Source organism: Paraburkholderia sp. DHOC27, assembly GCF_003429005.1.
GTDB lineage: Bacteria > Pseudomonadota > Gammaproteobacteria > Burkholderiales > Burkholderiaceae > Paraburkholderia.
Genome location: NZ_QVQV01000002.1, coordinates 771,042 through 828,712 on the forward strand (window position 1 = coordinate 771,042; position 57,671 = coordinate 828,712).

The 57,671-nt window shown below is 62.3% G+C and carries 48 protein-coding genes and 1 tRNA gene (2 of these 49 cut by a window edge); 21 read left to right on the top strand and 28 right to left on the bottom strand.

The annotated features are described in order from the left end of the window. The 6 genes from D0B32_RS11605 to D0B32_RS11630 form a co-directional block, all read right to left on the bottom strand. On the bottom strand, positions 1-1,542 hold the 5' portion of the coding sequence (locus D0B32_RS11605; RefSeq protein ID WP_259294963.1) for an extracellular solute-binding protein. It extends 282 nt beyond the left edge of the window; 1,542 of the gene's 1,824 nt are visible here — the first part of the coding sequence; its start codon is at positions 1,540-1,542; the stop codon falls past the left edge of the window. A 482-nt stretch (positions 1,543-2,024) separates the two neighbouring features. Further along, on the bottom strand, positions 2,025-4,730 hold the full coding sequence (locus D0B32_RS11610; RefSeq protein ID WP_117334069.1) for a TonB-dependent receptor: 2,706 nt from the start codon (positions 4,728-4,730) through the stop codon (positions 2,025-2,027). 404 nt (positions 4,731-5,134) lie between these two features. Continuing rightward, positions 5,135-5,710 carry a helix-turn-helix domain-containing protein gene (locus tag D0B32_RS11615; RefSeq protein ID WP_117334070.1) on the bottom strand — a complete coding sequence of 192 codons (576 nt, stop codon included), beginning with the start codon at positions 5,708-5,710 and terminating at the stop codon, positions 5,135-5,137. Positions 5,711-6,256: 546 nt separating this feature from the next. Beyond that, positions 6,257-12,160 carry an excinuclease ABC subunit UvrA gene (gene uvrA / locus D0B32_RS11620; RefSeq protein WP_181969786.1) on the bottom strand — a complete coding sequence of 1,968 codons (5,904 nt, stop codon included), beginning with the start codon at positions 12,158-12,160 and terminating at the stop codon, positions 6,257-6,259. A 326-nt stretch (positions 12,161-12,486) separates the two neighbouring features. Next, positions 12,487-12,876, bottom strand: coding sequence for a single-stranded DNA-binding protein (locus tag D0B32_RS11625; protein WP_117334071.1), 390 nt, complete (start codon positions 12,874-12,876; stop codon positions 12,487-12,489). 92 nt (positions 12,877-12,968) lie between these two features. Next, positions 12,969-13,760 (bottom strand): SDR family NAD(P)-dependent oxidoreductase, encoded by a 792-nt coding sequence (locus D0B32_RS11630; RefSeq protein ID WP_117334072.1) that lies wholly within the window; start codon positions 13,758-13,760, stop codon positions 12,969-12,971. A 166-nt stretch (positions 13,761-13,926) separates the two neighbouring features. On the opposite strand from D0B32_RS11630, the gene D0B32_RS11635 reads away from it, so the two are divergent. Then, on the top strand, positions 13,927-14,898 hold the full coding sequence (locus tag D0B32_RS11635; RefSeq protein WP_117334073.1) for a LysR family transcriptional regulator: 972 nt from the start codon (positions 13,927-13,929) through the stop codon (positions 14,896-14,898). Between the two features lie 43 nt (positions 14,899-14,941). On the opposite strand, the gene D0B32_RS11640 is transcribed toward D0B32_RS11635, so the two are convergent. Then, positions 14,942-15,844 carry a LysR family transcriptional regulator gene (locus D0B32_RS11640; protein WP_117334074.1) on the bottom strand — a complete coding sequence of 301 codons (903 nt, stop codon included), beginning with the start codon at positions 15,842-15,844 and terminating at the stop codon, positions 14,942-14,944. 160 nt (positions 15,845-16,004) lie between these two features. On the opposite strand from D0B32_RS11640, the gene D0B32_RS11645 reads away from it, so the two are divergent. The 3 genes from D0B32_RS11645 (at position 16,005) to D0B32_RS11655 (ending at position 19,470) form a co-directional block, all read left to right on the top strand. After that, a complete protein-coding gene (locus D0B32_RS11645; protein WP_117334075.1) occupies positions 16,005-16,748 on the top strand; it encodes an SDR family oxidoreductase in 744 nt (247 codons plus the stop codon). A 147-nt stretch (positions 16,749-16,895) separates the two neighbouring features. Continuing rightward, entirely contained in the window at positions 16,896-17,702 is an 807-nt protein-coding gene (locus D0B32_RS11650) for a hypothetical protein (RefSeq protein ID WP_117334076.1), read from the top strand. Positions 17,703-17,889: 187 nt separating this feature from the next. Then, positions 17,890-19,470 carry an amidase gene (locus D0B32_RS11655; protein WP_117334195.1) on the top strand — a complete coding sequence of 527 codons (1,581 nt, stop codon included), beginning with the start codon at positions 17,890-17,892 and terminating at the stop codon, positions 19,468-19,470. Positions 19,471-19,535: 65 nt separating this feature from the next. Here the strand turns inward: D0B32_RS11655 and cls are convergent, their stop codons facing one another. After that, positions 19,536-20,798: a cardiolipin synthase gene (gene cls / locus D0B32_RS11660; RefSeq protein ID WP_117334077.1), complete on the bottom strand. Its 1,263-nt coding sequence runs from the start codon at positions 20,796-20,798 to the stop codon at positions 19,536-19,538. Between the two features lie 237 nt (positions 20,799-21,035). Between cls and D0B32_RS11665 the strand changes: the two genes are divergently transcribed. The 3 genes from D0B32_RS11665 (at position 21,036) to pstS (ending at position 25,439) form a co-directional block, all read left to right on the top strand. Beyond that, positions 21,036-22,433, top strand: a complete 1,398-nt coding sequence (locus D0B32_RS11665) for an MFS transporter (protein ID WP_117334196.1) — start codon at positions 21,036-21,038, stop codon at positions 22,431-22,433. A gap of 336 nt (positions 22,434-22,769) precedes the next feature. Beyond that, complete coding sequence (locus tag D0B32_RS11670) at positions 22,770-24,260, top strand: MFS transporter (RefSeq protein WP_220444930.1); 1,491 nt, start codon at positions 22,770-22,772, stop codon at positions 24,258-24,260. Between the two features lie 153 nt (positions 24,261-24,413). Next, the gene (gene pstS / locus D0B32_RS11675) at positions 24,414-25,439 is read left to right on the top strand and encodes a phosphate ABC transporter substrate-binding protein PstS (RefSeq protein WP_220444931.1); all 1,026 of its coding nucleotides are present in this window, start codon (positions 24,414-24,416) and stop codon (positions 25,437-25,439) included. A gap of 110 nt (positions 25,440-25,549) precedes the next feature. Here the strand turns inward: pstS and D0B32_RS11680 are convergent, their stop codons facing one another. From D0B32_RS11680 to D0B32_RS11725, 10 genes are all read right to left on the bottom strand, one after another. After that, positions 25,550-26,206 carry a hypothetical protein gene (locus D0B32_RS11680; protein ID WP_117334079.1) on the bottom strand — a complete coding sequence of 219 codons (657 nt, stop codon included), beginning with the start codon at positions 26,204-26,206 and terminating at the stop codon, positions 25,550-25,552. Positions 26,207-26,481: 275 nt separating this feature from the next. Beyond that, complete coding sequence (locus D0B32_RS11685) at positions 26,482-27,108, bottom strand: DAK2 domain-containing protein (protein WP_117334080.1); 627 nt, start codon at positions 27,106-27,108, stop codon at positions 26,482-26,484. Positions 27,109-27,121: 13 nt separating this feature from the next. Next, positions 27,122-28,132 carry a dihydroxyacetone kinase subunit DhaK gene (locus D0B32_RS11690; protein WP_117334081.1) on the bottom strand — a complete coding sequence of 337 codons (1,011 nt, stop codon included), beginning with the start codon at positions 28,130-28,132 and terminating at the stop codon, positions 27,122-27,124. Positions 28,133-28,235: 103 nt separating this feature from the next. Next, positions 28,236-29,237, bottom strand: a complete 1,002-nt coding sequence (locus tag D0B32_RS11695; RefSeq protein WP_117334082.1) for an ABC transporter permease — start codon at positions 29,235-29,237, stop codon at positions 28,236-28,238. Beyond that, on the bottom strand, positions 29,234-30,808 hold the full coding sequence (locus D0B32_RS11700; protein ID WP_117334083.1) for a sugar ABC transporter ATP-binding protein: 1,575 nt from the start codon (positions 30,806-30,808) through the stop codon (positions 29,234-29,236). The genes D0B32_RS11695 and D0B32_RS11700 overlap by 4 nt, the downstream gene beginning before the upstream one ends. A 72-nt stretch (positions 30,809-30,880) precedes the next feature. Beyond that, positions 30,881-31,990: a sugar ABC transporter substrate-binding protein gene (locus D0B32_RS11705; RefSeq protein ID WP_117334084.1), complete on the bottom strand. Its 1,110-nt coding sequence runs from the start codon at positions 31,988-31,990 to the stop codon at positions 30,881-30,883. A 137-nt stretch (positions 31,991-32,127) separates the two neighbouring features. Beyond that, positions 32,128-32,826: a class II aldolase/adducin family protein gene (locus D0B32_RS11710; protein WP_259294964.1), complete on the bottom strand. Its 699-nt coding sequence runs from the start codon at positions 32,824-32,826 to the stop codon at positions 32,128-32,130. Continuing rightward, on the bottom strand, positions 32,823-33,899 hold the full coding sequence (gene mtnA, locus D0B32_RS11715; protein WP_117334199.1) for an S-methyl-5-thioribose-1-phosphate isomerase: 1,077 nt from the start codon (positions 33,897-33,899) through the stop codon (positions 32,823-32,825). Before mtnA ends, D0B32_RS11710 begins: the two co-directional genes overlap by 4 nt. A gap of 52 nt (positions 33,900-33,951) precedes the next feature. Next, complete coding sequence (mtnK, locus tag D0B32_RS11720) at positions 33,952-35,247, bottom strand: S-methyl-5-thioribose kinase (RefSeq protein ID WP_117334085.1); 1,296 nt, start codon at positions 35,245-35,247, stop codon at positions 33,952-33,954. A 38-nt stretch (positions 35,248-35,285) separates the two neighbouring features. Further along, a complete protein-coding gene (locus D0B32_RS11725) occupies positions 35,286-35,981 on the bottom strand; it encodes a GntR family transcriptional regulator (RefSeq protein ID WP_259294965.1) in 696 nt (231 codons plus the stop codon). 376 nt (positions 35,982-36,357) lie between these two features. On the opposite strand from D0B32_RS11725, the gene D0B32_RS11730 reads away from it, so the two are divergent. After that, positions 36,358-37,179, top strand: a complete 822-nt coding sequence (locus tag D0B32_RS11730; protein ID WP_404935549.1) for an aldo/keto reductase — start codon at positions 36,358-36,360, stop codon at positions 37,177-37,179. 41 nt (positions 37,180-37,220) lie between these two features. On the opposite strand, the gene D0B32_RS11735 is transcribed toward D0B32_RS11730, so the two are convergent. The 3 genes from D0B32_RS11735 to D0B32_RS11745 form a co-directional block, all read right to left on the bottom strand. After that, positions 37,221-37,769: a YbaK/EbsC family protein gene (locus D0B32_RS11735; RefSeq protein WP_117334087.1), complete on the bottom strand. Its 549-nt coding sequence runs from the start codon at positions 37,767-37,769 to the stop codon at positions 37,221-37,223. 155 nt (positions 37,770-37,924) lie between these two features. Beyond that, complete coding sequence (locus D0B32_RS11740; RefSeq protein WP_117334201.1) at positions 37,925-38,224, bottom strand: DUF4148 domain-containing protein; 300 nt, start codon at positions 38,222-38,224, stop codon at positions 37,925-37,927. 257 nt (positions 38,225-38,481) lie between these two features. After that, positions 38,482-39,159 (bottom strand): dihydrofolate reductase family protein, encoded by a 678-nt coding sequence (locus D0B32_RS11745; RefSeq protein ID WP_117334088.1) that lies wholly within the window; start codon positions 39,157-39,159, stop codon positions 38,482-38,484. Positions 39,160-39,312: 153 nt separating this feature from the next. Between D0B32_RS11745 and D0B32_RS11750 the strand changes: the two genes are divergently transcribed. Continuing rightward, positions 39,313-39,621, top strand: coding sequence for a hypothetical protein (locus tag D0B32_RS11750; RefSeq protein WP_117334089.1), 309 nt, complete (start codon positions 39,313-39,315; stop codon positions 39,619-39,621). A 106-nt stretch (positions 39,622-39,727) separates the two neighbouring features. Here the strand turns inward: D0B32_RS11750 and D0B32_RS11755 are convergent. From D0B32_RS11755 to acs, 4 genes are all read right to left on the bottom strand, one after another. Next, positions 39,728-39,818, bottom strand: a tRNA-Ser gene (locus D0B32_RS11755). 81 nt (positions 39,819-39,899) lie between these two features. After that, on the bottom strand, positions 39,900-41,918 hold the full coding sequence (locus tag D0B32_RS11760; RefSeq protein WP_117334090.1) for a sodium:solute symporter family protein: 2,019 nt from the start codon (positions 41,916-41,918) through the stop codon (positions 39,900-39,902). 4 nt (positions 41,919-41,922) lie between these two features. Continuing rightward, the gene (locus D0B32_RS11765) at positions 41,923-42,282 is read right to left on the bottom strand and encodes a DUF4212 domain-containing protein (protein ID WP_117334091.1); all 360 of its coding nucleotides are present in this window, start codon (positions 42,280-42,282) and stop codon (positions 41,923-41,925) included. Between the two features lie 184 nt (positions 42,283-42,466). Next, on the bottom strand, positions 42,467-44,449 hold the full coding sequence (gene acs / locus D0B32_RS11770) for an acetate--CoA ligase (protein ID WP_117334092.1): 1,983 nt from the start codon (positions 44,447-44,449) through the stop codon (positions 42,467-42,469). A gap of 512 nt (positions 44,450-44,961) precedes the next feature. On the opposite strand from acs, the gene D0B32_RS11775 reads away from it, so the two are divergent. From D0B32_RS11775 to D0B32_RS11810, 8 genes are all read left to right on the top strand, one after another. Next, positions 44,962-45,582: a TIGR00645 family protein gene (locus D0B32_RS11775; protein ID WP_404935543.1), complete on the top strand. Its 621-nt coding sequence runs from the start codon at positions 44,962-44,964 to the stop codon at positions 45,580-45,582. A 55-nt stretch (positions 45,583-45,637) separates the two neighbouring features. Further along, positions 45,638-47,161 carry a fumarate hydratase gene (locus tag D0B32_RS11780; protein WP_117334094.1) on the top strand — a complete coding sequence of 508 codons (1,524 nt, stop codon included), beginning with the start codon at positions 45,638-45,640 and terminating at the stop codon, positions 47,159-47,161. A 102-nt stretch (positions 47,162-47,263) separates the two neighbouring features. After that, entirely contained in the window at positions 47,264-47,743 is a 480-nt protein-coding gene (gene bfr / locus D0B32_RS11785; RefSeq protein WP_117334095.1) for a bacterioferritin, read from the top strand. Between the two features lie 151 nt (positions 47,744-47,894). Next, complete coding sequence (gene murI, locus D0B32_RS11790) at positions 47,895-48,752, top strand: glutamate racemase (protein WP_117334096.1); 858 nt, start codon at positions 47,895-47,897, stop codon at positions 48,750-48,752. A 274-nt stretch (positions 48,753-49,026) separates the two neighbouring features. Then, complete coding sequence (locus D0B32_RS11795; RefSeq protein WP_117334097.1) at positions 49,027-49,263, top strand: bacterioferritin-associated ferredoxin; 237 nt, start codon at positions 49,027-49,029, stop codon at positions 49,261-49,263. Positions 49,264-49,508: 245 nt separating this feature from the next. Beyond that, a complete protein-coding gene (locus D0B32_RS11800) occupies positions 49,509-50,261 on the top strand; it encodes an energy transducer TonB (RefSeq protein WP_117334098.1) in 753 nt (250 codons plus the stop codon). 89 nt (positions 50,262-50,350) lie between these two features. After that, on the top strand, positions 50,351-51,082 hold the full coding sequence (locus tag D0B32_RS11805; protein WP_117334099.1) for a MotA/TolQ/ExbB proton channel family protein: 732 nt from the start codon (positions 50,351-50,353) through the stop codon (positions 51,080-51,082). A gap of 15 nt (positions 51,083-51,097) precedes the next feature. Then, positions 51,098-51,517 carry a biopolymer transporter ExbD gene (locus D0B32_RS11810; protein WP_117334100.1) on the top strand — a complete coding sequence of 140 codons (420 nt, stop codon included), beginning with the start codon at positions 51,098-51,100 and terminating at the stop codon, positions 51,515-51,517. A 448-nt stretch (positions 51,518-51,965) separates the two neighbouring features. Here the strand turns inward: D0B32_RS11810 and D0B32_RS11820 are convergent, their stop codons facing one another. After that, the gene (locus D0B32_RS11820; protein ID WP_117334102.1) at positions 51,966-52,958 is read right to left on the bottom strand and encodes a LysR family transcriptional regulator; all 993 of its coding nucleotides are present in this window, start codon (positions 52,956-52,958) and stop codon (positions 51,966-51,968) included. Positions 52,959-53,081: 123 nt separating this feature from the next. On the opposite strand from D0B32_RS11820, the gene D0B32_RS11825 reads away from it, so the two are divergent. From D0B32_RS11825 to hemP, 4 genes are all read left to right on the top strand, one after another. Continuing rightward, positions 53,082-53,954: a pirin family protein gene (locus tag D0B32_RS11825; RefSeq protein ID WP_117334103.1), complete on the top strand. Its 873-nt coding sequence runs from the start codon at positions 53,082-53,084 to the stop codon at positions 53,952-53,954. A gap of 164 nt (positions 53,955-54,118) precedes the next feature. After that, positions 54,119-54,517 carry an OsmC family protein gene (locus tag D0B32_RS11830; protein ID WP_117334104.1) on the top strand — a complete coding sequence of 133 codons (399 nt, stop codon included), beginning with the start codon at positions 54,119-54,121 and terminating at the stop codon, positions 54,515-54,517. Positions 54,518-54,615: 98 nt separating this feature from the next. After that, a complete protein-coding gene (locus D0B32_RS11835; RefSeq protein WP_117334105.1) occupies positions 54,616-55,098 on the top strand; it encodes an SRPBCC family protein in 483 nt (160 codons plus the stop codon). Between the two features lie 220 nt (positions 55,099-55,318). Next, positions 55,319-55,576, top strand: coding sequence for a hemin uptake protein HemP (gene hemP, locus D0B32_RS11840; protein WP_117334106.1), 258 nt, complete (start codon positions 55,319-55,321; stop codon positions 55,574-55,576). Between the two features lie 283 nt (positions 55,577-55,859). Here hemP and D0B32_RS11845 read toward each other — a convergent pair whose 3' ends face one another. Continuing rightward, complete coding sequence (locus tag D0B32_RS11845) at positions 55,860-56,267, bottom strand: heme-binding protein (protein WP_117334107.1); 408 nt, start codon at positions 56,265-56,267, stop codon at positions 55,860-55,862. A gap of 40 nt (positions 56,268-56,307) precedes the next feature. After that, positions 56,308-57,671, bottom strand: partial view of a 4Fe-4S binding protein gene (locus tag D0B32_RS11850; RefSeq protein ID WP_117334108.1) — the 3' portion only. 49 nt of this gene lie beyond the right edge of the window; only the last 1,364 of its 1,413 coding nucleotides appear in the window; its start codon lies off the right edge, out of view; the stop codon is at positions 56,308-56,310.

Here is a 57,671-nt window from a genome sequence, read left to right on the forward strand (position 1 = left end):
CTTCGACTGCACGCCCGGATAGTTCTCCGAACCCACTTCCGTCGCGGCCTTGCTGCCGAAGCGCCGCTCCAGTTCCGCGCCCGGAATGGTCACCGGGTTGTAGATGTAGGTGGTCATGTCGTACTCGAAGTTATCGAGCCGCTTCTGGTACAACGCGCTGTCGATTTCACGCATGTGCGCCTGGATGCCCAGCATGCCGAGCGCCTGCATGTACGGCAGAATCAGACGGTCCATGCCCGGCTCGTCGTCGATGATCTCGATGTTCATCGGGTTGCCGTTGTCGTCGCGCAGTGCACCGTCCTTGTAGTGCCAGCCGGCTTGCGCCAGCAGGTCACGCGCTTCGCGCAGGTTGCCGCGCAGCGAGTTCGGTGCCACCGTGGTGGGCTGAACCAGCATGGGGCCGAAGGTTTCCGGCGGGATGCTGGCGCGCAACGGATTCAGCAGCGCCAGTTCCTTGTCGCTCGGCATGCCCTTGGCGGCAAACGGACTCGCATCGAAATAGCTTTGCTCGCGACGATACTGGCCGTAGAACATCATCCGGTTCATCCAGTCGTAATCGAACGCGAGGCTCAGTGCGTGACGCACGCGCACGTCCTTGAACATCGGCTTGCGCAGATTGATCAGGAAGCCTTGCATCTGCGCCGGACCGTCCGCGAATTCGCCCTGCTTCAGCAGCCCATTCTTGAAGTTCTTGCCGATGTACTTGCGCGCCCACTGGGTAGCCGAGTATTCGACGCGCACGTCGGCGTCGCCCGCCTTGAACGCTTCCAGCATGGTGTACTGGTCGAGGTAAAGCTTGAAGCGGATCCGGTCGAAGCGGAACATGCCGCGCCGCGACGGCAGGTTCGCTGCCCAGTAGTTCGGATTACGAACGTATTCGATATCCTTGTCGTTCTTGCGCTGCGCGATCAGATACGCCCCGCTCGAAATGGGCGGCACGTTGGAGATCTGGTCGAAGCTCGGGCGCTTGCCGTCGGCCGTCATGCCCCACTTCGGCGAGAACACGGGGATGTCGCCCGCAATCAGCGGCGCGTCGCGTTCCGCACGGGTGAAATCGAAGCGCACAGTCGCCTTGTCGATCACCGTCGCACTCTTGATGATGGCGAACTGCGAGTTGAAGAGCGGCGAAGCCTGCTGGCTCTTCAGCGTGTCCAGCGAATACTTGACGTCGTCTGCCGTGATCGGATCGCCATTGGAGAAGCGCGCCGCCGGATTGATGTGGAACGTCGCGGAGCTCAGGTCCGGCGCCACTTCGACATCATCGGCAATCAAGGCGTATTCGGAGGCCAGTTCGTCCCAGCTACGCTGCATCAGCGTGTCGAACATCAGATTCTGGATGTCCGGCGCGGGCGCGCCACGCACCAGAAACGGATTCAGCGAATCGTAGCTCTGGAGCTGGTTGTAGTTCTGGAAGTTGAGCGTGCCGGTGTTCGGCGCGTCGGGATCCGCATAATCGAAATGCGTGAAACTGGCGGGGTATTTGGGCTGATCGTACTGGGCGATCGCGGGGCTTGCCTGAACCGGCGTGACCGCCAGGCTCATGACACCCAGCAGTGCGGCAGCCAGCGCCGGGGCGGCGCGTGTGGCGGCCTGCCGTGTTGCCGTTGCGCATGAAATCGCTCCAGGTGCGCCCGGCAACCGAAACTTCAAAATTCTCATCATCAGTATGCGTAGATCGCGCTCCGGCTTGTGGCCCGCACGCGGTTCGTCGGATCGACCTGGACGATGCGAAGGGCCATCGCCCGAGTCACTTAAGGCGTCGCATGGCGCCTTGAAAACGGGTTGGTATGCGATCCGACCCTGAACACAAGGTCGTCCCGCCTATGACTGTATCTGTTTCTTCTCGCGCTGACCGGGTCCGGTTTCAAGCATGACGGCCGCGGCGACGTACGGAGAAGCCCACAGTGTGTCGCCAGTTACTGCGTTTGCTACCTGCTGATACTCGGTGCTACTTACGAAAAAAAGTCGCTCCGGCGGGCACAAAGAATGCCGGAGCGACCAGTCGTCAACAAGCTTCCTGCTTTTTAGAACTTATAGGTTGCGCCGATTTGCGCGAACACGCCGAGGTAGTTGTACACCGAAGTGTCGTAACCACTCTGATCCAGCGGGCCGTTCGCGAAGATCGGGTCATACGGAGGGGTGCGGTTGAAAATGTTGTCCACGCCGCCGTAAATCGTCCAGTGCTTGAAGCCCGAGTACGACACCATCAGGTTGAACTGGCTATACGAGCCCACCTTGTTCGGTGCCGGGGTCGGGAACAGGTTCTGTGCGTACGGACCCGTGAATTCCCACGTCAACTGCGCATCCCACTTGTGGTAGTTCCAGTCCACCGACGTGTTGCCCTTCCAGCGCGGGAAGCTGCCGCCGAACGGTTGCGTGAGCGTGTAGTTATTGCCCGCGCCGTTGATCGGTGCGCTGCCCGGCGAGCCGAGCTTGAAGCTGTTCACATACGCCCAGTCAGCCGCGAGGGTGAACGTGCCCACTGCCGTCGGCAACGCTTGACGCAGCGTGCCTTCGAAGCCGTTCGTGTCGAGGTAGCCCAGGTTCTGGTACGGAATCACCGCATAGATCAGGTTGCCGTTGGCATCCGTCACCTGTTGCGACGGCGCACCCTGGCCGATCACGTTGTCGACGCGAATCTTGTACCAGTCGAAGCCCACGTCAGTCGTGCGCGTCGGCGACAGTTCGAAGCCGATGTTCAGGTTCTTCGTACGCTCAGGCGCCAGATTCGGGTTGCCTTCGGTGATCGACGTGTAGTTCTGGCCGGTCGCCTGGTCCACCTGAATACCGATGGTACGCGACGCGCTGTCTTCCACGAAGGTCGGAGCACGGAAGCCACGGCTGTACGACGTGTACATCGTCAACGCCGACACCGGCTGATAACGCAACGCGAAGCGCGGCGAGAACGCACCGCCCACATCGCTGTAGTGGTCGTAACGGCCCGACTGGCTGAACGTCAGGTTCTTGATGATTGGAATGTCGATCTGGTAGTACACGGCCGCCACGTTGCGCTGGCCATTCACCGTCTCGAGATTCGGGCTGATCACCGTACCTTCAGCGTACTCGTAACCCGGGTTGATGAATTCGCTCTGGTGCGTGAACTGCGCACCGAAGCCCAGACCAACGTCACCCGCCGGCAGCGTGAACAGGGTCGGCGTCGAAATCGTCGCGTCGACGGTATCGAGCTTCGAGATACCCATGTTGTTCGCGTTCTGGTACAGGCCCGCGAGACCGTTCGGCGTAGCAGCAGGATTGCCAAAGTCGAACACACCGTTCTGGTAGATGTTCGTCAGCGCAGCAGCGTTCAACTGACCGCTGTACGTGTTCGACACCGTGCTCTGCGAATGGCTGATCGAGGTCGCCCAATCCCAGTCGCCGCCCACCGGCAGACCAACCGTACCCTTGATACCGGTTGCTGCGCGGTAGTAGTTGGCGTCCGTCGTTTCCGCAACAGCGTGCGGGAACGCGTACGTCAGCGGCGTATCGACGCCAAACGGGTTGTACGGGTTGCTGGCCGGAACCGTGAAGTTGAACGGCGAGACCAGTTTCGTTGCCGGGTTGTAGACGAGCGCTGCGCCTTGCGGATTGCCGATGATCGGCACGCCGTCGTTCTGCACGCTGCGGTTGTTACTTTCCAGAAGATCCGCCCACGCCGTGGTCGTGTCGTTGATCTTGAAGTCGCCGTGAACCTTGACGTTGTAACGCTCCATCATCGGGGCGATGGACGTGTCGTTCGCGGTGTTGTAGCTGCAAACCGTACCCGGTGCGCCGGTCGTTGCCGGGATCGAGTTGTTGGTTGCCGTGCGGGTCGCACCGCCGCCTGCGCAACCGCCCGTCGAGAGCGCGCTGCCATCAGGCATGTTCCAGTACGACGGCGCGAGCAGCGAGAAGCCACCCGGCTTGCCGGTGAAGTCCTGCTGGGCGGTCGAATCGCGGTCAGCCAGCGTCGAACCGTTGTCCTTATAGGCGCTCGCCGCGATGGTGATGTTGTAGCGATCCGAATTCAGATCGCCGAAGCCACCGAGCACGCCGAACTTGTAGGTGCCGTTGCCTGCACCGTCGCTCACCGAGCTGCCGACGCTACCGTCGAGTTGCAGACCCTGGAAGTCGTGCTTTGTGATCACGTTGACCACGCCAGCGACAGCGTCCGAGCCGTATTGCGAAACAGCGCCGGTCTTGACGATTTCGATGCGGTCGATGTCGTTCAGCGGCAGCGTGTTCAAGTCGAAGAACGAGTCGACGCTGTTCGAATAGAACGCGAACGGCGCAACACGTTGGCCGTCGAGCAGCACCAGCGTGTACTTTTCGCTCAGACCGCGCAGTGCGATACCGGCAGCGCCAGCAGCGAAGTTTGACGTCTGGCCTTCGCTCCAGCTATTGGCCGAGTTTGCCGAAGTCTGACGCAGGAAGTCGGCGACGGTGGTCGAACCGCTGTCCTGAATGTCCTTCTGCGAAACCGTTTGAACCTGATTGAAACCAACCTTGTCCGCCTGACGGATCAGCGAGCCGGTCACCTGGAACGTCTTCAGTTGCTTGACGTTCTTGTTGGCGCCTGTCGCCGCAGCGCCCGAAGCAGCGTCCGGTGCAGCCGCAGCCGCGGTGCCCGTTGCAGCCGCAGCCGGAGTTGCCGGTTGGCTTTGCGCGAAAGCCGGAACGGCGATCGCAGTGGTCAGTGCTAGTTCGGCCCAGATGATTCGTCTGATGGCCAACGCTAATGCCCGTTGTTTCATTTTTCCCCTTCTCACTCGTCAGTAAGGCCACACTTGTTGCGCGAAGAGAGGCCTTTTGAACCTCCCTACTCGATTTGCAGCGACGATTCGCCGCGATCCGCCAAAGTTGCCCCGCGCTTACAACCCAACAAACCGCACACCATCGTCTAAATTCATGCAGCCATATAGACGGGGCACTCCAACTTATTTAATTTCGCACTACTAAAACATTACAGATACACACTAAAAGCTTTCACCAACATTTCAAATCGTTGAGTGAATCACGCGGCTTTTGGCTGACCGACTCACTACCCGACGAGCCCCGTATCGTTAATTACGGGTTAACCTGTAGTACTGCTTAGCGATGTTTTTACTGCTTGATTGATCTTTTCGGATGCTTCGATGTCCAACACCAGAATGCTTCCCTAGAACAATCTTGGTGTTCCCACCCAGACCAGCACCGTTTCTTCACCTGCCGTATTCGTCCATGCATGCGGTACCGTTGACTCGTAATGCGCGGTGTCACCGGCTTGCAACACGAACGTCGTACCTTCGAGGGTGAGGGAGATTTCCCCGCTCATCACATACAAAAATTCTTCACCTGCGTGCGTTGTTACTTCCGAAGGCTGCTGGCCCGCTGGCATCTTCACCAGGATCGCCTCCAGCTTCCGGTCAGCCGACAGATTGGTCAGCCTGCCAAACAGATTCGCCGAATCGGCAAACCCAAAAAACTTCAACTCATCGCCGCGACACACCGACTTCGCTTCGGTAGGCGTTTCAACGAAGTACTGCACCGTGACGCCCAGTGCCTGAGCGATCCCTACTAGCGATGTAATCGACGGCGTTGCCTGCCCTCTTTCCACCTGCGAGAGAAACGGTTTCGAAATGCCCGCTGCTGTCGCCGTGTCATTCAACGTGCGTTTTAGCCGTTGCCGCAATGCGCGAATCTTGCTGCCTATTGCGAGTGCGGCTGATGCCTTCTTATCAAGTGGCGGAACCATAGCAAGACAGAATCCAGTAGTCAAAATTTGTTTGATCTAAGCAAATTTAGTTTCGTTGAAAGCGCGACACCCCGCGCAAAAAATCGGTTGAGAAAATGGGTTGGCGTTCACCCGTGGTGAAAACCGGAAGAGAGCCGGTTACCTGGGCGACGTGCAAGTCATCCAGCGTCACTGGAAGGTTGAATGCACAACTAAAGTGCGAAAGCATTCCCTTCCGGTCTGGATTCGTTGATTTGAGTAATTTCGTGGTGCACGAAAGCACCGGAAGAATTCCGCCGCTCTCGCGCAAAGCGTTTTAAGGCGCCTGATGGGAAAGGACGATATCAAGACAAAATCGTCCGTCAAACTTTTTTTGATGGGAACAGACTGTGTTTAGAGCAATCCCTCCAATTAGAGGTTGAACTCTACCGGCCGCATTCGATAAAAACGGGGATTTGAGGACTGGCCGAATAGCCAACCGCAAGCAGGGAAAACACCGTGTCGCGTCTGCGCGACACGGTGGTCATTCAGTGGCGTCAGAGCATCGGCTGAAGGTCAGCTTGCCCATCAACCATGTGTGCCTTCACTGGCTGAAAGCGCCACGACCGGCAGATTGGCAGCACGCTCGAGGACGGGACGCAACGCGGCGCCGGTGTGACTTGCGCGCACCTTCACGAGCCCTTCCGGATCCGTGGCCGCCACGATGGAACCACCGCCCACGCCCCCTTCCGGACCCAGGTCGATGATCCAGTCGGCTTCCGCGATCACATCCAGATCGTGCTCGATCACGATCACGCTGTGGCCGCCGTCCGCCAGCCGGTGCAGCACGCGGATCAGACGCGCCACGTCGGCCATGTGCAGCCCGACCGTGGGTTCGTCCAGCACGTAGAGTGTGTGCGGCGGCTTCTGCCCGCGCCGCGTGATGTCGTCACGCACCTTGCTCAACTCCGTGACGAGTTTGATCCGCTGCGCTTCGCCGCCGGAAAGCGTGGGCGACGGCTGACCCAAGGTTAGATAGCCGAGCCCCACGTCCTTCATCAATTGCAGCGGATGAGCGATGTTCGTGATCGGCGCGAAGAACTCGACCGCTTCGTCGATCTCCATCGTCAGCACGTCGCCGATATTCTTGCCGCGCCAGGTAACCGCCAGTGTCTCGGGATTGAAGCGCTGTCCGTGACAGACATCGCACGGCACCTTTACGTCGGGCAGGAAACTCATACCGATGGTCCGCACGCCCTGCCCTTCGCAGGCCGGGCAACGCCCTTCGCCGGTGTTGAACGAGAAGCGCGACGCCGTATAGCCACGCGCGCGCGCTTCCAGCGTACCGGCGAACAGTTTGCGGATCGCATCCCACACGCCTATATAAGTAGCCGGGCAGGAACGCGGCGTCTTGCCGATCGGCGTCTGATCCACTTCCAGCACGCGGTCGATGCTTTCCCAGCCGGTAATCGCATCGCAGCCCTGCCACGCATGCGTGACGTTGAGCTGCGCACGTGGCGCACTGCGTGCCAGCACGCTGGAGCGGCGGTTGGTGGCAGGCGCATCCTGCTCCGCCGCCTTGCGGGCGCGCCGCGTGGCTGGCGACGACAACACCGAGCGCCCCACGGCATCAAGCAGATTGGCCATTAGCACGTCGCGCGCGAGGGTCGACTTGCCGGAACCGCTGACACCCGTCACAGCTACCAGCCGCGATAGTGGCAGCGAGACCGTTACGTCACGCAGATTGTGCAGCTTGCCGCCGTGCACGGTCAGCCATTGCTCTGGCACGGCCGCGGCGGTTTTGGTTTTCTGTTTGACCGTGCGGCGCGCCTGCAACGGATGGACGATCGGGTTGGCAAGGAACTGGCCGGTCAGCGAATCGGGCTGCGCCGAGAGGTCGGCCACACTGCCCTGCGCGACCAGCGTGCCGCCGCGCTTACCCGCACCCGGACCAATGTCGATGATGTGATCCGCGCGCCGGATCGTGTCCTCGTCATGTTCGACCACCACCAGCGTGTTGCCCTTTTCGCCGAGCTTGCGCAGCGCGTTGAGCAGGATCTGGTTGTCGCGCGGGTGCAAGCCGATGGTCGGCTCGTCGAGCACGTAACAGACGCCCTGCAGATTGCTGCCGAGTTGCGCCGCCAGCCGGATACGCTGCGCCTCGCCACCCGAGAGGCTCGGCGCCGCGCGATCGAGGCTCAGATAGCCGAGCCCCACTTCCTCCAGGAACTGCAGGCGGCTGCCGATTTCGCTGACCACGTCCCGCGCAATCTCCGCGTCGCGCCCGCTCATCTGCAAGCCGTCGATCCAGCGACGCGTGTCGCTCACGGTCCACTGCGCCACATCGACGATGGGCTGCGCGTCGAACGTCACCGCGCGCGCGGTCGGGTTGAGCCGCGTGCCATGACAATCCGGACACGGCTCGTCCACCACGCCTTCCGGTTCCTGCTCATCAGAAGGCAGGCTCTGCTCGCGGCCGCGGCCGTCTTCGGCGACGATGGTGTCGTCGTAAGCAGCACGCTGTTCACGCGTGAGCGCGAGGCCCGTGCCGACGCAGGTCGTACACCAGCCATGCTTGCTGTTGTAGGAGAACATGCGCGGGTCGAGTTCGGGATAGCTCGTCCCGCACACGGGACACGCGCGCTTGGTGGATAGCACCTTGACCGAGCCGAACTTCGCCGTGGCGCGGCCGGATTTCAGGGCGTCCTGCAAGCCGTCGAGCGGCGCGAGCAGATGCATCACGCCCTTGCCCACGTCGAGCGTTTCGTCGAGCAGCCGACGCAATTCCGCCTCACGATCCGCCGAGACGACGATATCCGCCACCGGCAGTTCGATCGTATGTTCGCGGAAACGATCGAGCTTGGGCCACGGGTCCACGGGGACAAATTCACCGTCCACCCGCAGATGCGTATTGCCACGTGCCTTGGCCCATTTGGCCAGATCGGTATAAACGCCCTTGCGGTTCACCACCAGCGGCGCCAGCAGACCGACGTGCTCACCCTTGTGATCGCGCAGCAACTGCGCGGCAATGGACTCGACGCTCTGCGACGTGACCGGCGTGCCGTCGTGAATGCAGTGCTGCAGGCCGAGCTTCACGTACAGCAGACGCAGGAAGTGCCAGACCTCGGAGGTGGTGGCCACGGTACTCTTGCGGCCACCGCGCGAGAGCCGCTGCTCGATCGCCACGGTAGGCGGAATGCCGTACACCGCGTCGACCTCGGGCCGCCCGGCCGGCTGCACGATGGAACGCGCGTAGGCGTTCAACGATTCGAGATAACGCCGCTGCCCTTCGTGGAACAGGATGTCGAACGCGAGCGTGGATTTGCCCGAGCCCGATACGCCCGTGATCACGTTGAATTTGCCATGCGGAATATCGACGTCGAGCGACTTCAGATTGTGCTCGCGCGCATTGACGATGCGCACCACGTCTTCGCCTTCCACCGCGCGGCGGGCACGCGCTGCCGTCAGCGACTTTTGCAGCGGCATGCCTTGCGAGGCCCCATCGCTCAACGCGCCGTCGTATTGCAGCAGGGCCTGGCCGGTATGCGATTCGGCGCATGCCTTGACGTCGTCCGGCGTACCCGCGCACAGCACCCGGCCGCCACCGTCGCCGCCTTCCGGACCGAGATCGATCAGCCAGTCCGCCGCACGGATGACGTCGAGGTTGTGCTCGATCACGATCAGCGAGTGGCCGCCCGCCAGCAGTTTGCCGAACGCCTGCATCAGCTTGGCGATGTCGTCGAAATGCAGACCGGTGGTCGGTTCGTCGAACATGAACAGCCGTGCCGCAGGCGCCTGCTTAGCGCTGCGTGCGGTTTTCGCCTGCGCGGCTTCCGCGAGGAAGCCCGCCAGTTTGAGCCGCTGCGCCTCGCCGCCCGAGAGCGTCGGCACCGGCTGGCCGAGCTTCACGTATTCGAGCCCCACGTCCACGATCGGCTTGAGCACGCGCAGCACTTCTGCATCTGCGGCGAAATAGGCAATCGCCTCGCTGACGGTCAGTTCGAGCACGTCGGCAATGCTCAGCGCGCGCGCCGGATCGCCCCGCTCGATTTTCACTTCCAGCAGTTCAGCCCGGTAACGGCGACCGTCGCAATCGGGACAGCGCAGATAGACGTCGCTCAGGAACTGCATTTCGATGTGTTCGAAACCCGAGCCGCCACAGGTCGGGCAACGGCCTTCGCCCGAGTTGAAGCTGAACATGCCCGGCCCGTAGCCACGCTGCTGCGCGAGCGGTACCTTGGCGAACAGTTTGCGGATCTCGTCGAACGCGCCCACGTAGCTGGCCGGGTTCGAGCGCGCGGTCTTGCCGATGGGCGACTGATCGACGAACACGACTTCGTCGATCTGCCCGGCACCCGTCAAACTCCGGTAGGCGCCGGGCGATTCCGTTGCGACGCCGAGCTGACGCGCCAGCGCCGGATAGAGCACGTCCTGGATCAGCGTGGACTTGCCGGAGCCGGATACCCCTGTCACGCACACCAGCCGTTGCAGCGGAATTTCCACGGTGACGTCGCGCAGATTGTGCTCGCTCGCGCCTTCCAGCACGATGCGCGGCGTGTCTTGTGTGACCGGCCGCGTGGACCAGTGCGAGACATCTGCCACGTGACGATGGCCGCCGAGGTATTCGCCAGTCAGCGTGCCCGATGAGCGAATCTCGTCAGGCACGCCGTCGAAGATGATCGTGCCGCCGCGTTCGCCAGGACCGGGGCCCATGTCGATCAGACGGTCTGCCGCCAGCATCACCGACGGGTCATGCTCGACCACCACCAGCGTGTTGCCCGCATCGCGCAGCCGATGCATGGCTTCGACGATGCGATTCAGGTCGCGCGGATGCAGGCCGATGCTCGGCTCGTCCAGCACGAACAGCGTCTTGGTCAGCGACGTGCCCAATGCCGTGGTGAGGTTGATCCGCTGCACCTCGCCACCCGACAGCGTGCGGCTTTGCCGGTCCAGCGTCAGATAACCCAGCCCGACATCGCACAGATACTTCAGACGCGTGCGCACTTCAGCGAGCAGCAGCTTCAGCGCGTCGTCGAGCAAGGCGCTCGGCAGCGACAGTTCGTCGAAGAAGCGACGGATGCGCTCGATGGGCAACAACATCAGATCGTGCACCGTCAAACCGGGCAGCCCTTCGAGCTGCGCGCGCTGCCAGTCGACGCCATGCGGCAGGAAACGCTTCGCCGGGTCGAGCACGGCGTCCGCATTCTCTTTGGTGCCGAGGCGCCACAACAGCGATTCGGTTTTCAGGCGCGCGCCGCCGCAGGTCTCGCACGGCGTATAGCTGCGGTACTTGGACAGCAGCACGCGGATATGCATCTTGTACGCTTTCGATTCGAGGTACTCGAAGAAGCGCCGCACGCCGTACCAATGGCTTTGCCACTTGCCGTTCCAGTCCGGCGAACCGTTGATGACCCAGTCGCGCTGCGCCTGGGTCAGTTCCGACCATGCCGTGTCACGCGGAATGCCGGCTTTCGCCGCGTAGCGCATCAGGTCGTCCTGGCACTCTTTCCACGCCGGTGTTTGCATGGGCTTGATGGCGCCGCCGCGCAGCGTTTTGCGCGCGTCCGGAATCACCAGCCCCAGATCCACGCCGATCACGCGACCAAAGCCGCGACAGGTTTCGCACGCGCCATACGCCGAGTTGAACGAGAACAGCGCGGGCTGCGGATCGGCGTAGCGCAGATCGCTATCCGGGTTGTGCAGCCCGGTGGAGAAGCGCCAGATCTGCGGCTCGGCGGATTCTTCCGCCGCCTGCGGCAGCACATACACGTTGACGCGTCCGCCGCCGCGCTTGAGCGACGCCTCGATGGCTTCGACGGCGCGCGCCTTGTCGACCGCGCTCAAACGGAACCGGTCGGCCACGACGTCCAGCAGCTTGCGCGGCCCCGTGGGCGACTGCACGTCGCGCTGGGCCTGCACGCGCGTATAGCCACTCGCCGACAACCATTGCTCGACTTCCTCGGGCGTCGCCGATTCGGGCAATTCCACCGGAAAGGTCACCACGAGACGCGGGTCTTCCGCTGCCGTGCGCGCCTGCAGATCCGCGTAGATCGTCTCCGGCGAATCGTGGCGCACTGCCTGCGCGGTCTTGCGGTCGAACAGTTCGGCGGCGCGCGCGTAGAGCAGCTTCAGGTGATCGTTCAGCTCCGTCATCGTGCCGACCGTGGAGCGCGAACTGCGCACCGGGTTGGTCTGGTCGATGGCGATGGCGGGCGGCACCCCGTCCACGCGATCCACCTGTGGCCGGTCCATCCGGTCAAGGAACTGCCGCGCGTAAGCGCTGAAGGTTTCGACGTAGCGCCGCTGCCCTTCTGCATACAGCGTGTCGAACACGAGACTGGATTTACCGGACCCCGAAGGACCCGTAACCACCGTCATTTCGCCGGTGCGCAGATCGAGATCGAGGTTCTTGAGATTGTGCTGACGCGCTCCGCGAATGCGGATTTTTCCTGTAGATGACAATTTATCCGACCGTCTGATTGAGTTGGCCATAGCTTGCGGCCCGTACGGCTTTTCAGCCGCCGCGCGGGCGCGGATTCGAGGTGAACACTATACTGTATATTTGTACAGCCTTCCACGAAGGTGCACAGGGCGCGGCAGCAGCGCGTGCCTCACGGAGAGGCAGCACGGAACGCTCCCGGAAACTGCAAAGTGACTGAATGGCGGGCGAAAGCTTCGGCCATTAGAATCGTCCGCGAGACGCAAAAAAACACAGGCCACGCCCGTCGCAACGCAAGACGCCAGCAAAGCCGCGCACGCCGCGCGGTTTGCCAATCACTGCGGGATCGCAGTGAGACTACAGCGGGACCGGAAACGGATCACAGCAGATCATCGTCATCCGCCGGCGCGCCGCTGACGGCGCCTTCAGCACCCGTGACGCCCTCGCCCGTCACGACGCCGCGCTTGCGCCGCACGTGATACCCCGTCAACAAACCGTGCGCGATCATATCGAGCGCGGGCTTCACCAGACCGTTCTTGTCGGTCCACACCTTCGGCGTCAGGGCGCCGCTCAGCGCGACGCTGTCTGCATCGTTCAGGGCGAGCAGCGCGGTCTGCACGTCGTCGTCGAAGGCGATCACGTTGACGAACAGCGTGTCGCCGTCGCCCGTGGCAGCCCGCACCTTGCAGGTCACGAAACGTTTGCCGTTCTGCCCCGTGCGGATCTGGGCTTCGCCGTACAGCCGCCCACCTACCAGTCCATCGATCATCTCATCCGCTCCGGTTTGTTTGCTCATCGTGACGCGCGCGCAATGCGCCGCGCGCGAGCCGTATGATCCCACGAGCGGACGGGACCGCGCCGTTAAAACGCGCTCTTCACCACGCCGCCATCCGCACGCAAGGCAGCGCCGGTGGTGGCCGAAGCGAGCGGACTCGCGACATACGCCACCAGCGTGGCCACTTCCTCGGTCGTACCGAAGCGCTTGATGAGCGAAGTGGGCCGCACGTGCGCGAAGAAATCCTTCTCGATCTGCTCGGCGCTCTTGCCGTCGGCCTTCGCGAGGCTGTCGACGAAATCGACCACGCCGCGCGATTTGGTCGGCCCCGGCAGCACGCTGTTGACGGTGATGCCCGTGCCCGCCACCGATTCCGCGATGCCGCGCGCCACCGCGATCTGCGCGGTTTTGGTGACGCCGTAGTGAACCATCTCGGCCGGAATCTGAATGCCGCTTTCGCTCGAGATGAAGATAATGCGCCCCCAGTTGGCGCGCTTCATTGCAGGCAGATAGAGCCGCGCCAGCCGCACGCCGCTCAGCACGTTGACGTCGAAAAAGCGCTGCCAGTCTTCATCCGGAATCTCCTCGAACGGCTTCGGTTCGAAGATGCCCAGGTTGTTCACCAGAATCTCGACATCCGGGTAACGCTTCGCCACTTCATTGGCCGCGCCCGCCTGGCTCAGGTCGCCCGCGAAGCCCAGCACGTCCGCGCCGGTGCTCGACTTCAGTTCGGCCACCACCTTGTCCACCGCCTCCTGCTTGCGGCCGTTGACGATCACGCGCGCGCCTTCCTGCGCGAGCGTCGCGGCAATGGCGAGGCCGATGCCGGCGGTGCTGCCAGTGACCAGCGCCAGCTTGTCTTTCAAGTGCAGATCCATGCTCGTTCCTTTGGGTAGGTTGCGGGTAGTGGAACCTCTATCACTACCACCGTTTGACGGTTCGTGCCGGTTCCGATGGGAACCCGACATTCAAGCGATTCTGATTGGCGACCACCGCTTTGACAATTGGCGTAGCATTTGAAGAACTTTCAAATGCAGCTAAACAATGGCAACGGATCGGCTCGGTGACATGCAACTGTTCGTGGAAGCGGCGGCGCTGGGCAGCCTGTCGGCGGCCGGGCGCAAGCTGGGTTTGTCGCCCGCCGCCGCCAGCGCACGGCTTCTCAAGCTCGAGGCGGCCCTGCATGCGCGGCTCTTCGAACGCACCACCCGGCAACTGCGCGTGACCGACGAGGGGCGGCTGTATCTGCAGCACTGCCAGATCGCCCTGCAAGCCATCGAGGATGCCGAGGCCGCCTTGCAGGCGGGACAAAAGCAGATTCGCGGCAAGGTGCGTATCTCGGCTACTTCGGATTTCGGCCGTAACCTGCTGTACCGCTGGCTCGACGAGTTCAGCCAGCAGCATCCGGAGGTGAGCTACGCGTTGAGCCTGTCGGATTCGGTGTCGAACCTGTTGCAGGACGACATCGACCTGGCGATTCGCTTCGGCCTGCCGCTCGACAGCACGCTCGTCGCGCGCCGTCTCGCGCCCAACCGGCGCGTGCTGTGCGCGTCGCCGGAGTATCTGGCCCGTCATGGCGAACCGGATGCTCCGGCCGATCTCGCGCAGCACCGCTTCGTGGTGTTGATGACCGCAGCGGGACCGCTCAACGAATTCCACTTCGCGCGGGACGCCGAACGGGCGAGCTTCAGCGCGCCGCCCGAGCGCGTCTGGGAGACCAACGACGGCGCGCTGGCGCGTGCGTGGGCGCTGTCAGGCCACGGTGTCGCCTACAAGTCGATCTGGGATATTGCCGCTGACGTGCGCGCAGGCAAGCTGCGGATTCTGCTGCCGGAATGGAGCGCTCACGAGGCGGGCGTGCATGCGCTGTTTCACGGCAATCGTTATATGCCGCCGCGCGTGCGGGCGTTGCTGGATTTTCTGATCGAGCGTTTCGCACAGGCCACTGAGGAACTGCTCGGCGATTCTCCTCATCTGCCCGAGCGGTTGCGGGAGGACTTGCTGCGGGCGCGCTAGCTGCCGCTTGCCGCGACTTCATATTCAGCCGGGTTTCGCAAGATCAAACCCGCGCGAATCCCACTGCCGCGAAAACTTCCTGCAACCACTGCGCGAACACGCGGACCCGCGACGACAGTTGACGACTCGCCGGATACAGCACCGAGACCGGCATGGGCGGCGGCGGACAGTCCGGCAGCACGATCTGCAAGGTCCCGGCCGCCAGCTCATTGGCGATGCGATAGCGCGGCACCTGCACGATGCCCATGCCCGCGATCGCCGCGCCCGCGTAGAGATCGGCGCCCGACACGGACACCGCCGCGTCGAGATACAACTCGTGCAACTCGCCCTCGACCATGAACTCCAGCGGCAGCGGCTTGCCCGTGACGCTCAACACATAATTGACCGCACGATGCGCCGACAGGTCGGCCAGAACAGCCGGCTCGCCGCGCGCCGCGAGATAGCTGCGGCTTGCAACCGTCACCTGATCGAGCCATGCAATGCGCCGCGCGACCATCGACGAGTCCTGCAAGCTCCCCACCCTCAGCACGCAATCCACACCCTCGCGCACCAGATCGACCAGCCGGTCGTCCTCGCCGAGGTTCAGTTCGATCTGCGGATAACGCGTCAGAAAATCCCCCAGCACCGGCACGATGAAATAGCGTGCCAGCGTGCCCTGTAGATTGACACGCAGCAGACCCTTGGGCGCCGTATTGCGGAACGCCTCCTCCGCTTCTTCCAGGTCGGCGAGCAGCCGCACGCATCGACGGTAATGCGCGTCGCCATCGGGCGTCAGGCGCACCGTGCGCGTGGTGCGCTCCAGCAGACGCGTGGCCAGCCGCTGCTCCATACGCTTTAACAGATTGGTCACGGTGGCGCGCGGAATCTGCAGGTCGTCGGCCGCCTGCGTGAAGCTCTGCCGCTCGGCGATACGCACGAACACGCGCATTTCCTCGAAACGGTCCATCAACCGGTCTCCCAACGCATTGTTAAAGTGAATGGAACGATGATAGCAAGTTACGGGTAATGATCTGGCCGTTGGAACGCTTCATGATGCAACTCATGGACGCGCGCTGTTGAGCTATCGGGACGCGTCACCTTTCCATTCATTCAAGAGGACTTGAGTCATGAGCCAGGATCAATCCAGCAAAGTTGCCATCGTCACCGGCGCATCCCGCGGAATCGGCGCCGCGCTCGCGCGGCGTCTGGCCAGCGACGGCTTCGCGGTTGCGGTCAACTACGCATCGAGCGCCAGCGAGGCCGACGCCCTCGTCGCCGAGCTGAAAGCCGCCGGCGCGCGGGCCGTCGCCGTGAAGGCCGACATCGCGCAGGCCGCCGACGTGCGCGCAATGTTCGAACTGGTCGAACAGCAACTCGGCAAGGTGGACGTGCTGGTCAACAACGCGGGCGTGCTGAAGACGACGCCGCTCGCGGATACCAGCGACGCGCTGTTCGAACAGACCTTCGGCATCAACGTGCGCGGCACCTTCAACACGCTGCGCGAAGCGGCCGCGCGCATGAACAACGGCGGGCGCATCGTCAACTTCTCCAGCACGACACTGGCACTGAACATGCCGGGCTACGCGATCTACAACGGCACCAAGGCCGCCGTCGAAGCGTTCACGCGCGTGTTTTCCAAAGAACTGCGCGGCCGCAACATCACGGTCAACGCCGTTGCGCCGGGCCCGGTAGCCACCTCGCTGTTTCTCGACGGCAAGACCGACGAGCAGATCCAGAACTTCGCCAGGATGCCGCCGCTGGAGCGTCTCGGTGAGCCGGACGACATCGCCGCCGTAGTGTCCTTCCTCGTCGGGCCGAACGCGGCGTGGGTCAACGGTCAGGTGTTGCGCGCCAACGGCGGGCTGGCCTGAACGACAAGCGCGGCGCTCACGCAACAACGAGGCAGATCATTAAACCGGGCGCTGGCGCGACGCGCATGCCATGATGGGACCTGTTCGGCGCGCGGCGGATGCAACCGCGCGCCGCTCCTCAATCCCAACGAGGCATTGGAGTTGTCCATGACCGAGCACGAGACGCTGCATCCGCTGCGCCCTTTCCTCAAGAACTACGTGTGGGAGCATGGCCGGATCGGCACGCGTTATCTGGACTGCCACGACGGCGAAATCAAATTCGACGACGGCAAGAAGTCGCGCTTCGCCGCCGAGAAATATCTCTACGTGCCGCTCGGCAAAGACGCGATCGACGATCCGCAGGTTGAAGGGCCCGTGATTCAGGAGGCGGCGCTCGCGCGCTTCCTGAAGGCGGCGCAAATGGGCAAGCCGGAGGAAGCAGGTTCGGCGGCGGACGTGCAGCGCGCCGCACAGGACTGCATTGAACTGGCGGTGTTCAGCGCCTATCAACGCGAGGCGCGTGAAGCCGAGGAGCGCTACGCGCAGGAGGCCATGTTCGATGACGAAATCCGCGCGGCGGTGGTGAGCGATATCCGCCAGCACTACGCCGGCATGCGCGAACATCTCGCGCTGTACGACTTCACGGTGCTGTATGGACTGCCTGCCCCGCTGCTGTTCGGGGACATGCCGTTCATCGACTGGCGCGTGCGCGTCAAGCCCGCGCTCCCGCTCGTTTCGATGCCGCTTGGACCGTACTGCCTGCTGGTAGGTGGTCCGTCGGGGCGCACCAGCCGGGTCGCGCCGGTGGTGTGGAAAACGGCGGTGTCGATGGGGGCGCTGAAAGATCACAACAAGCTGATGGTGGATGGCGCACGGCATTGGCTGGTGGCGACCTCCGACGATCAACTGGTGGCGGTGCAGCCGCGCTTCAAGAAAGAGGAACCGGATGATGCGGCAGGCGAACCGAAGCCATAAACCGTTGCGCGGACAACGACGCACCGCTTAGCGACAACACCCGCCGCCCGCAAAAATTTTTGTTGAGGTAACCTCCCGCGATTGCCACCACGCATGCGCAAGCATGCAGCGTAATGCGCGTTCGCCATGCATTCCGTTGCGACGCGTGCGCTGCGATAATGCGCGCACCTTCAACAAGAACCACACCATGAGACGACGTCGCTTCTTCGCTTCAATGGGCTTGTTTGCCTCTGCCTTTGCTACGACCTTCGCCACGAAGAACGCCCGCGCCGCCGCAGCGGATGCGACTTCCAGCGCAACGGCCGGCAGCGCGAACGCCGTGAGCGCCACGCACACCACCCGCCACTATCTGCAGCGAATCGCCGCGATCGACCGCGCGGGTCCGCAACTGCGCAGCATCATCGAACTCAATCCCGACGCGCTGCAGATTGCCCACGCCCTCGATGCCGAGCGTGCGGCCGGCACGTCGCGTGGTCCGCTGCATGGCGTCCCCGTCGTCATCAAGGACAACATCGCGACCGGCGACAAGATGGCGACCACCGCCGGCTCGCTCGCGCTCGACGGTATCAGCGCCACGCGTGATGCGTACCTCGTCGAGCGTCTGCGTACGGCGGGCGCTGTGGTTCTCGCCAAGACCAATCTGAGCGAGTGGGCCAACATCCGTTCGTCGCGTTCGGCGAGCGGCTGGAGCGGTCGCGGCGGGCTGTCGTTGAATCCGTATGCGCTGGACCGCTCCACCAGCGGTTCCAGCGCCGGTTCCGCGGCGGCCGTCGCGGCCGGTCTGACGCGCATGGCGGTCGGCACGGAAACCGATGGCTCGATCGTCTCGCCCTCTTCGATCATGGGCGTGGTCGGACTCAAGCCAACCGTGGGACGCATCAGCCGCGACGGCATCATTCCGATCTCGCATACGCAGGACACGCCCGGTCCAATCACGCGCACGGTCAGCGACGCCGCGCTGCTGCTCACCGCGCTGGCCGGCAGCGACCCGCGCGATCCCGCCACACGGGATGCACCCGCGCCCGCCGACTATCTCGGCGCGCTCAACAAGGATGCGTTGCGTGGTGCACGCATTGGGGTGGCGCGCGAGTACTTCACGGGTCACGATGAAATCGATCAGCAGATCGAGCGCGCGATTGCACAATTGACGCTGCTCGGCGCCGAGGTAATCGACCCGATCGATCTGGCGAAGGTGAACTACGACACGGACGAACAGTCAGTGCTGCTCCATGAATTCAAGCACGATCTGCCGCTCTGGCTTGCGACGTTCGCACCGCACGCGCCAATTCATACGCTGGCCGATCTGATCGCTTTCAACGAAGCGCATCGCACCCGTGAGATGCCCTACTTCGGGCAAGAGTTGCTAATCCAGGCACAGGCGCTCGGCGATCTGGATAGCGATGTCTACAAGAAGGCGCTGGCTGCATGCCGCCTCGGCGCGCGTGACAATGGGCTCGACCGCGTGATGCGTGAGCAGCGCCTCGATGCGATCGTCGCGCCCACCGGCGGCACGGCGTGGCTCACCGATCTCATCAACGGCGACAGCGCGAGCGATGGTTTTTCCACTCCCGCTGCGGTGGCCGGCTATCCGCATCTGACGGTGCCAGCGGGACTCGTGCGCGGCTTGCCGGTGGGTCTGTCGTTCGTGGGACCGGCATGGAGCGAAGCGCGCATCCTCGGCTTCGGATACGCGTTCGAGCAGGCCACGCAATGGCGCAGCGAACCACGCTTCACGCGACACACCAGCATTCCGCCGCTCAAGGTCTAAGGAAGCAGCGCGGCGTGAGCTGGACGCGGCGCGTGCACTAGCAACGTGAATGAAAGCGCCGCGCGCTAAAGCTGCGAATCCAGCAAGGCCGCGACCTTCTCGATCAGCTTTTCTTTGGTCGAGCGGTGCAGCCAGTCCTCGAGCGTGATGCGCTGCGACTTCGTCAAATCGTTGGCGAAGATCGCGGTCTGCTGCTTGGCAAAGTCGCGGTCGTAGATGTTGAGGTTGGCTTCGTCGTTCAGCTTGAACGAGCGGCTATCGAAGTTGGTGGAACCCACCGAAACCAGATACTCATCCACCACCAGCAGCTTGCAGTGAAACATGGTGGGCTGATATTCGTACATCTCCACGCCCGCACGCAACAGATCACCCCAGCAGGCACGCGATGCTTCGCGCACCGTATGTGTATCAATGCGCTGACCGGGCGTGAGCACCTGCACTTTCACCCCACGCCGCGCGGCTTCGACAATGGCGTTGATGGTGAGTTTGTCCGGCACGAAATAGGCGCTTGCCAGGTGAATCGTATCCGTGGCCGCCGTGATCGCCATCAGATACATCAATTGCATGTCGTCGCTACCGCCGTAGGGCGAACTGCTGAACATATGCGCGACACCTTCGCCGCACGGCGGAATCTCAGGGAAATAGTGCGGCCCGTGCAGCACGTTGCCGCTCGCCTTGATCCAGTTGTCCATGAAGACCGCCTGCATATGACCGACCGCTGGGCCGGCAATGCGGAAATGCGTGTCGCGCCAATGCTTCGGATCCTCAGCGTTACCCGTCCATTCGGGCGCGATGCCCACGCCGCCCGTGAAGCCAATGCGGCCGTCGATCACCAGCAGCTTGCGGTGCGTGCGATCGTTCATGCGTCCGAGTCCGGTCCAATGCGGCTTGTGAAAGCGAAACACCTCGGCACCCGCGTCGCTCAGCATCTTCAGGTAACGATGATCCATCTTCGACGAGCCGACCCAGTCGAGCAGCACATGCACCGCCACGCCCGCACGTGCCTTTTCGGCAAGTGCGCTGGCCACCTGCTCGCCGATCTCCCCGGACCAGTAAATGAACGTCTCGAACGTGATGGTGTGTTGCGCGGAACGGATGCCGTCGAGCATCGAAGGAAAAATCCTGTCGCCGTTCACCAGCACCTCGAAGCGGTTGCCCGAGGTGACAGGCGGTCCGAGCAGCAGGCTCATCGAGCGTACAAATTGCGGATCGTCGCTGCGATAGAGCCGCTCGATGTTGTGCTCGATCTTCTTCTCGCCGGTGGAAAGGTTCGAGATGACCAGCACCACGATGAGGGTGACAACGGCGGTAATGACGATCGTCAGCATGCGTGGGCTCGTATTGGCTCGCGGTGGTTCATGACGCGAGCCGCGTGAAAGACAACCGACAGGTAGCAGAGTTTGTGCCGCGCCGGTCAACTTTGCTCATCTTTGCTTAACGTGGCCGTCAAGACGCTCCGCTCAAGCGCTCTACGCATGCTCATGTAGGGAACACTTCAGCGCAAAGTGTCGCACTCCAGTGCCATAATCGCGGTTCTGCTGGTCTCCGAACGCGCGCTGCACTCCATGACATCTGTCCAGAAAGCTCTCCTTGCCCCGCTCATCGTTGCATGCGCAATGTTCATGGAGAGTGTCGATGCGAATGTCATCGTGACCGCGTTGCCGTCCATGGCGCGCGATTTCGGGCGTGATCCGGTCACGCTGAAAATTGCCGTGACGAGCTACGTGGTCGGGCTCGGCGTGTTCATTCCCGTATGCGGCTGGCTCGCTGACCGCTTCGGCGCCCGCACCATTTTCCGCACCGCAATCGGCATTTTCGTGGCCGGTTCGCTGCTGTGCGCAGCGTCCAGTTCACTGGCGCCCTTCACGCTGGCGCGTTTCGTTCAGGGCGTGGGCGGCGCGATGATGGTGCCGGTGGGACGGATCATCATCTTCCGCGTGGTGCCCAAATCCGAGTTCATTCGCGCGATGAACTACCTCAGCGTGCCAGCCATGCTCGGCCCGGCGGCAGGACCGCTGCTTGGCGGTTTCATCACCACGTATCTGCACTGGCGGCTGATTTTCTTCATCAACGTGCCCATCGGCATCCTCGGCATCTATCTGACCAACCGCCATATCGTCAACACGCGCGAACCGCATCCGGGCCCGCTCGACTGGGTTGGTTTCTTTTTGTCGGCGGGCGGCGCGGCGCTGTTTCTGTTGGGACTCTCGCTGATCGGCGGCGAGATGACTTCGAACAGCAACGCCATTGGCATGTGCGTATGCGGCGCGTTCATGCTGCTGGTCTACGTACCCTACTCGATGCGGGTGAAACTGCCCCTGCTCGATCTGCGCTTTCTGCGTATTCCCACGTTTCAGGCGAGCGTGCTGGGCGGCTCGCTGTTCCGTATTGGCCTCGGCGCATTGCCGTTTTTGCTGCCGCTGCTGTTGCAGGAAGGGCTCGGCAAAACCGCTTTCGAATCCGGGCTGATCACTTGCGCGTCTGCGTTTGGCGGCATCTTCATGCGCACGCTGGCATCTACGGTATTGCGCAAGTGGGGATTTCGCACCGTGCTGATTTTCAACGCGGCGCTCTCGGGCATTGCCATCGCAATCTGCGGCGCGTTCTTCCCAGGTACGCCCGTGTGGCTGATCTGGTTCGTGGTACTGCTGGGCGGCTTCTTTCCTGCGTTGCAGTTCACCAGCCTGAATTCGCTGACGTACGCGGAAATTGAAAGCCGCGACGTGGGCCGCGCCACCAGCCTGGGCAGCGTGATCCAGCAGATGTCGCTGGGCCTCGGGGTGACGGTGGGCGGCATCGTTTTGCAAATTTCACGGATGATGCATGGACACACGCATGTCGTGTGGTCGGACTTCTGGCCCGCCTTCCTCGTAGTGGGACTGTGCTCGTTCGCGTCCATTCCCGTTACGCAGCGCTTGCCGCATCGTGCCGGCGAAGAGATTTCACGCGGCAGCCGCGGGTGATTCGTCGCGGCGCATTCTGCGCCGCACCATCCATTCCTCGCATTCCCGCTTAAATCTGACGATACGTCACGCACTTCTTTTGCGCTTTATGTCATCTGCGCGACACCCAGCGGCGACACGATAGGGATTTGGCCCGGGCGCAGCTTTGCCCGCGCCGCGCCACACCACCCCACGGCGCACTCGGGTAAACGCGCAGCACGCCACACACGATGTCTGTGCCACCCACGCGCACGCAAGCGTTCAGTCTCAAGCATCGGGCAACGATGCGCGAATAAGCGACAGGCCGCCAGCATCTCCATGCCGGCGCAATAACGGCAATCCAATAAGGAGCGAGTGATGCAAGAAGCGGCAGATACCGACCGGCTGCGGGTCCCTGGCAGCATCAAATCGGTCCAGCAATACATCGACGAACATCCCATCTGGCCGGACGGCACCCGTCTGCACTCGGTGCCGATGACCGGCATGCAGTGGCGCATCTGGGCACTTGCGGCGGCCGGCAAGTTCTTCGAAGGCTTCGTGGTCTTCATGACCGGCGTTGCGCTGCCGCTCATCTCGCGCGAATTCGGCATCAGTGCCGCGCAAAACGGTTTGATCAGTGCCGCGAGTCTGATGGGCATTCTGGTGGGCGCCGTCGGTCTGGGCGGCATGTCCGACTATTTCGGCCGCAAACGGATGTTCATTGTCGAGATGATCATCTTCGTCGCGTTCCTCGTGCTGCTGGTGATGTGCACCAACTTCGTCTCGCTCGTGATCTGCCTGTTCGGTCTCGGCGTCGCGCTAGGCTGCGACTACCCCACCGCGCACATGATCATTTCGGAGAGCATTCCGAGTACCAGCCGCGGCAAACTGGTGCTGGCGGCATTCGGCTTCCAGGCGCTTGGCGCACTCGGCGGCACGGCCGTCGGCTTTCTGGTGCTCTCCACCGTGCCGAATCTCGATGCGTGGCGCTGGATGTACGGCACCGCGATCATCCCGGCACTGGCGGTGACGATTGGCCGCTTCTTCATTACCGAAAGCCCGAGCTGGCTGCAGATTCGCGGCGCAGTGGACCGCGCGGAAGTCGCCGCGCGCCGCCTGTTGGTACGCACGCCGCAGTATCCGACCAGTATCGCGCTCTCGCGTGAGATCGATCTGGCGGCCAGCGGTCACGGTGGCAAGCAGAGCTTCATGGCCTTGTTCGCCAAGCGTAATCTGCGCGCCACGATCCTCGCTTCCGTGCCGTGGTTTTTGCAGGATCTAGGCACGTACGGCATCGGTATCTTTACGCCGACCATCCTCGGCGCGGCATTCGGCGCCAAGCCCGACCATGTGCGCAGCGTGGCGGACCTGATCCTGAACGACATTCTCGCGGCCAAGGGCGCGGCGCTCATCACGATGCTGCTGATCGTGGGCATCATCTTCGCCGTGATTCTCGCGGACAAGGTGGGGCGCATCTGGTTGCAGGTGATCGGCTTCATCGGTTGCGCCGCCGGGTTGCTGATTGCTTCGTTCTCCGACAGTTTCACCGGCTCGAACAAGACCATCATCATTTTTGCCGGCTTCATGTTGTTCAACTTCATGACCAACCTGGGACCGAACGCACAGACCTATCTGCTGGCAGGCGAAGTATTCCCCACGGCAATTCGCGGTACAGGGGCGGGATTTGCCGCGGCAGTGGGCAAGATCGGCGCGGTCGCGACGGCGTTTCTGTTTCCGATTCTGCTGACCGGCATCGGCACCGGGCCGCTGCTTTACATCCTGGTAGGCACGTCGATCCTGGGTGCGGTGGTTACGTGGCTGTTTCGCATTGAAACGAACGGCGTCAGCCTCGACGAGATCGGGCGCTAGACGCGCTGGCAATCCCACGCATCGACGCGCCGCACAGACGCGGACGTCCCATCGCCATTGGAGACTTGCATGACAGACCAGAGAACCAGAACGGCCACGAGAGCGCGCCGGGGAAGACGGACCGCCGTCGGCGTTTGCCTGACCGCGTTGACCTTGCTGACTTCGCTGACCCCGCTGACAGGTGTATCGGCCTACGCGCAGGACCTCACGCTGAACGAGACCGGCTCGACCCTGCTCTACCCCTTGTTCACCACGTGGGTGGATGCGTACACGAAATCGCATCCGGGGGTTCACATCACGGCGGGCGCGACGGGCTCGGAGGCCGGCATCCAGCAGGTGCTGGCGGGCAAGGTGCACATTGGTGCGTCCGACGCGTATATGTCCGACGCCGACATCCGCCAGCATCCTGACATCATCAACGTGCCGCTTGCCATCGCCGCGCAGACGATCAACTACAACGTGCCGGGGCTGAACGGCACGCATCTGAAGCTGGATGGGCCGACCATTGCGGCGATTTACACGGGGACGGTGCGCGACTGGGACGCGCCGCAGATCGCGGCGCTGAATCCGGGGGTGTCGTTGCCGCATCACGCTATCGTGCCGATTCGCCGCGCCGAAGGTTCGGGTGACACGTTCGTGTTCACCCAGTTTCTCTCCTACTCGACGCCGTCGTGGGAAAGCGATCATGGCTACGGCACCACGATCTCGTGGCCGAATGCGCCGGGCGCCATGACGGCTACGGGCAACACGGGCATGTTGCAGACGCTGCAAAACACGCCTTATTCGATCGGCTATGTGGGCGTGAGCTTTACCGACAAGCTGGCGGCCGCGCAACTCGGCACGGTGGCGCTCAAGAATGGCGCAGGAGAATTCGTGCTGCCGAGCAAGGACACGATCACGGCGGGCGCGGCTTCGCTGGGTCCGCGTACCCCGCCGGATGAACGCCTGAGCCTGGTGTTCGCGCCGGCATCGGGCGCGTACCCGCTTGTCAATTACGAGTATGCGGTGGTTTCGACGAAGCAGCCCGACCCGACCACTGCCGCAGCGGTGCGCCGCTTCCTGCTGTGGGCGATCGTGCCATCAGAAACGAACGAAGCGTATCTCGACACCGTGCACTTCATCCCGCTCCCGCCGCATACGTGGGAGTTGAGTCAGGCGCAGATCCAGACGATCAGGTGACGGGCTTCGAGACGCGCTTTGTCCGATGCGAGACGGCGACGCATTTGCGTGGCGCCGTTGCGTGACGCAGTTGCGTTGCTGTCTCCGCTTCGTGACGAAGCCACGCACGCTTACTCTTTCGACGGCCGTCCGGTCTTGACGGTCTCGACCGCGGCAATCGCAGTCAGCAGGTTGTCCAGACTTGCACCTTCGAGCAGCAGCAGACCCGCGCGCAGCACCTCGCTCTTCTTCACCGACACGCCGGCATCCAGGCACTTTTGCTTGAGCGTGGCGATCTTCGCGTAGTCCGACTTGGGCATCGTGAAGCTGTCGCGCACGACTTTTTCTTTCTTCTCTACTTCCTTCTTTGCGCGTTTGAGCTTTGGCGTTGCGGCCTCATTCGCAGACGCTGCGGCCTTTTTCGGGGCGGCCGGTTTCTTCACGGCGGCGGCCGTTTTGGGTGCGGCGGCTTTCTTCGTGGCGGTCTTTTCTTTAGCCACGGCTTGCGGCTTAGCTGCAGGTTTGGTCTTCGCGGCGGTTTTTTCTTTCGCTGCGGGAGCGGCTTTCGATGCTGCCTTCGGTGCAGCTTTCTGTGCCGCCTTGGCGCCGGTTTCGACCTTGGCTACGGCCTTACGGCGCGACGCCTTCGGTTCCGCGCTGGCTTTTTCGCTTACGGTTCCATTTGCCGGTGCAGCAGCCTTCTTCTCGTCAGCGACGCTTACCGTCTTGGCGCTCTTCGGAAAGTGAAACGTCTTGTCGGTCGGCTTTTTGATGCGAGGTTCATTCATTGTCATCTCCACGTCATAAACAATATAAACAGTATATACGGTTTATATGGTTTTTTTACGCAACGGTGTGGAGATGCTCGCGTGACTCGTCCGCAATGGGTTACGGGAGGCGACGAATTGTCCACAGAAACCGTTCATAAGGATGTGGATAACCCGCTAGCAATTGAATCAAGTGATTGAAGCGTCTGTCTATTTGCTGCACGCGCCGGGCTTGCGCAACCCGGCTCACTGCGTGCCCAATCACGCGGACAACGACGCTCCGCCTGATTCCCAACTCACTCCCCCACCGCCCCCCGCAACGCCTCCAGAAACCGCAGATACGCGGTGGCACCCGGATCCGCGTGCCCCACGCTGCGCTCCTGCACCCACGCCGCCCGGCCCCTCTGCGACTGCAGATCCGTTGTGGCCACAACCTGCTGTTTTGCCGTGTCGATCATTGCAGCGAGCACCTGCGCAGCGTTTCCGTCAGTCGCTTCGAGTGTGTCGAGACTCGGCACCAGCGCATCGAGCACGGTCTTGTCGCCTAGTTTGCTCTTGCCGCGCTCGGCAATCCTCGCCGCTACCGCGCGGCCAATGTCGAGCGCTTCCGCTTTGCCAAGCGCGTCTTTCCCCGTTACCGTTTTCGCCGCCGCCAGCAAGCCGCCGCCAATCAACGCCGCGAACGTGGAAGGGTTGGCGGTCGAAAACGCCTTGCCGGCCGCGACCAGTGCCTCGGAAAGCGTCGCCTCATCCGGCAGCGCCGCCCACGCCTTGATCACCGCAGCAGAGCCCACCTGCACGGTGATGCCAAGATCGCCGTCGCCTAACGCAGCGTCGAGTTCGCGCAGCTCGTCAGCGTGCGTGGGTAGCGTGCTCAGACTGCGGGTGACGAGCGCCCTGAATTCATTGCAGCTCATACTCATCGCATCTTCCCCTTCAAAGTTGCGTCCCTTCACGAAAGAACGGCGAGTTGGCCGGCGCCTGCAGCAACGCTTCGAGTTCGTCGTCGAGATGCATGATCGTGATCGACGCGCCCGCCATCTCCAGACTCGTCACGTATTCGCCCACGTAGGAGCGCGCGATGGTCAACCCCTGCTCGCCGATCTTCGCCGCAGCGCGTCGATACAGCAGATACAGTTCCTCCAATGGCGTGGCACCCAAACCATTCACCAGCACGGCGACGCGCGCGCCCTTCGGCGCGGCGAGATCCGCGAGAATGGCATTGGTGAGGCGGTCCGCGATCTCGTCCGCTGTTTCCAGCGCGCCACGATGATTACCGGGCTCGCCGTGAATGCCGATGCCAATCTCCATCTCGCCATCGGGCAGCGTGAAGGTCGGCTTACCTGCAGCCGGCAAGATGGTCGGCGACAAGCCGACGCCCATCGTGCGACTCTGCGCATTCGCCTTGGCCGCAATACGTGCCACTTCGTCGAGCGAATCACCGCGTTCCGCTGACGCCCCCGCGCATTTGAAGGCGAACACCATCGCCGCCACGCCGCGCCGATCCGCACTACGCTCTTTGGGTGCGGACGCCACGTCGTCGCTTAGCAACACGGTCTTGGTTTCGATGCCGTCGGGTTCGGCCATGTCCGCGGCGAGATCGAAGTTGAAGACGTCGCCACCGTAATTGCCGTACAGGTACAACACGCCAGCACCCCCGTTCACCGCTTTAGTGGCTTCGTAAATCTGCTCCGACGATGGCGAAGAAAACACGTTGCCCACCGCCACGCCACTGCACAAGCCTTCGCCCACATAGCCGAGAAAACCCGGCATATGCCCCGAGCCGCCGCCCGTCACGATGCCCACGCGGCCCTGCTTCGGCGCATCGGCGCGCACCAGCGCGCGTCGATCCGCGGTCGCAGCCTTGATCCAGTGTGGATGAGCCAGCAACAATGCATCGACCACTTCATCCACGAAATCGTCTGGACGGTTGATGATTTTTCTCACGATTTGCTCTCCTAAGATTGCGCCGATCCACTCGTCGCAGGGTGTCCTATGACACGTGCGAGCGCGCGGCGCGCGCCCCACGTTTTTGCTCAAAGATGTTTGCTCACAGCTTGTGCCGCTGGCTCACTGCATCGAGCAGCACGGCGGCGAAAATCACGCCGCCCTGAATGAACTGCGTCCAGAACGGATTCACGCCTAGCAGCGAAAGTCCCACGTTGATCACACCAATCAGCACGACGCCGATAAACGTGCCCACAATCGAGCCGCGTCCGCCCGCCAGTGACGTGCCGCCAATCACGATCCCGGCAATCACCTGCAATTCGAGCCCGTTTGCTGCCGACGGCAACGCTGAATTGAGCCGCCCCGCCAGCACGATGCCGGCAATCGCCGCCGTGAATCCCGCCAACGTGTAGGTCAAAAAGATCACCCGGCTGACGGGAATCCCGGCGAGGCGCGCCGCCTCCTTGTTGCCGCCCACCGCGAACACCTGGTGCCCAAAGGTGGTCTTGCGCAACAAAACGTGGCCGATCAGGAACACGACCAGCATGACGATCATCGGCGCGGGCAACCCAACAAAGGTTTTGGCGCCGAACGCGGTGAACGCATTGGGGAAATCGAACTTGGTGCGGCCATCGGAAATGGCCAGCGTGAGACCGCGCCCCATCGCCATCATGGCAAGCGTGACGATGAACGGTACGAGGCGCAGCCACGCCACCGCCATGCCGTTCAAGGCGCCGACCACCGCGCCCACCGCCAGCGCCACCCCGAGGCCGCCCACGCCTAGAGCGAACGCATCCGGTTTCGATCCGGCCATCACGGTAGCCGCGACCATTCCGCTCAAGGCCACTACCGAGCCAACCGACAGATCGATCCCCGAGGTAATGATCACGAAGGTGCCGCCCACGGCCGCGATCCCCACCACCGACACCTGCACCATCACATTGGTGAGCGTGCTCGTAGTGAGAAACTCCGGCGAGGCGATCGACAACACGACGCAGATGACGATCAGCGCCGCCAGCAGCGGTCCGATGCCGCTGCGCAATTGGCGGATCACGCGGCGCGAAAGCGCCTCTGAATCCGATTGCTTCGCTGCGGTGGAGGTCATGCTCCTACTCCCGTGGTAGCCCATTGAATAACTGTTTCGGAGTCCGCTTTATCTCGCGGGATCTCCGTCACGATGCTGCCGCGATACATCACCAGCACGCGGTCCGACATGCCGAGCAGTTCCGGCAACTCCGAACTGACCATGATGACCGCCGCCCCGGCACGCGCCATCGCGACCATATGCGCGTAGATTTCGGTTTTCGCGCCGACGTCGATGCCGCGCGTCGGTTCGTCCAGCATGATCACCTTGGGCTGCGTGGCGGTGGCACGACCCAGAATCACTTTTTGCTGATTGCCGCCGGAGAGGTCGCCCGTCATCTGCGCCACTGATGAAGCACGCACCGCAAAGCGCTTGCTGGCCTGCAGCGCCAGTTCACGCTTCTTCGCGCGGCTGACGAAACCGGCGGTGGCGAGCGCGCGCAAGCTCGATAGCGCTACGTTCTCTTCGATGCTCGCTTCGAGCACCAGGCCTTCGAGTTTGCGATCCTCTGCCGTGTAGACGATGCCGTTGCGCACGCCTTCCGTGGGCGAGCCCACCGTGACCTTCTTGCCGCGAATCAGCAGTTCACCGCTGCTCAACGGCAACGCGCCGAATATGGTCTTGAGGAGTTCCGTGCGTCCCGCGCCCGCAATGCCTGCGACGCCGACAATCTCGCCCGCCCGCACGCTGAAACTCGCATCGCGCAAGACCGGCGGGCTCGCCAGATGGCGCGCTTCGAGCACCACCTCACCGTAGTCGCGCGGCTCCCACGGGTAGAACGAATCGAGCGTGCGCGCGACCATCGCCTGGACCAGATCGGTCTCGGTCCAGTCGGACATGGGCCGGGCACCGACCGTCGCGCCGTCGCGCATCACCACGGCGGAATCCGCGAGTTCGAACACCTCTTCCAGATGGTGCGAAATGAAAATGATGCCCATGCCGGCCGCGCGCAAGCGACGCACGACGGCGTACAGGTTCGCGATATCGCCGCTCTGCAACGCGGCGGTTGGCTCGTCCATCACGAGAATGCGCGCGTCGCGCGCCACCGCTTTGGCGACTTCCACCAGTTGACGTTTGTTCAACGGCAGATCGCCGAGGCGCATGCGTGGCGAGACCGATTCGAGACCCACCTGAGCCAGCGCCTCGCGCGCCAGCTCGTCGGCCTTGCCGTGCAGAACCATGCCGTGACGTGCCGGCATGCGGCCCAGAAACAGGTTTTCCGCCACCGTCATGTCGTTGACGAGTGACAGCTCCTGATAGATCACGGCGACGCCTGCGTCGATGGCAGCGTGCGTGCCGCGCGCCAGCAATTCACCCTCGATCTCGATGGTGCCTTCGTCCGGCTCGTATGCGCCCGAGAGCGTCTTGATCAACGACGATTTGCCCGCGCCGTTCTCGCCGACAATCGCCATCACCTGCCCTGCGCGCAATTCCAGGCTCACGCCGCGCAGCGCCACCACGCCCGGAAAGCGCTTGACGATGCCGGTCATCCGCAACAACGGCGGCCCTTCCTGCACCGTCGTCGCGCCGGCCCGCGCGGCAGCCGCCAGCGCTGCGTCATTGCTGCCCTGCGCGCTCATTTCACTGTTCATGATTGCGTCCCTTCATGCTGCCGCGCGCTTCGCCGCTGCCATGTTGTTGAACGGCGAAGCGCGCTGTGCTGCTTATTGACTGACCTGCTCCGACCAGAGACCGTATTTCTTGGTCTCATCCGAGTCGATGTTGTCCTTCGTGATCAGCAAGGTCGGCCACGCGTAGTTCGCCGGTACGTCCTTCTTGGCGTTGTAGTCGGCAATGAACTGCAGGGCCTTGGCCGCCATTTCGATCGGGTTCTGCGAAATCGTCGCGTCCTGCTTGCCCGCGCGAATCGCCGAAAGTGCCTGCGCCGTACCGTCCGCGCCGATGATCATGATATGCGCCTTGTCACCGAGCGGCTTGTAGCGGCCGGCGTTGTCGATGGCCTTTTCTGCGCCCACGGTGTTGTCGTCGTTGGCGCCAAAGACTGCGTCGATCTGCGGATACTTTTGCAGAATGTCGGTCATCGCGTTGAGCGACTTCTCCTGGTCGAACGCGCCTTCCTGGCGTGCCACCACCTTGATGTCCGGGAACTTGGCGATCTCGTCGCTAAAGCCCTTTTCGCGGTCGGTTGCCGCCGTGGTACCGACCAGACCGATCAGGTCGACCACGTTGCCCTTCGGCGATCCATAGCGGGCCTTGAGCTGATCTGAAATCCAGTCCGCTGCGGTCTTGCCAAGTGCTACGTTATCCGAAGCAACGAACGAGGTGACCTTGCCGCCGTCCGAGCCGCGATCGAGCATGAACACGGGGATGTTCATCGAATTGGCTTTTTCCACCGCCGGGATGATGGCTTTGGAGTCGATCGGATTCAGCACCAGTGCCGTCACGCCCTGACTCAGCAGATTGATCGCATCATTGACCTGCTGCTGGGCATCGCCGTTCGCATTGGTCTGGACCAGATCGAAGCCCTGATCCTTGGCGCCCTTTTCGACGCCGGCCTTCAGCCCGACGAAGAAGGCGTTGTTGAGCGTGGCGATCGAGAAGCCAACCTTGACCTTGCCGCTCGCGGGCGCCGCGCTCGCCGCCGCAGCCGGACTCGCGGCGGCACTCGCACTGGCGTCGGACGCTGCCGTGCTGCTGGACGAGTTGTCGCTCTTCGAGCAGCCGCTCAATGCCGCAGCCGTGCACAGCAGCAACGTCGCCGCCGGCGTCCCGAACTTCGCCCACACATCGAATCTTGCTGAATTCCAGGCCATAACCGTCTCCGTTTTATCAATGATGAAGCCGTGTGTGTGATGCCGCATGTGACGAACTACTCTCCGAATCCGGCCTGCACCGTGCACGGCCGAACAATCGAATACTCACTGACGCACTTTCTCTGCCTTGTGCTTCGTTACGTTTGCGTCTTCTGCAATCCATACCCTTTGAAACGCTCGATCACCTCGTTCATCTCCGCCTCCGACAAGACAGGCGGCGTGCCGAGTTGCGATGCCAGCAGATATTGCTGCGCCAGCACTTCGACTTCATTGGCTACCCACAATGCGCGCTCCAGATCACGGCCCAGCGCGATCACGCCGTGATGGGCGAGCAGACACGCGGTGCGATCCCGCAGTGCGGCGAGCGCGTTGTCAGAGAGCGCCTGACTGCCGAAGGTGGCGTACGCCGCGCAACGAATCGAATTGCCGCCCGCCACTGCGACCATGTAGTGATGGGCGGGAATCTCGCGACTGTGAATGGCCAGCGCGGTCGCCGCGTTGGAATGGGTGTGGACGACGGCGTTGATATCACGCCGCTCACGCAGGATGTCGCGATGAAAGCGCCACTCCGAAGACGGCCGGTGCGTACGAAACACGGCCGCATCGTCTGTTACGTCGAGCGGCAGCCAGACAATCTTGTTCGCTTCCAGCGCATGGCACGGCACGCCGCTCGGTGTAATCAACAGCCCGTCCTGCCAGCGCGCGCTGACGTTGCCCGAGGTGCCCTGATTGATGCCGAGACGCAACATCTCGCGCATGGTTGCGATGATCTCGTTGCGCAACGCTGTTTCTGCGTCGGCTGTGGCTCGCACGTTGGGATTCGTGTCCGAGGTCACGACTCGCCTCCCGTAGCAAACAGCGCCGCCAGGTTTTGTTCGAACGGCGCGCGCACGATTCCGCGCTCCGTGATGAAGCCGGTGACGAGATCGTGTGGCGTGACGTCGAAAGCCGGGTTGCGCACCTTGATATCGGGTGGCGCGATGCCCTGCCCGCCCAGTTGCGTCACTTCGCCATCCAGACGTTCTTCGATGAAGATGTCCTCGCCGCGTGCGGTTTGCAGATCGAGCGTCGATGACGGACAGGCGACATAAAACGGCAGGTTGAAATAGCGCGCCGCAATGGCCACGCTCAGCGTGCCGATCTTGTTGGCGAAGTCGCCATTGGCCGCGACGCGGTCGGTGCCGACGATCACGACGTCCACCAGACCTTGCGCCATCATCGAAGCCGCCATGCCGTCCGTGATGAGCGTCACGTCGAGCCCGGCCTGCTGCAGTTCATACGCGGTCAAACGCGCGCCTTGCAGCAGCGGGCGGGTCTCGTCAGCGAACACGTGAAACGCCACGCCATTGCGATGCGCGAGGTACAAAGGCGCCGTGGCGGTGCCGAGTCCAGTTGTTGCCAGCGCGCCGGCGTTGCAGTGCGTCAGCACCCCCGCCCCTGCCGTGATGAGCGGCAAACCATGCACAGCAATCCCCTCGCAGATTGCCTGGTCTTCCTGATGAATCAGCTTCGCCTCCTCGACCAGCACCTGATACAACGCCTCGGCGCGATCCGCCTGCGAACGCTGCACCGCCTGCACCATCCGCTTGAGACCCCAACTGAGATTCACCGCCGTGGGACGCGCGGTATCCAGATAGGCGGCGTGCTTTTCCAGCGCGGCGTAGAAGGCTTCGCGCGAAGCCTGCCGCACGGGCTGCATCGCGACGCACAAACCATAAGCCCCTGCTACACCGATAGCCGGCGCGCCGCGTACGCGCAACTCATGAATCCAGCGCCACACGTCCTCCACCGTCGCCACGCGCTCGACCACGCTTTCGTGAGGCAGGCGCGTTTGGTCGAGCAGATATAGCGCATCCTCTTTCCAGGCAATCGTGGCTGGCAGCATCAGCGAAGGGGATGGCGAAGCCATGCGGTCTCCGAAATCGGTGGGATCAATCGGGTCGTGGTCGGAACGCACGGGCTCATACGCCTACCTCGCGCTGCATCTGCAATGCACTGGCCAGTTCGATGACCTCTTCGATGCGCGTCAGGCTTTCGCGTTGCACCAGCAAGGCCTCCGCGCATTGCAGGCAGCGCACTTCGACCGCCGCGCGCACGGCGGCATCTGGAATGGACGTGATCTCCGCGACTTTGGCCATGCCGACGACGCGGCGGATCATCTTGCAACCCACAAAGCCCAACGTGTCGGTAAAGAGTTGGCGCATGAAGGCGGCCCGATAGGCCTCCGCACATTCGTGGTTCGCGTCGTCGCCGATAAAAGGCGTAACGGTCGCGCCGTTTTTGCTATTGTCATTCGCGCTCTCTTCGTGCTCGCGCCACAGCGCGACGAATTGCGTAGCGAACCCGTTCCAGACGTCGACCACCTGCTTGAGCAACCAGGCCTGAAAGGGCTTCGGGTCTCCATCATTCTGGCGACCGTGCCACTCCCGCGAAAAGAACGCGAGCAGAAAATTCGCCAGCAGCGCACCGACGTCAAAGGCCATCGGTCCATAAAACGCGAATTCCGGATCGATCACATAGGTCTCGTCCTGATTCGCCATGATCGAGCCCGTGTGCAGATCACCATGCAGCAACGTTTCTGCGTGGTTCATGAAGGCCCATTTCATTTGCGCGGCGGCGACCCGCAGCGGCACATGATGTCGCAACCTTTCAATGGCCGCTTTCGGCAACGCTGCGCTATACACGTTCGACGGGTGGTCCTCGAACGGGAAGGTAAACACCAGCTCTTCGGTGATCTTGCAGAGTTCGCTATTGATGCCAACGCCCGCCGCTTCTTTTTTCGCAGCGGCGTCGAGAAACAGATCCGAGCCGTAAAACAGGGTGCGCGCGAGATAAGTGGACATGTGCGCCGCGAGCTTCGGATAGACGATGCCGTCTTTCAAGCCCTGCCGCAGGATGCGATGCGACGCGAGCCGCTGCATCACCATCAGGAACAGTTCGTTGTCGGCGTGATACACGCGCGGCACATGTTGCGGACACAGTTCACCGAAGCGCCGCAGTGCCGCGACTTCGTGCTCCATGCGATGCCGCGTCAACGGCCAGGCCTCCCCGACGAGACGCAGGAACGGCGGCGCCTGCTTGACGACCACGCTCTGCTGCGGCGTGCGGACATTGCTGACGAAATACACGTAATTCAGATTGCCGTCTCCGACTTCGACGACGTCCAGCTCGCTGTCGTCACCAAGCAGGGCGTTCACCGCGGGAATGCGATGCAGGTACGCCGCCAGCTCGGAAGAAGTCAACGCCTCAAATTCCATGGTGCTCCTCTACGGATAGAAGACCGCTCGCATGCGCGTCACCGGCGCTTGCGTACCAAATCGAACTTGAAAATACTGCTGTTGTAGTAGTCGTTGCTGTAACAGATCGGCCGGCCCGTATGATCGAAATCCACTTCGTCGATCAGCAGGAAAAGACCGAAGCCGTCCTGCAGTTCCGGCAGGTCGCGCGAGGTCAGGATGGTGGGCTGGATCGAGCTATGCGTATGCGAGAGACGCAGCCCCGCGCGCGCGAAGAACGCAAACAGCGACTCGCCGAGGTCGATCTGCGCGGGATCGAAAATCGCCTTGGGCACGATGTCGATGCAATAGGCCGCAATGGCGTCGTCGGCGCGTCGCACCCGTTCGATCCACATGCACGGATCGCCCACCTGCAAACCGAGCTTGTGGGCGAGGCTCTCCGAGGCAGCAATGGATTTGACCTGAATGCGACTCGTCGACGGCACGGCGCCGACGCTCTTGATCATATCCGTCACGGACATCAGATCATCCAGACCTCCCTGCAGTTTCAGCGCAATTTGTCTGACGAAGGTGCCCCTGCCCTGCACGCGCGTTAGCAGCCCGTGCGAAATCATTTGCGCCACCGCTTCGCGCAAGCTCGACCGGCCCACACCCAACAACTCGCAAAGCTCCGGCTCAGTGGGGATCTGATCGCCCGGTTTGAGCGCCCGCTCACGAATCATCGTCAATAAAGATTCCTGAATCTTTTCGCTCATGGACCGATCTACGCTTAGGCGCATGGTTCGTGGCTGGAGTCTGCACCAAATCAATATACATCAGACGTCTGATGTATTTTTGTGGGGCATACCCTTACTTTCGGATTCGAAAATCATTAGTGATGCACTGCAACGTTAGGTACCCTAAATGCGATTTTGTCAGCAGCGTGGCATGTGGATGACCGCCACATGACTGCTTTGCCAGTAAGGGTGGCCATGTGAGGAGGAAGGTGTGACCGTGTCCCGATTTGCCGCAAGCAATGCACATCGCCGCACCTGGTTGCGCGGTGCGGCCGGCGCTGCGCTGACGTGGCCGTTGAGCCGCATCGCCAGCGCGCAATCGTCTGACGTGCAGCCGTCCGCTGCGCTGCCGATGCTGCACAAGCGCCCGATTCCCGCAACTGGCGAACTGCTGCCGGTGGTGGGCTGCGGCACCTGGCGCACCTTCGACGTGGGCGACGATGCCGCCGCGCAGGCGCGTCTCGCCGACGTGCTGACCGTGCTATTCAATGCCGGTGGTTCGGTGATCGACTCATCGCCGATGTACGGTTCATCGGAAGCCGTGGCTGGCACGCTGCTGACGCGGCTCGACGCGCATCGCAAAGCGTTCGTTGCCACCAAGGTGTGGACCGAGGGGCGCGCAGCGGGCATTGCGCAGATGGAAGAATCGATGCGGCGCTTTCAGCAACCGCGTATCGACCTGATGCAGATTCACAACCTGCTCGACTGGCGCACGCAACTCGCCACCTTGCGAGCGTGGAAAGCGGACGGACGTATTCGCTATCTCGGCATTACGCATTACACGTCAGGCGCTTTCGATGAGGTTGAAGCCGTCATGCGCAGCGAACGGCTCGACTTCGTGCAGATAGACTACTCAGCAGACGACCGCGCGGCAGAGGAGCGCATCTTGCCGCTCGCCGCTGAGCGACGCATTGGCGTGATCGTGAATCAGCCGTTCGGCGGCGGCAGTTTGCTGCGCGGTTTGCTCAACCGGCCTCTGCCGCAATGGGCCGCGGAGATTGGCTGCACGTCGTGGGCGCAAGTGTTGCTGAAGTTCGTGCTCGCGCATCCCGCCGTGACCTGCGTGATTCCGGGAACAGGTCGCCCCGAATACATGATCGACAACGTGCATGCCGGTGTCGGCGTTTATCCCGACGCGGCATTGCGCAAACAGATCGTGGCAGCGATCAGCGCGTGAATCTCAGCGTACCCAGGCGACGCGCGTGAGCACAAGGCAGATCAGGCCGATTCTTCCGGCGGCAGCGTAAGCGACGCCACCTCGTAGTTCTTCAGCGTACGCAATACCGCAGGCGCGAGCAGCAGTTTGGCGAGGCGCACGCCGGCGCCCATCACTACCTGCTTACGCTCCATCACGGCCGCGTCCACCAGCACGCGCCAGTCTTCCGGCACACCGAACGCGGTAATGCCGCCGAATTCCATGCCGCTATGTTCGACGGCGACTTCCCGCGCCGCGAATGACAGCCGTTTTGCGCCGAGATGCGCCTTGACCGCGCCGTTGATATCGAGGCGCAGCGAACCCAGCGTAACGATCGCGGCATAGTGTTCGGCGCCGTCTTTCTTGTACTTGATGACGATCGTGTTGGCGCAATCTTCGAGGCCGAAACCGTAGCGCGCGCTGAACGCGGCAGTGTCCGAAGCGTCGTCCGTTACGGCAAACACGGTGACTCCGTTGGGCGGCAAGTGGGCGACGACGTGCGCGGGCAAATGGGCCGCCAGTTGGTCCGGCGGAATGATGTCGAGTTGCGACAGGGGTTCGTGTGAGTGCATGGCGGGCGCGTGAATGATATTGCTGTCATTCTAGCGGGTCGTTTTCAAAGCTGCAGCGTTCGTCGCTGCACGCACGACCTCTCACGCGCCCGTTGCCGATCAATCAAGGCAAAGAACGTATCACCTGAAATCAGTCTTATGTTACGGATACCTTATCAACTACTCGACGACGGCGCCGCCGTCGCATGTTGAGCGGGCTTGCAGTCTTCGTTGTATTTTGCCGCCAGCCGGGCTCGCGCGTCGTTGATGTCAGGCCCGTAGTTATCGACGCCTGGCCGGTAGCCCACCGCTTCGAGTTCCGTTAATTCGCGCATCACGTCGCGATGCGTCACGGGGCCCTGCGTCTTGAACGGATACGCATTGCATTGATGCGGCGTGAGGTGATCCGAGGCCATCGCGCAGGCACTGGCCATCATCAGCGCAATAGGGAGCGCCAGTTTGCATGGGATATTCATGAGTGTCTTCCTCCAGTTCTCGATATCGCGCTTCAGCGATCCGGCGTGTTGCGTCGAACGCAAGCAACACGCCGTTGCCAAAGCTGCGACTTAAGAATAGGCGGAGTGAGTTGTCGGTACCGCTTCGCTCACGTGAAGCTTTGTTCATGAGGCGCGAACGAAGCCGGAGCGCGGTTGCGCCCTCATGAATACCGGCATGCCCGAAGGCAGGACGCTAAACTGAATGCGATCGCGCCCACTTGTTCGTTCGGGCGCCGTTACGCTTTCGTATAACGCAACCAGACCCCGTCATGTTCTGTTTTTTCAACGGAGGTCAGCTTGAGGTAGGCAGGCGCCTGCCATTTATTCATTGGTACTTCGAACGATGAAGGGTGCTCGCTGCGGCCATCCACGAGCGGAATGATCAGCACGCTCACTTCATCGACGAGCCCTGCATTGACGAAGGCACCGCTCACGTGCGACCCGCCCTCCACGATCAGGCGCTTCACGTCCAGTTCGAGCGCGAGGGTCTGCACGACCTTGTCGAGGTCGATCTCGGACTTGCCGCCGAACAGATACGACACGCCAATGGATTGAAGGTACGCGAGGTAATCGTCCGCGACCTGTTCGGTCAGCACTTCGATGACGTGCGATTTGAGCGCCGTATTGCTTTTCCATGCCACCCGTCCCTGCGGATCAATGGAAATGGCGTATTGATCCGCGTTGCGCTCGACTAAGTGATTCGTTCGCGGCACCGCACCTTGAGCAAGACCACGCGGATAGTCCGTGCCGTGCGATACCTCCTGCATGGTGACGCGGCCGCAAATCCAGCCATCGGCCTTGAAAGTCGCGGCAGTGGTTTCGTAGAGGCCGAAGACGTACGGGAGCTTCCAGCCGTCGGTGAGGCTGCGGCCGTCGACCGAGGACATCATGTGAGCGACGATATAGGGTTTCATGCGCGAGGTCTCCGTGCCAGGTGGAAGATCGAGTATCCAGCAAGAGACGTTCCGCGATCTTGCGGCGTTGGTTTGTGAAGCGGGCGTGGATTTTGGCAATTTCGCGTGCGGCGCATAATGCAGGTATTCCTTGTCAGCACGACGGAGAGCGCTATGGCGACGTTTGCTATCGACGGCGTACGCATTGATCCCGCCACGGGCCGCACTACTCACGTGCGATGGGCACGGATCGACGCCAGAACGCACGACTGGTTGTCGCCGCCGCAGGTGGTGGAAATTGGCGACGTCGTTCAGGCACTGCGCGCGGGGGAAGTCTGCTGGACCGTTTTCACGCTCAGCGGCGCGAGATTTCTGGGCCCGAAGATACGCATCGTGGCGCACACCAACGGCCCTGACGGCATCGATACCGATGTGCCGAATGGGTGCATCGAAAAGTCGATGGATGATTTGCCGCGCGTTTGAATGAGGGTGATGGGCCTTGTTGAAGCAGGCCGCACGATGGGCCAGATAAAGGCCTGGGCGAGACACAAATAGAAAAGGCTCCCACGAGGGGAGCCTTATGTATCCTTGGCGGAGAGACGGGGATTCGAACCCCGGATAGGTTATTAACCTATACACGCTTTCCAGGCGTGCGACTTAAACCGCTCATCCATCTCTCCGGCGGGAGTCGAATTATAGCAAACTCTGGGGCCGGCGCCAGTCCCGTCCGAAATCACGCCAAAACGGCCGTCCCGCAAGCCTCAGGGGTGCCGGATATAGTCCACCAGGGCCCGTGTATAGGCGTCCGGCTTACGGTCGATAAGACTCACCACGATCGCCACCAGAAACCCCGCCGGCACGCCAAAGACGCCTGAGCTGATTGGCTCGATGCCGAACCAGCGCGCGCCCGCGAAGCCGGTCATTTGCGTAAAAAACGGGTACGTGGAGACGATGTAATAGACACACACCGTGAGCCCCGCCACCATCCCCGCCACCGCGCCCAGCCGCGTGGTGCGTTTCCAGAACACACCCAGCACCAGCACCGGAAAGAGACTCGACGCCGCCAGCGAAAACGCCGCCCCGACCAGAAACAGGATGTTCCCTGTGTTCAGCGAAGCCACATACGACGCAAACAGCGCCACCCCCAGCAGCAGAATCTTGGAGATGGTCACACGCCGCTGGCTCGATGCCTCGGGATCGACCATGTGATAGTAGACGTCGTGCGAGAGCGCATTGGCGATGGTCAACAGCAAACCGTCCGCCGTCGAAAGCGCCGCCGCCAGCGCGCCCGCAGCGATCAGCCCCGACATCACGTACGGTAGTCCGGCAATCTCCGGCGCCGCCAGCACGATCATGTCCGGCTGCATCTGGATCTCGCTCCATTGCACGATGCCGTCGTGATTCGCATCGGCCACGCTGATCAGATTCGGCTCGATCCTGAGCCACTGCGTCAACCATTGCGGTAGATCGGTAAATGGATGACCCACCAGGTTCGTCAGGATCTCGTACTTGATCAGCACGGCCAGCACCGGCACGGTCAGATAAAACAGCGCCACAAAAAAGAGCGTCCAGCCGACTGAACGCCGAGTCGATGCCACCGAGGTGGTCGTGTTGTAGCGCGTGAGGATGTGCGGCAGGCTCGCCGTCCCCAATGAAAGGCACAGCAGCAGCGACAGAAAATTGCGCTCGTGGGTTTGCCGGTCTTCCGCGCTCATGGCCGGAAACGGCTCGGACATCGGGATCGGCGACGAAGCCCGGATCAGCAGCGACTCACGCTGCTGGTTCCACACGACGCGCGCCGCGTCGGCGTCACGCGGAAACATCTCCAGCGCGCGTTCGCTTGTATTGATGTCGCGCAGCGGCCCGTTGTGCCGCCGCAGGTCAGCGATCTGTTGCGTGAGGCGCTGCTTCTCATCCATGAACGACTGCGGCAGCCGGTCGATCTGCGCCTGCATCTTGTCGGCCTGCAAGCGGTAGTTGGCGCGCACGCTCTGGTCGAGCGGCGCGTCGCGCACCTTTTGCTCGAGCGCTTCCACACGCTGCATCACGCGTCCATAACTGAATTGCGGCACCCAGCCGAGACCGTCCTTGTGCGCAATCATCGACACGGGTATCAGGATCGCAAAGATCAGGATGATGTATTGCGCCACCTGCGTCCACGTCACCGCGCGCATGCCGCCAAGGAACGAACACACCAGAATGCCGGCTAGACCGCAGAAGATGCCCACCGCGAAATCAACGCCAATGAAGCGCGATGCAATCAGCCCCACGCCCTGAATCTGCGCGACCAGATACACGAACGAACACAGGATGGCCGCGAGCGCAGCCAGCCCACGCACCGCATTGCTCGAAAAGCGCGTGCCGAGAAAATCCGGAATCGTGTAGCGCGCCAGCTTGCGCACGTAGGGTGCGAGCAGGAACGCGGTGAGACAGTAGCCGCCCGTCCACCCCATCAGATACGCGAGGCCGTCGTAGCCCGTGACGTAGATCGAACCCGCAAGGCCGATGAACGACGCCGCCGACAGCCAGTCCGCCGCCGTGGCCATGCCATTGAAAGCGGACGGTACGCGTCGCCCGGCCACGTAGTACTCGACGAGGTCCGAGGTGCGCGACAGCAGCCCGATCACGGCATACACCGCGATTGGCACGAACAGGAAAACGTAGCCGATCCATACGCCAGGCCCGGTCACCTGCTCGATGCGCCACATGACGTAGATGAACAGCAGAAAGCCGAGCGAATAGCACGCGTAGGAGCGGATCAGCCGGTTCGTGAGCGTCATCGGCTCAGTTTCCGCGCGTGGTGACAGCGGCGTTGGCGTCCGCCTCGAACGCGCGTTGCAGCGTGCGGTCGGCACGCCGCATCAGCACGATATACGCGAGAATCAGCGCGACGTAGACGAGAATCGCGCCTTGCGCGCCGACGTAAAACGGCAGGCTGAAGCCGGCGAAGCGCAGGCGTGACAGCGCCGGCGCGGCCAGCGGCACGACGAACGAGACCACGAAACCGAGCGTCATCAGCACGGCGATGCAGGTGACATTGAAGCGCCAGTAACGCTGATGCGCGCGCGCCATCGCCGCCGAGACCGGAGGCGGTTCGGGCAACGGGTTCAGCGTGGATTGAGTAGAGGTGCGCGGCGCGGCCATGCGCCTATGTATCAAAAAGGCACCGGGCAGGCAATCGGGATTGTCCGCGCGGTGCCTGCTGGCCCACGTTTGTTCACACCGGCTCGCCGTGGCCAGGTGCGTGGCGTGATGCGTGACGTGGTGCGTGGCGGCCGTCGAAGCACGCCGCACACCTTGCCTTCAAAGCTGTGCCGTCAAGCGAGGCTCACAGCGACTCGCCCAGTTGATCGAGAATCGCCGGATTCTCCAACGTCGAGACGTCCTGGGTGATGGCCTCGCCCTTGGCGAGCGAGCGCAGCAGGCGGCGCATGATCTTGCCGGAGCGCGTCTTGGGCAGGTTGTCGCCAAAGCGGATGTCCTTCGGCTTGGCAATCGGCCCGATCTCCTTGCCCACCCACGCCCGCAGTTCGTTGGCGATCTTCACCGCTTCCTCGCCTTCCGGACGGGCACGCTTGAGCACCACGAACGCGCACACGGCTTCGCCGGTCGTATCGTCAGGACGCCCGACTACCGCCGCTTCCGCCACGATCGGATTGGACACCAGCGCCGATTCGATCTCCATCGTGCCGAGCCGGTGACCCGACACGTTGAGCACGTCGTCGATGCGGCCCATGATCGTGAAATAGCCGGTTTCCTTGTCGCGCACCGCGCCGTCACCGGCGAGGTAAAGCGTGCCGCCGAGTTCTTCGGGGAAGTAGCTCTTCCTGTAGCGATCCGGGTCGCCCCACACGTTACGCAACATCGAGGGCCACGGCCGCTTGACGACCAGAATGCCGCCCTGCCCGTTGGGCACGTCCTGGCCGGTTTCATCGACCACCGCGGCCATGATGCCCGGCAACGGCAACGTGCACGAACCCGGCACGAGCGGCGTCGCGCCTGGCAACGGCGTGATCATGTGGCCGCCGGTTTCGGTTTGCCACCACGTATCGACGATCGGGCAGCGGCCGCCGCCCACGTTCTCGTGATACCACATCCACGCTTCCGGATTGATCGGCTCACCCACCGTGCCGATGACGCGCAGCGACGACAGGTCGTAGCTCTTGGGATGCACTTTCGCATCGGCTTCCGCGGCCTTGATCAGCGAACGGATCGCGGTAGGCGCGGTGTAGAACAGCGTGACCTTGTGCTTCGCGATCATGTCCCAGAAGCGGCCCGCATTCGGATAGGTGGGCACGCCTTCGAACACGACCTGGGTGCCGCCGAGCGCCAGCGGACCATACGCGATGTAGCTATGCCCGGTGATCCAGCCAATGTCGGCGGTACACCAGAACACGTCCGTGGGCTTCCAGTCGAAGGTCCACTTCAGGGTTTGCGCGGCCCACAGCAGATAGCCGCCCGTGCTGTGCTGCACGCCCTTCGGTTTGCCGGTCGAGCCCGAGGTATAGAGGATGAACAGCGGGTGTTCGGCACCGACCCACTCGGGCGCGCACTGATCGGATTCGGCCTCGGTGAGTTCGTGCATCCACAGGTCGCGTCCTTCATTCCAGGCAATCTTGCCGCCGGTGCGCTTGTAGACGATCACGCTCTTGACGGCTTCACAGCCGCCCATCGCCAGCGCTTCATCAGCAATGTTCTTGAGCGGCAGCGCCTTGCCGCCGCGCATCTGTTCGTCGGAGGTGACGAGCGCGACCGCGCCCACGTCGACCAGCCGCTCGTTCAGCGACTTCGACGAGAAGCCGCCGAACACCACCGAATGCGTGGCGCCAATACGCGCGCAGGCCTGCATGGCGACAATGCCTTCGATCGACATCGGCATATAGATCACCACGCGGTCGCCCTTTTTCACGCCGCGCTTTTTCAGCGCGTTGGCAAAGCGCGAGACCCGTTGCAGCAGATCCTGATAGGTGACGTTGGTCACCGTGCCGTCGTCGGCTTCGAACACGATCGCGACGCGGCCACCGTTGCCGGCTTCGACGTGGCGGTCGAGGCTGTTGTACGACGCATTCAGTTCGCCGTCTTCGAACCACGTATAGAACGGCGCCTTCGACTCGTCGAGCACCTTGGTGAAGGGCTTGCTCCAGCTCAGTGTCTCTTTCGCAAGACGGCCCCAGAAGCCCTCGTAATCGCGCTCCGCTTCGGCGACCAGCGCCTTGTACGCGTCCATGCCGGAGATCGTGGCGCCGGCTGCCGCTGCGGCAGAAGGCGGGAAAACGCGGCGTTCCTGAAGAACCGATTCAATCGCAGACATCGACTACCCCTTGGTGAAGATAAAACGTAAGTCCTGTGATGGCGCCAGTGCACCGAAGCGCCCGTGCCGCGCTGTGTCAGAACGCGACGGTGTTGCGTGTACTGTTCGATTTTCGACCAGTCCGCCGGTCGGCGAGCCAGTCAGCGGACCGCGGATCGCGTATGCGGCAGTGCGTCATTGAAGCCGCCCGCTTTCAGTGTTACCGCCAGGATAGCGGCGGCAACTTACCTGTCACTTACACAGACTGCTTTGTCCTTGCTTGCCCTTCCTGGTCCTTGCCACGGCCTTCAACGGCACGCGCCCGGAGGATTCCCATGTTAGCCGAAGCCTTCGCGCCTCGCGATACCCTGGGTCCTGCCATTTGACCCAGCGCCCGGCGTCTGGACGCCGTTGCCGGCCTCCACGAGGTTTACCCTTGTACCGCTGTACAATAGCGCGCCTGCCCTGAGCTTTCTGCTAGCTCGCGGCGTGCCAGCCCGTGGCTTGTCGCCCTGATTCCTTGACCGCTGCCCATGTCCGCTCCGCGCCCCGACCTGACCGGTAACACGCGCCGCCCGATGCGCCCCCTGCCCGCCATCATCTTCATGAGCCGATGGCTGCAGGTGCCGCTCTATCTCGGCCTGATCGTCGCGCAGGGCGTCTACGTGGTGCTCTTCATCAAGGAAGTCTGGCATCTGGTCACGGCCTCGATGACGCTCGACGAAACCAACGTCATGCTGGTCGTCCTCAGCCTGATCGACGTGGTGATGATCTCGAACCTGCTGATCATGGTGATCGTGGGCGGGTATGAAACCTTCGTCTCGAGGCTCGGCGTCGAAGGGCATCCGGATGAGCCCGAGTGGCTCGACCACGTCAACGCGGGCGTGCTGAAAGTGAAGCTCTCGATGGCGCTGATCAGCATCTCGTCCATCCATCTGCTGAAGACCTTCATCAGCCCCGACCAGAATTCGACGCACACCATCATGTGGCAGGTGATCATTCACCTGGCCTTCCTGCTGTCGGCTGTCGTGATGGCGCTGGTCGACCGTCTGACCACTCATACGCATCCGGCGCATTTCCACGAGCCGGTCGCAGCGGCTGCATTGCACACTGCTCCGCACACTGTTTCCACTCCCCTGAAGGCGCAAGACTGAACGCACAGCCAACGCGAGCAGGATTAAAAGCGCCAATGTCCCCACTGAGTTACTCATGACTGTCATCAAACAAGAAGACCTGATTCAGAGCATTGCTGATTCGCTGCAGTACATCAGCTACTACCACCCCGTCGATTACATCCAGGCGCTCGGTCGCGCGTACGAACTCGAACAGAGTCCGGCCGCCAAGGATGCGATTGCGCAGATCCTGACCAACAGCCGCATGTGTGCTGAAGGCAAGCGCCCGATCTGCCAGGACACGGGCATCGTCACGGTGTTCGTGAAGGTGGGCATGGACGTGCGTTGGGACGGTGCGACGATGAGCGTCACCGACATGATCAACGAAGGCGTGCGCCGCGGTTACCTGCATCCGGACAACGTGCTGCGCGCGTCGATCGTGAATCCGCCGGAAGGGGCACGCAAGAATACGAAGGACAATACGCCGGCCGTGATCCACTATGAGATCGTGCCGGGCGACAAGATCGACGTGCAGGTCGCGGCCAAGGGCGGCGGCTCGGAGAACAAGTCGAAGTTCGCGATGCTGAATCCGTCGGATTCGATCGTCGACTGGATCCTCAAGACCGTGCCGACCATGGGCGCGGGCTGGTGTCCGCCGGGCATGCTCGGCATCGGCATCGGCGGCACCGCTGAAAAGGCGATGCTGATGGCGAAGGAATCGCTGATGGACCCGATCGACATTCAGGATGTCATCGCACGTGGCCCGCAGGACTGGATCGAGGAACTGCGCGTCGAACTGCACGAAAAGGTCAACGCGCTGGGCATTGGCGCGCAAGGTCTGGGCGGTCTCGCCACCGTGCTCGACGTCAAGATCATGGCTGCGCCGACGCACGCTGCGTCCAAGCCCATCGCCATCATTCCGAACTGCGCCGCGACGCGTCACGCGCACTTCACGCTGGATGGCTCCGGTGTCGCCAAACTCGAAGCGCCGTCGCTCGACGCATGGCCGAAAGTGCAGTGGGAGCCGGACACGGAAAAGAGCCAGCGGGTCGATCTGAACACGCTCACGCCGGCTGAAGTGGCCTCGTGGAAGCCGGGCCAGACGCTGCTGCTGTCGGGCAAGATGTTGACGGGCCGGGACGCCGCGCACAAGCGCATCGCCGACATGCTCGCGAAGGGCGAAAAGCTGCCGGTGGACTTCACCAACCGCGTGATCTATTACGTCGGTCCGGTCGATCCGGTGCGTGACGAAGCCGTGGGCCCCGCAGGTCCGACAACGTCCACCCGCATGGACAAGTTCACCGAGACGATGTTGTCGCAAACCGGCCTCATTTCGATGATCGGCAAGGCGGAACGCGGCCCGGTGGCCATCGAGTCCATCAAGAAACACAAGGCGGCTTACCTGATGGCCGTGGGCGGCGCGGCATACCTCGTCTCGAAGGCGATTCGCAGCGCGAAAGTGCTGGCGTTCGAAGACCTCGGCATGGAAGCCATCTACGAGTTCGACGTGCAGGATATGCCCGTGACGGTTGCGGTCGACTCCAACGGCACGTCTGTACACCAGACCGGGCCGAAGGAATGGCAGGCAAAGATCGGCAAGATTCCCGTCGCAACAGTTTGATGCCAGGCATGCGTCAAAAAACGTCCCAATCCTTGGCTTTTTGGAAGCGGACGTTTATTGTTGTTGAAAACTCGTAATTCAGAGCCCCCACAAGGAAAAACCATGCAAGGCGACAAGAAGGTCATCGAATATCTGAACGCTCAGTTGAAGAATGAACTGACCGCGATCAACCAGTATTTTCTGCATGCGCGGATGTACAAGCATTGGGGGCTCGACAAACTGGGCAAGCATGAGTACGACGAATCAATTGGCGAAATGAAACACGCCGACTGGCTGATCGAACGTATTTTCATTCTCGACGGGCTGCCGAATCTGCAAGACCTTCACAAGCTGCTGATTGGCGAAGAAACCAAGGAAATTCTCGAGTGCGATTTGAAACTCGAACAGATTTCGCAAAGCACGTGCAAAGAAGCCATCGTGTATTGCGAATCAGTTCGCGATTTCATCTCGCGTGAGATTTTCGTGAAGATTCTCGACGATACGGAAGAACATATCGACTGGCTCGAAACCCAACTTGATCTGATCGACAAGGTCGGCATTCAGAATTACCAGCAATCCGGCATGGGCTCGATCGAGTCCTGAGCGGTGCAGCCCGTGCAGCTTTTCGTGAGTTGCGCGGGCGCTATCTATCTGTTGCTCCTTCCGTCTGCCTTGTCAGTTTGCATTCTCTCCCTGTCCTGTGAGCGCCTCCCTTCACACTGCTTCGTCAGACGCAGACCTGAGCACGTCCGCCATGCACGACGTTTCTGATCTCACGGCACCGCATGCGCCGATCGGCGTGTTCGATTCGGGCCTGGGCGGCCTGTCCGTGCTGCGCGCGGTACGTGCCCAGTTGCCGGGCGAGTCGATCGTCTACGTGGCGGATTCGCTCTACGCGCCCTATGGGGAGCGCGATGACGCTTTCATCGCCGAACGTACGCTGGCCATTGGCCAATGGCTCGTCACGCAGGGCGCCAAGATGCTGGTGGTCGCCTGCAACACGGCGACGGCGCAATCCATTGCTATGGTGCGCGAGCGTTTGTCCATTCCGTTGATCGGCGTCGAGCCCGGCATCAAGCCGGCCGCCTCGCAGTCGAAGAGCCGGGTGGCGGGTGTTCTCGCCACCCAGGTCACGTTGCGCAGCGCGCGCTTCCAGAGCCTGTTGGAGCGCTACGCTGCAGACTGCCGTTTCATCTGTCAGCCGGGCCACGGGCTCGTGCAGGCCATTGAGCGTTGTGACGTCGGCTCCGCTGAGTTACGCGCGTTGCTGCGCAGCTACCTGCAGCCTATGCTCGATGCTGGCGCCGACACGCTGGTGCTCGGCTGCACGCACTACCCTTTTCTGGACGCAGCGATCCGCGACATCGTCGGCGAGCGGATGGCGCTGATCGACACGAGCGTGGCCATTGCACGGCAAGTGGAGCGCGTGCTCGACCAGAATGGCCTGCGGGCTGCGTCAGGCGCGTCCGTCGATCTGCCCCGCTTTTATTCGACCAGCGACGGCGCGCATCTGCAACAACTGGCCGCCACGCTGCTCCATCTGGATGCGGCAGTTGAGCGCGTCGTGATTCCGTCCCCGAGTACCGCAGCGCCGGATTCCGAGGCCGCCTGAGCGGCAACCGGCGACGCTGGCGCCCTGCCTTTGCCCGCCTCAATCCGGCCTCTGAGGCCCCCGCAGAGCCGGAGCGCGGCCCTTGGTTGATTGTCTCCCAAGGCGCGCAACACCGCACTATCGCACGGCTAGACGCTGCCATCGGGCCCCTCTTCCGCACCGGTAATCCCTGCTAACAGTCTGGTTTTGTTACAAAAATCCGTTCAGGACGCTTGCCAAACGGGCCAAACAAAATGATAATAATTCGCATTAACGTTAGCTATTGCGCCCCACCATGATTGTTTGCGTGTGCAAGTCTGTATCCGACCGGAAGATCCGTGCCTCGATCGCTGAAGGCGTCGACTCGTTCGACGAGCTCCAGTTCGAGCTCGGCGTCGCCACGTGCTGCGGCAAGTGCGAAGCCACCGTGCGCGACGTCATGGCGCAAAGCGGTGTCTGCGCCAGCCGTTGCGGTGTCGAACATCACGCGCAACCGGTGCCGCTCACGTTCTACGAACGCAAGGCCGCCTGATCCTGCCGGCACGGCCTCTGCCGTGCCCTGCCTGAGTGCCCTGCTTCGGCCTCACGCTTTAAGTCCACTGCCGTCAGCAAGCCAGTACTCGTTACCAGCCAGCTACCGCTCGCCCCTTTTCAAAGGAGTTTGAGATGGAATTGCTGATTGGTTTCGTGACCACACTGTGCATTTCGCTGCTGATATTCCGAAAATGACCTTGCTTTGTCCTGGGTGCGGCATCGACGGCGCGCGGCCGTACTGATATGGCCGCTCCGCACCTCGCCCCGGCCGGCATGACGCCGGCGCCCGCTTCCCGTTCGAATTCCCGCACGAATTCCCGCATCCTCACCGCCACGGCCGCGGTTGCCGCGATCCACGTCGTGTTGCTCGCCGTCGTGCTGAGCATGCGTCACGATCCCGAAGTGCGCCCCATCGAATCGCACACCATGACCGCCGAGCTGCTGAGTCCGGCACCGGTCGCGGCGCCGGTGGCGTTGCAATCCACGGCGCCGCCTCCGCCCAGGCCCACACCGCCCGTGCCGCACGTCAAACCGAAGGTACAGCCGCGGCCGACGCCTGTCGCCAAACCCACACCGGCGCCCTTGCCTGAAGCTGCGGCGCCGTCACCGGTCGCACCGGCTGCCGCCGAGCCCGCGCCGCCTGCGCCACCAGCTCCCGCTGCACCGGCCGCGCCTGCCGCACCGGCGCCGGGCCGCCAGACCATGGAAATCAGCGCGCCGAAAAACGTCTCGCATCTCGACTGCAACATCGCGAAACCGGACTACCCCGCCATCTCGCGACGCCGCGGTGAAAGCGGCACCGCCTACGTGCGGTTCGTGGTGGGTCTTACCGGCAAGCTGGAAAACATCGAGCTGAAAAAGAGCAGCGGCTTCGACCGCCTCGACGAGGCGGCGCTCGACGCCGTTCGCGCCAGCTCGTGCAAGCCCTATCTCGAGAACGGCGAACCGATCCGGGCCGCGTACACGCAGCCATATCAGTTCGGCCTGAACGACTAACAAGACTGCAACGACGCGAGCCCTGGCAGCACTGCAAAGCCGCGCGCGTCGTCCCAATGATTTAACCGGATTTTAGAAAAGGAATCGCAATGCAGAACTACGGTTTAGCGCACGTGTGGGCGCAAGGGGATTTCGTGACGCGGGGTATCGCGCTCGCACTGTTGATCATGTCCGTGCTGTCGTGGAGCGTGATCGTCATCAAGGCGTGGAACGTGATGCGCCTGAAGCGTCTGACGAAGAACGCCGAGCAGTCGTTCTGGCATTCCGATGACCTCAACGACGGCGTGAAAAAGCTCGGTGCCGGCACCTCGACGCCGCAGGACAACCCGTTCCTCGCGCTGGCGCTGTCTGGCCAGGAAGCGGCGGATCACCATCATCAGACGCAACCGCATCTGCACGACCGGATGGACGTGTCGGACTGGATCACGCGCTGCCTGAAAGACACGATGGACGACAGCGTGGCGCGCATGCAGAGCGGCCTCGCAGTGCTCGCTTCCATTGGCAGTACCGCGCCGTTCGTCGGCCTGTTCGGCACGGTGTGGGGCATCTATCACGCGTTGCTGGCCATCGGCGCGAGCGGTCAGAGTTCGATTGATCAGGTGGCGGGCCCGGTCGGCGAAGCGCTGATCATGACTGCGTTCGGCCTGTTCGTCGCGATTCCCGCCGTACTCGGCTACAACGCGCTGACGCGCGCCAACAAGGCCCTCGTGACGAAGCTGAACCGTTTCGCCCACGGTCTGCATGCGTTCTTCGTGACGGGCGCGCGCCTGTCGTCTTCGAAGCGTGGCGACGGCTTGCGCCTCGCCACCCGCGCCAACTGATAGCGAGGCACTCCGATGGCAATGAGCCCCTTCGCCAGCGACGATGACGACGGCCTGATGAACGAAATCAACATGACGCCGCTCGTCGACGTCATGTTGGTTCTCCTGATCGTCTTCATGGTGACGATACCGGTGATCCGTCATGCGGTGAAAATCGATCTGCCGCACGCCAGCAGTCAAAAAGAAGACGTGAAGCCCGCGCAGGTCAACGTGTCGATCGACGCGGACGGCAATGTTTCGTGGGACGATCAGAAGGTCAGCGACGACGCCTTGCGCGCGAAGATTGCACAAGCCGCGCAGGCCAATCCTCAGCCGGAACTGCATCTGAACGCCGATCGCAAGGTAGCGTATGAGAAAGTGGCCGACGTGATGTCCGCGGCACAGGCAGGCGGCCTCACCAAGATTGGCTTCGTCACTCAGCCTGTCAGGCATTAGTCATTTTCTGCGGCATCTGCGCATTACGTGAGGATTGTGCCGCACGCAGAAAACCCCTTGTTTCAAGGGCTAAAAAGTAAAAGGCCTTCATCGTCGGATGAAGGCCTTTTTTTGTGCGCACTCGGCGCCTTCGGGCGGCGAGATCGCCTGCCATCGGATGAGTAGCGAGCGACTCCACATGCGACAGCCGTGGTCGACACGGACAGCGCGATCAGCCCTATCAGGCTCGCTATGATAGCGGCCATGAGTTTCCGCTTAAGAGACTCCTTAGCGAAGGGATTTCACTATAAGCCCGTCGGCTCGTGCATTCAAGCAAACGCCCATTGAAAGTACCGATCACTGGCCGCGCTTAAATGCTAAAACGATATGACGTACCCGCTTTTATTTCTGTTGTAGTCACTGTACGAAGTCTCATCGCGCCTTGAAGCGCGCGTGTTCAAACGTTCGTTCATACGGTTGCCTGTGCGATGACCGTCTGCTTGTTCTGCCGCTTTTCTTCGGCCACGGGGCACTCACCCATGATGTGTTTGCCCGTATCGGGGTCGAGCATCTCCACCAGATAATCGACGAACGTGCGTACCGCCGGCACCATGCCCTGACGCGACACGAATACCGCGTAAAGCTGCGGGGTCGGCAGCGTCCAGCCTGGCATCACCGGCGAAAGCTGGCCCGCCCGCAATGCCGCACCGTACATCATCTCGGGCAACGCGGCGATACCTACCCCCGCCAACGCGGCCTCGCGTATCGTCATCAGATCGGCGCTCACGAGGCGCGGCTCGTGTTCCAGCGAGTGACGTGTGCCATCCGGGGCGATCAACTGGAACACGTGACGGCCGTCGCCAGTGGGCGTGTCGAGCGTCTCGAAGCGGCTCAGATCGGCGGGCAGCAACGGTGGCGCGTTTTGCTGCAGCAGGCTCGGTGCGCCCACCAGCATCTGCTGCGTGCGCCACAACGGCCGCACGACGATATTGGCGTTTTCGGGCGGCTCGGAGCGGACCCGCAACGCGACGTCGATCGAATCTTCGAACAGATCCACCACGCGATTGGTCACACGCATCACGACGCGCACTTCGGGGAAGCGATGCATGAATTCAGGCAGGATCTGCGAAAGCAGCGTCTGCGAGATGGTCACCGGCACGCTGACGCGCACCGTGCCACGCGGCGACGAACGCAGTTGCTGCACCACGTTCACGGCTGCCTGCGCTTCCGTAAGCATGGCCTGACAATGCTGATAAAACAGTTGACCGGCTTCGGTCAGCGCCAGCTTGCGCGTCGAACGCTGCAACAGGCGCACGCCGAGCGACGCCTCCAGCTCGGTCAAGCGCCGCGACAGCCGCGACTTCGAGATGCCGAGCACCCGTTCCGCCGCGGAAAACCCGCCATGCTCGACGACCTGCGAGAAATACATCAGGTCGTTCAGATTGTGTGAATCGATCTTCATCTCATCGTTCCATGAATAGAACAATCCATTGCGTGACGGTGGCTGGCACCTCCAAAAACGGTCCCTATAATAGCTCTATGTTTCAAAAATAACGCTATTCCCCATTTTTCAAGGTGACTTTTGATGAGCTCGACACGCACGATCGAACGCACGTTTCCTGCGGTTCGCACGACCGAAGGCGGCGGCTTTATCGTCCACCGTCCGTTTCCCACCCGCATGCTGATGGACTTCGATCCGTTTCTGCTGTTCGACGAAATGGGCCCGATCGACTATGCGCCGGGCGAAGCCAAGGGCGCGCCCGATCATCCACACCGCGGCTTCGAGACCGTCACGTATGCGCTGGAAGGCCAGTTCGGCCACAAGGACTCAGCCGGCCATTCAGGCACGCTGCGAGCCGGCGACGTGCAATGGATGACCGCGGGCGCGGGCGTTGTGCATAGCGAAATGCCCGACCCGGAATTCGTCCGCACGGGCGGGCGCGTGCACGGCTTGCAGGTGTGGGTAAACTTGCCGCGCAGCGACAAGATGATCGCGCCGCGTTATCAGGAGATGCCGTCTGCGCAGATTCCCGTCGCGACTTCCGAAGACGGCAAGGTGCGCGTCAAGGTTATCGCCGGCGAAGCGCTCGGCGTGACGGCGGCCATTGAAACGCGTACGCCGATCCTGTATCAGCATTTCACGTTGCAGCCGGGCGCGAGCATCGTGCACCCGGTGCCGGCGAACTACCGCGTGTTCGCTTACGCGTTGTCGGGCAAGGGTCTGTATGGCGAGGCACGCCGCGAGATCGGCGCGCAGCAGATGGTTGTGTTCAACCACGACGGCGAGACGGTGACGCTCGCCGCCGGCGAGGAAACGCTCGAGGTGCTGTTGCTGGGCGGCGTGCCGCTGAAGGAGCCGGTGGTGCGCTATGGCCCGTTCGTGATGAACACGGAAGATGAAATCCGCCAGGCCGTGCTCGACTATCAGGCGGGTCGCATGGGACAGATCCAGCATTGAGGTGACGCGGATGCGAGCAACGGCTGCATCCGCTGACAGCTTTTCTATCAGGCAAAACCATGCGGCGCGAAGCGGGACGATTTCGTTCACAATAGCGGCTCGTGCTGCGTGCGCCGCAACCCATGCGCTGCACACGGCGAATCCGTCCCTGTTCAGGAGCGCGCATGGCAGAGTCCACCGTCACCGCCCACATCGGCTCGACGAATTTCCAGGTTCTTCTCGACGACGGCAAACACACGTGGCTTGCCGATGAACCGGAATCGAAAGGCGGCGGCGATCGCGGTCCCGACCCGGTCACCCTGTTGATGTCGAGCCTCGGCGCCTGCACGTCGATCACGCTGAAGATGTACGCTCAGCACAAGGGCTGGGCACTCGCCGATGTGCGCGTCGCCATCACCATGGAAAGCGGTGAGCAAGGCGCGACCTTCGACCGCCGTATCGTCCTTGAAGGCGACCTGTCCGATGAGCAGCGGGAACGCCTGTTGCAGATCGCCAATGCGTGCCCCGTCCACAAGATCCTGACCAACACGATCTCGATCCGTACAGGTCTCACGGTGGCATGAATGCGGGCGAGCGTTGCGTGGATGATGTTGCGTTGGCATTTGCTCACGCAGTCGTTCAGCGCACGCGAACACTTCTTTCTTGATAGGAAGCCGTCGTTTTGAATTTCGAACATCTTGTCCAGATCAACGATCCGTTGAATCCCTTTGTCGACAGCATGACCCGCGCGGAGTTGTGGGAAGGGCTCGTGCTGCGCGCCGAACAGCCGCAACTGTTCGTGTTGGGGCTCGACTCGTGCACGATCCTCTCGCGCACCGAGAGCACGCTCGAGCGCGAGCTGCACTACGGCCAGGTCACCGTGCGCGACCGCGTCACGCTGACGCCCGATGAAAGCGTGCGCTACGACATCCTCGCGACGGAAACCTATGTGGGCGGCTCGCTGGTGATGTCGATCGAGCAGCCCGATGAACTGCAACTGTTCCTGCGCTTCGAATACAGCACCACCCTGCCCGTCTCCGACGATCAGGACGCGCGTCAAACGCAGGAGATCGTCAAGTCGGCTTACCGCGAGTCCGATATCGACACCGTGCGCCTGATTCGACAGTTCGTTCAGGGGCGCAAGGAGCCGGGCGCGTTGCACTGAGTTTCACTGCGTTTCTGCGCACACAGTCCGGGCGGCGTTCTGGCAGATTGATGTCAGGATGACGCCCGAGCCAGATTCCTCCCGTCTCGCCCTCCGTCTCGTTTCCACCCAACCCTACAAACAGCTATCGAAAACCGATTTCGATGAATTTTTAAGCTTGTAAATGGGAACGATTATCATTTAGAATCACTCCATCGAATCGAACAAGACGATGGCACGAATGACCGACCTCACGCGCTCTTCTACGCTTAGCCTGCGCCGCCCCGCTGCCGCGCTAACCAGCCGTCCGAAAGCCAGCACGACGACTACGGCGGTACGGCCAGCAGCAGAACGCAGCCGCAGCGCGGAAACCGGCTCGGCGCCAACCGTGCTCAGCGACACCTTGTTGCAAGGTCGCAGCCACGTGAGCATCGTGCACAACGGCGAGACCTACCAGTTGCGCGCCACGCGGCTGGGCAAACTGATTCTGACGAAGTAACGACAGACGTACCGGGTATTGTGGGGACCACCTCCTCGAGAGGTGTTGGGCATTAGCCAGCCAAGACGGCTTGCACGCGAGATCTAGACCCCTTCGTGCAGACACCAAGCCAGCCGTCGCAGCAAGCCAAGCCGTTTTTTTGGTTCTCACCCAATGCGGACACGCTCCAGGTGGACGTGTCGCAAGCAATGAATGGATGTGTAATAGACGAAGCCGTGCGGATGGCCACATCCCACGGCTTTGTTGCCTGTGGGCTCTTCGAAGCCTTCCTGCAGACCGCGCCTCAGGCGATGCCCAGCGCGGCAATGCCGGCGCGTGCCACCGCTGCATCCTGCTCCGACTTCACGCCGGACACACCAATCGAGCCGATCACTTCACCCTCGTAGACGATCGGCACGCCGCCCTCCACCATCGCGACCAGCGGCGCACTCAGGAAAGCGGTGCGGCCATTCTTGACGATGTCTTCGTAGACCTTGGTTTCGCGCCGCCCCAGCACGGCCGTGCGGCCCTTGCCCATCGCCATTTCGACGGTGCTCGGCGCCGTGCCGTCCATACGGTGCAGATGCAGCAGATGACCGCCATCGTCGAAGATCGCGACCGTCACGTTCCAGTGATTGGCGGCCGCGTGCGCTTCGGCAGCAGCGGCCATCTTCTTGACGTCGTCGTCGGTCAATGCAGGTTTGTTTCTCACGGGCAGCCTCGTCTCGTCGTTTGCTGAACTTGGTACGCCGTTAGCGCGTCCAGCCCCAGAACATGAGCCACCAGGCACTATCGACGACCGCAAGCGCGGTGATGAACCATACCATTGCAAGGGCGCGCGGGAAAAGCCGCGCGCTGTAACGTCGCGCGACGAGCCACGCGAGCCAGGCACTCCACGCGTTGGCGATCACGAGGATCGCAATGCGCAGATCCGACGCCCACCACAACGGCACATGCTCGGCGCGCAATAGCGAGAGCGTAGTGGCCGACAGCCCCAGGAATACCCCCGCGCCAGCAATCGGAATCAGGCCTTGCGCGAGATGATGCAGGCGCACCGCGCTGAAGCGGCCTAGCATGCGCGTTGCGCCCATCAGCAGCACGAGCAACGTGGTGCCATAGGCGAGCCCGGTGGCGAGAATGTAGCCGATCACCATGCTGCCATCGAGCCAGGAAAAGACGTCGTTCTGTTCAGGGTAATGCGTGAACACGAACCAGGGCGCGTTGGTGGCGAGCGGCCATGTGATGTCGTGATCGACCAGCCATGTCGCGAGCGCCATCTTCAACTGGATGAACCACGGCGAACCGGTCCAATGAAATGCGCCAATTGCGATGCCAAGCAGACCGTAGAGAATCAGCGCGGTGTCCCATGCGCTGGCCTGCTTGTCGCCGAGTTCTACCACTTCCGAGGATGGCGCACGCCACGTCAACGCAATCGCATCGCGATGCCCGGCGCAGCGGCCGCACATGTGGCAGGCCGCGGCGCCCTTCATGTTGCGCAACGGCAGCAGCGGCGCACAGTTGATGGGGATCACGCGATGACCGTGCTCGCCCTCTTTGTATGAGCGGCGCCACGCGTCTTCATCAACCTTGTAGTGAAACGGCGCGAGCCGCGCCAGCAGCGAAAACACCCCGTTCACGGGGCACAGATATTTGCACCAGACGCGCTTTTCCCGGCCATATAGCAAGCCAATGATCATGGCCGCAAAGGTCGAACCGCCCAGCACCAGCAACACTGCCTTCGGGTATTGGTAGACGCTCACCATCTGACCGTAGATGGTGGTGAGGCCGAACGCGACGAAGGGCCAGCCGCCCCAGCGCATCCAGCGCGGGATCGCCCAGCCGCGGCCGTATTTGCTGGCGAATTCAGACAGCGCGCCTTCCGGGCACAGCACACCACACCAGACGCGCCCCAGCATCACCATCGACAGCAGCACGAACGGCCACCAGATGCCCCAGAACACGAATTGCGCGGCGAGCGTCAGATTGCTCCACAGGTGCGCCGTGTCGTCGGGCAAGGGCGTGAAGGCGGGCACCAGAATCAGGAACGCGTACACCGCGACCACGACCCACTGGATACCGCGTAATGCCGCCCCGTGGCGCTGCATCCACTGCCCCG

Excerpts from the sequence above, each read along its gene's own strand:
- D0B32_RS11635 (WP_117334073.1), top strand. The coding sequence starts at position 13,927 with ATGGCAACGGATCGGCTCGGTGACATGCAACTGTTCGTGGAAGCGGCG.
- D0B32_RS11680 (WP_117334079.1), bottom strand. The coding sequence starts at position 26,206 with ATGAATGAACCTCGCATCAAAAAGCCGACCGACAAGACGTTTCACTTT.
- D0B32_RS11740 (WP_117334201.1), bottom strand. The coding sequence starts at position 38,224 with ATGAATATCCCATGCAAACTGGCGCTCCCTATTGCGCTGATGATGGCC.
- D0B32_RS11825 (WP_117334103.1), top strand. The coding sequence starts at position 53,082 with ATGAGCTCGACACGCACGATCGAACGCACGTTTCCTGCGGTTCGCACG.
- D0B32_RS11665 (WP_117334196.1), top strand. The coding sequence starts at position 21,036 with ATGACATCTGTCCAGAAAGCTCTCCTTGCCCCGCTCATCGTTGCATGC.
- D0B32_RS11650 (WP_117334076.1), top strand. The coding sequence starts at position 16,896 with ATGACCGAGCACGAGACGCTGCATCCGCTGCGCCCTTTCCTCAAGAAC.
- D0B32_RS11695 (WP_117334082.1), bottom strand. The coding sequence starts at position 29,237 with ATGACCTCCACCGCAGCGAAGCAATCGGATTCAGAGGCGCTTTCGCGC.
- D0B32_RS11820 (WP_117334102.1), bottom strand. The coding sequence starts at position 52,958 with ATGAAGATCGATTCACACAATCTGAACGACCTGATGTATTTCTCGCAG.
- bfr (WP_117334095.1), top strand. The coding sequence starts at position 47,264 with ATGCAAGGCGACAAGAAGGTCATCGAATATCTGAACGCTCAGTTGAAG.
- D0B32_RS11800 (WP_117334098.1), top strand. The coding sequence starts at position 49,509 with ATGGCCGCTCCGCACCTCGCCCCGGCCGGCATGACGCCGGCGCCCGCT.
- D0B32_RS11810 (WP_117334100.1), top strand. The coding sequence starts at position 51,098 with ATGGCAATGAGCCCCTTCGCCAGCGACGATGACGACGGCCTGATGAAC.
- D0B32_RS11830 (WP_117334104.1), top strand. The coding sequence starts at position 54,119 with ATGGCAGAGTCCACCGTCACCGCCCACATCGGCTCGACGAATTTCCAG.
- D0B32_RS11735 (WP_117334087.1), bottom strand. The coding sequence starts at position 37,769 with ATGCACTCACACGAACCCCTGTCGCAACTCGACATCATTCCGCCGGAC.
- D0B32_RS11615 (WP_117334070.1), bottom strand. The coding sequence starts at position 5,710 with ATGGTTCCGCCACTTGATAAGAAGGCATCAGCCGCACTCGCAATAGGC.
- D0B32_RS11725 (WP_259294965.1), bottom strand. The coding sequence starts at position 35,981 with ATGAGCGAAAAGATTCAGGAATCTTTATTGACGATGATTCGTGAGCGG.
- D0B32_RS11775 (WP_404935543.1), top strand. The coding sequence starts at position 44,962 with ATGTCCGCTCCGCGCCCCGACCTGACCGGTAACACGCGCCGCCCGATG.
- D0B32_RS11610 (WP_117334069.1), bottom strand. The coding sequence starts at position 4,730 with ATGAAACAACGGGCATTAGCGTTGGCCATCAGACGAATCATCTGGGCC.
- mtnA (WP_117334199.1), bottom strand. The coding sequence starts at position 33,899 with ATGGCTTCGCCATCCCCTTCGCTGATGCTGCCAGCCACGATTGCCTGG.
- D0B32_RS11645 (WP_117334075.1), top strand. The coding sequence starts at position 16,005 with ATGAGCCAGGATCAATCCAGCAAAGTTGCCATCGTCACCGGCGCATCC.
- D0B32_RS11625 (WP_117334071.1), bottom strand. The coding sequence starts at position 12,876 with ATGATCGATGGACTGGTAGGTGGGCGGCTGTACGGCGAAGCCCAGATC.
- D0B32_RS11795 (WP_117334097.1), top strand. The coding sequence starts at position 49,027 with ATGATTGTTTGCGTGTGCAAGTCTGTATCCGACCGGAAGATCCGTGCC.
- D0B32_RS11780 (WP_117334094.1), top strand. The coding sequence starts at position 45,638 with ATGACTGTCATCAAACAAGAAGACCTGATTCAGAGCATTGCTGATTCG.
- acs (WP_117334092.1), bottom strand. The coding sequence starts at position 44,449 with ATGTCTGCGATTGAATCGGTTCTTCAGGAACGCCGCGTTTTCCCGCCT.
- D0B32_RS11700 (WP_117334083.1), bottom strand. The coding sequence starts at position 30,808 with ATGAACAGTGAAATGAGCGCGCAGGGCAGCAATGACGCAGCGCTGGCG.
- D0B32_RS11705 (WP_117334084.1), bottom strand. The coding sequence starts at position 31,990 with ATGGCCTGGAATTCAGCAAGATTCGATGTGTGGGCGAAGTTCGGGACG.
- D0B32_RS11750 (WP_117334089.1), top strand. The coding sequence starts at position 39,313 with ATGGCGACGTTTGCTATCGACGGCGTACGCATTGATCCCGCCACGGGC.
- D0B32_RS11760 (WP_117334090.1), bottom strand. The coding sequence starts at position 41,918 with ATGACGCTCACGAACCGGCTGATCCGCTCCTACGCGTGCTATTCGCTC.
- D0B32_RS11805 (WP_117334099.1), top strand. The coding sequence starts at position 50,351 with ATGCAGAACTACGGTTTAGCGCACGTGTGGGCGCAAGGGGATTTCGTG.
- D0B32_RS11765 (WP_117334091.1), bottom strand. The coding sequence starts at position 42,282 with ATGGCCGCGCCGCGCACCTCTACTCAATCCACGCTGAACCCGTTGCCC.
- D0B32_RS11655 (WP_117334195.1), top strand. The coding sequence starts at position 17,890 with ATGAGACGACGTCGCTTCTTCGCTTCAATGGGCTTGTTTGCCTCTGCC.
- D0B32_RS11630 (WP_117334072.1), bottom strand. The coding sequence starts at position 13,760 with ATGGATCTGCACTTGAAAGACAAGCTGGCGCTGGTCACTGGCAGCACC.
- hemP (WP_117334106.1), top strand. The coding sequence starts at position 55,319 with ATGACCGACCTCACGCGCTCTTCTACGCTTAGCCTGCGCCGCCCCGCT.
- D0B32_RS11745 (WP_117334088.1), bottom strand. The coding sequence starts at position 39,159 with ATGAAACCCTATATCGTCGCTCACATGATGTCCTCGGTCGACGGCCGC.
- mtnK (WP_117334085.1), bottom strand. The coding sequence starts at position 35,247 with ATGGAATTTGAGGCGTTGACTTCTTCCGAGCTGGCGGCGTACCTGCAT.
- uvrA (WP_181969786.1), bottom strand. The coding sequence starts at position 12,160 with ATGGCCAACTCAATCAGACGGTCGGATAAATTGTCATCTACAGGAAAA.
- D0B32_RS11685 (WP_117334080.1), bottom strand. The coding sequence starts at position 27,108 with ATGAGTATGAGCTGCAATGAATTCAGGGCGCTCGTCACCCGCAGTCTG.
- cls (WP_117334077.1), bottom strand. The coding sequence starts at position 20,798 with ATGCTGACGATCGTCATTACCGCCGTTGTCACCCTCATCGTGGTGCTG.
- D0B32_RS11640 (WP_117334074.1), bottom strand. The coding sequence starts at position 15,844 with ATGGACCGTTTCGAGGAAATGCGCGTGTTCGTGCGTATCGCCGAGCGG.
- murI (WP_117334096.1), top strand. The coding sequence starts at position 47,895 with ATGCACGACGTTTCTGATCTCACGGCACCGCATGCGCCGATCGGCGTG.
- D0B32_RS11670 (WP_220444930.1), top strand. The coding sequence starts at position 22,770 with ATGCAAGAAGCGGCAGATACCGACCGGCTGCGGGTCCCTGGCAGCATC.